56 protein-coding genes and 1 other annotated feature (1 of these 57 running past the window's edge) are annotated in these 57,671 nt (G+C 41.8%); of the genes, 33 read left to right on the top strand and 23 right to left on the bottom strand.

Annotated elements, in window-relative coordinates; all coding sequences use genetic code 11:
- The 3 genes in view from C6348_RS08915 to C6348_RS08905 are tightly spaced (at most 39 nt apart) and all read right to left on the bottom strand, a layout consistent with a single transcriptional unit that may run on beyond the window.
- Nucleotides 1-349: the beginning of an acetoin utilization protein AcuC gene (locus C6348_RS08915; protein WP_066030541.1), read on the bottom strand. The gene continues 812 nt to the left of window position 1, outside the view; only the first 349 of its 1,161 coding nucleotides appear in the window; its start codon is at nucleotides 347-349; its stop codon lies off the left edge, out of view.
- Nucleotides 346-987, bottom strand: a complete 642-nt coding sequence (locus C6348_RS08910; RefSeq protein ID WP_034665520.1) for a CBS and ACT domain-containing protein — start codon at nucleotides 985-987, stop codon at nucleotides 346-348. Before C6348_RS08910 ends, C6348_RS08915 begins: the two co-directional genes overlap by 4 nt.
- 39 nt (nucleotides 988-1,026) lie before the next feature.
- Nucleotides 1,027-1,659, bottom strand: coding sequence for a GNAT family N-acetyltransferase (locus tag C6348_RS08905; RefSeq protein ID WP_066030542.1), 633 nt, complete (start codon nucleotides 1,657-1,659; stop codon nucleotides 1,027-1,029).
- Between the two features lie 155 nt (nucleotides 1,660-1,814).
- Here C6348_RS08905 and acsA point away from each other — a divergent pair, with 155 nt between their 5' ends.
- The 6 genes from acsA (at nucleotide 1,815) to C6348_RS19040 (ending at nucleotide 8,568) form a co-directional block, all read left to right on the top strand.
- Nucleotides 1,815-3,539 (top strand): acetate--CoA ligase, encoded by a 1,725-nt coding sequence (gene acsA / locus C6348_RS08900; protein ID WP_106042682.1) that lies wholly within the window; start codon nucleotides 1,815-1,817, stop codon nucleotides 3,537-3,539.
- 59 nt (nucleotides 3,540-3,598) lie between these two features.
- Nucleotides 3,599-3,837, top strand: a binding site (T-box leader).
- Nucleotides 3,838-3,890: 53 nt separating this feature from the next.
- Complete coding sequence (gene tyrS, locus C6348_RS08895; RefSeq protein WP_106042680.1) at nucleotides 3,891-5,159, top strand: tyrosine--tRNA ligase; 1,269 nt, start codon at nucleotides 3,891-3,893, stop codon at nucleotides 5,157-5,159.
- Between the two features lie 311 nt (nucleotides 5,160-5,470).
- Nucleotides 5,471-6,058: a lipase EstA gene (estA, locus tag C6348_RS08890; RefSeq protein ID WP_223251550.1), complete on the top strand. Its 588-nt coding sequence runs from the start codon at nucleotides 5,471-5,473 to the stop codon at nucleotides 6,056-6,058.
- Between the two features lie 100 nt (nucleotides 6,059-6,158).
- Nucleotides 6,159-6,368: a hypothetical protein gene (locus tag C6348_RS08885; RefSeq protein WP_034665533.1), complete on the top strand. Its 210-nt coding sequence runs from the start codon at nucleotides 6,159-6,161 to the stop codon at nucleotides 6,366-6,368.
- Nucleotides 6,369-6,436: 68 nt separating this feature from the next.
- A complete protein-coding gene (locus C6348_RS08880) occupies nucleotides 6,437-7,000 on the top strand; it encodes a cysteine hydrolase family protein (protein WP_106042676.1) in 564 nt (187 codons plus the stop codon).
- A 1,220-nt stretch (nucleotides 7,001-8,220) separates the two neighbouring features.
- Nucleotides 8,221-8,568 carry a BclA C-terminal domain-containing protein gene (locus C6348_RS19040; protein WP_260336372.1) on the top strand — a complete coding sequence of 116 codons (348 nt, stop codon included), beginning with the start codon at nucleotides 8,221-8,223 and terminating at the stop codon, nucleotides 8,566-8,568.
- A gap of 235 nt (nucleotides 8,569-8,803) precedes the next feature.
- Here the strand turns inward: C6348_RS19040 and rpsD are convergent, their stop codons facing one another.
- The gene (gene rpsD, locus C6348_RS08865; protein ID WP_034661940.1) at nucleotides 8,804-9,406 is read right to left on the bottom strand and encodes a 30S ribosomal protein S4; all 603 of its coding nucleotides are present in this window, start codon (nucleotides 9,404-9,406) and stop codon (nucleotides 8,804-8,806) included.
- Between the two features lie 300 nt (nucleotides 9,407-9,706).
- Nucleotides 9,707-10,204: a GAF domain-containing protein gene (locus tag C6348_RS08860; RefSeq protein WP_095285580.1), complete on the bottom strand. Its 498-nt coding sequence runs from the start codon at nucleotides 10,202-10,204 to the stop codon at nucleotides 9,707-9,709.
- A gap of 126 nt (nucleotides 10,205-10,330) precedes the next feature.
- Between C6348_RS08860 and refZ the strand changes: the two genes are divergently transcribed.
- Nucleotides 10,331-10,996 (top strand): forespore capture DNA-binding protein RefZ, encoded by a 666-nt coding sequence (gene refZ, locus C6348_RS08855; RefSeq protein ID WP_106036968.1) that lies wholly within the window; start codon nucleotides 10,331-10,333, stop codon nucleotides 10,994-10,996.
- On the opposite strand, the gene hisJ is transcribed toward refZ, so the two are convergent.
- Nucleotides 10,966-11,781: a histidinol-phosphatase HisJ gene (gene hisJ / locus C6348_RS08850; protein ID WP_106042672.1), complete on the bottom strand. Its 816-nt coding sequence runs from the start codon at nucleotides 11,779-11,781 to the stop codon at nucleotides 10,966-10,968. The genes refZ and hisJ overlap by 31 nt on opposite strands.
- 340 nt (nucleotides 11,782-12,121) lie before the next feature.
- Here hisJ and ezrA point away from each other — a divergent pair, with 340 nt between their 5' ends.
- Nucleotides 12,122-13,825, top strand: coding sequence for a septation ring formation regulator EzrA (gene ezrA / locus C6348_RS08845; RefSeq protein ID WP_106042670.1), 1,704 nt, complete (start codon nucleotides 12,122-12,124; stop codon nucleotides 13,823-13,825).
- 40 nt (nucleotides 13,826-13,865) lie between these two features.
- Here the strand turns inward: ezrA and brnQ (C6348_RS08840) are convergent, their stop codons facing one another.
- Together brnQ (C6348_RS08840) and brnQ (C6348_RS08835) are read right to left on the bottom strand one after the other, a co-directional pair.
- Nucleotides 13,866-15,209, bottom strand: a complete 1,344-nt coding sequence (gene brnQ, locus C6348_RS08840) for a branched-chain amino acid transport system II carrier protein (RefSeq protein WP_060597011.1) — start codon at nucleotides 15,207-15,209, stop codon at nucleotides 13,866-13,868.
- 210 nt (nucleotides 15,210-15,419) lie between these two features.
- Nucleotides 15,420-16,763, bottom strand: a complete 1,344-nt coding sequence (brnQ, locus tag C6348_RS08835; protein ID WP_106042668.1) for a branched-chain amino acid transport system II carrier protein — start codon at nucleotides 16,761-16,763, stop codon at nucleotides 15,420-15,422.
- A gap of 200 nt (nucleotides 16,764-16,963) precedes the next feature.
- Here brnQ (C6348_RS08835) and C6348_RS08830 point away from each other — a divergent pair, with 200 nt between their 5' ends.
- The 7 genes from C6348_RS08830 (at nucleotide 16,964) to C6348_RS18880 (ending at nucleotide 23,370) form a co-directional block, all read left to right on the top strand.
- Nucleotides 16,964-18,106 carry a cysteine desulfurase family protein gene (locus C6348_RS08830; protein WP_106042666.1) on the top strand — a complete coding sequence of 381 codons (1,143 nt, stop codon included), beginning with the start codon at nucleotides 16,964-16,966 and terminating at the stop codon, nucleotides 18,104-18,106.
- A gap of 4 nt (nucleotides 18,107-18,110) precedes the next feature.
- Complete coding sequence (gene thiI, locus C6348_RS08825) at nucleotides 18,111-19,316, top strand: tRNA uracil 4-sulfurtransferase ThiI (RefSeq protein ID WP_034661917.1); 1,206 nt, start codon at nucleotides 18,111-18,113, stop codon at nucleotides 19,314-19,316.
- A gap of 89 nt (nucleotides 19,317-19,405) precedes the next feature.
- Nucleotides 19,406-19,618 (top strand): alpha/beta-type small acid-soluble spore protein, encoded by a 213-nt coding sequence (locus tag C6348_RS08820; RefSeq protein ID WP_024424829.1) that lies wholly within the window; start codon nucleotides 19,406-19,408, stop codon nucleotides 19,616-19,618.
- A 225-nt stretch (nucleotides 19,619-19,843) separates the two neighbouring features.
- Complete coding sequence (gene mbcS, locus C6348_RS08815) at nucleotides 19,844-21,424, top strand: acyl-CoA synthetase MbcS (protein WP_060597007.1); 1,581 nt, start codon at nucleotides 19,844-19,846, stop codon at nucleotides 21,422-21,424.
- Between the two features lie 132 nt (nucleotides 21,425-21,556).
- Nucleotides 21,557-22,171: a LysE/ArgO family amino acid transporter gene (locus tag C6348_RS08810; protein ID WP_106042664.1), complete on the top strand. Its 615-nt coding sequence runs from the start codon at nucleotides 21,557-21,559 to the stop codon at nucleotides 22,169-22,171.
- A 253-nt stretch (nucleotides 22,172-22,424) separates the two neighbouring features.
- Nucleotides 22,425-23,177: a hypothetical protein gene (locus tag C6348_RS08805; protein WP_095285575.1), complete on the top strand. Its 753-nt coding sequence runs from the start codon at nucleotides 22,425-22,427 to the stop codon at nucleotides 23,175-23,177.
- Between the two features lie 16 nt (nucleotides 23,178-23,193).
- Nucleotides 23,194-23,370 carry a hypothetical protein gene (locus C6348_RS18880; protein WP_162839365.1) on the top strand — a complete coding sequence of 59 codons (177 nt, stop codon included), beginning with the start codon at nucleotides 23,194-23,196 and terminating at the stop codon, nucleotides 23,368-23,370.
- 48 nt (nucleotides 23,371-23,418) lie between these two features.
- Here the strand turns inward: C6348_RS18880 and C6348_RS08800 are convergent, their stop codons facing one another.
- On the bottom strand, nucleotides 23,419-23,850 hold the full coding sequence (locus tag C6348_RS08800; protein ID WP_106031176.1) for a MarR family winged helix-turn-helix transcriptional regulator: 432 nt from the start codon (nucleotides 23,848-23,850) through the stop codon (nucleotides 23,419-23,421).
- A gap of 117 nt (nucleotides 23,851-23,967) precedes the next feature.
- On the opposite strand from C6348_RS08800, the gene C6348_RS08795 reads away from it, so the two are divergent.
- Together C6348_RS08795 and C6348_RS08790 are read left to right on the top strand one after the other, a co-directional pair.
- A complete protein-coding gene (locus tag C6348_RS08795; RefSeq protein WP_060597004.1) occupies nucleotides 23,968-24,555 on the top strand; it encodes an NAD(P)H-dependent oxidoreductase in 588 nt (195 codons plus the stop codon).
- Nucleotides 24,556-24,659: 104 nt separating this feature from the next.
- A complete protein-coding gene (locus tag C6348_RS08790) occupies nucleotides 24,660-26,012 on the top strand; it encodes an amidohydrolase family protein (protein ID WP_106042662.1) in 1,353 nt (450 codons plus the stop codon).
- A gap of 40 nt (nucleotides 26,013-26,052) precedes the next feature.
- Here the strand turns inward: C6348_RS08790 and C6348_RS08785 are convergent, their stop codons facing one another.
- From C6348_RS08785 to C6348_RS08740, 10 genes are all read right to left on the bottom strand, one after another.
- Nucleotides 26,053-27,990, bottom strand: coding sequence for an ABC transporter permease (locus C6348_RS08785; RefSeq protein ID WP_106042660.1), 1,938 nt, complete (start codon nucleotides 27,988-27,990; stop codon nucleotides 26,053-26,055).
- Nucleotides 27,980-28,741 carry an ABC transporter ATP-binding protein gene (locus tag C6348_RS08780; protein WP_012010889.1) on the bottom strand — a complete coding sequence of 254 codons (762 nt, stop codon included), beginning with the start codon at nucleotides 28,739-28,741 and terminating at the stop codon, nucleotides 27,980-27,982. Before C6348_RS08780 ends, C6348_RS08785 begins: the two co-directional genes overlap by 11 nt.
- Before the next feature lie 106 nt (nucleotides 28,742-28,847).
- The gene (locus tag C6348_RS08775) at nucleotides 28,848-29,852 is read right to left on the bottom strand and encodes a sensor histidine kinase (RefSeq protein ID WP_189293951.1); all 1,005 of its coding nucleotides are present in this window, start codon (nucleotides 29,850-29,852) and stop codon (nucleotides 28,848-28,850) included.
- A complete protein-coding gene (locus C6348_RS08770; protein WP_148660152.1) occupies nucleotides 29,852-30,541 on the bottom strand; it encodes a response regulator transcription factor in 690 nt (229 codons plus the stop codon). Before C6348_RS08770 ends, C6348_RS08775 begins: the two co-directional genes overlap by 1 nt.
- Nucleotides 30,542-30,651: 110 nt before the next feature.
- Nucleotides 30,652-31,572: an iron-hydroxamate ABC transporter substrate-binding protein gene (locus tag C6348_RS08765; protein WP_034661895.1), complete on the bottom strand. Its 921-nt coding sequence runs from the start codon at nucleotides 31,570-31,572 to the stop codon at nucleotides 30,652-30,654.
- A gap of 198 nt (nucleotides 31,573-31,770) precedes the next feature.
- Entirely contained in the window at nucleotides 31,771-32,370 is a 600-nt protein-coding gene (locus tag C6348_RS08760) for a response regulator transcription factor (protein ID WP_106042654.1), read from the bottom strand.
- Nucleotides 32,367-33,503, bottom strand: a complete 1,137-nt coding sequence (locus C6348_RS08755; protein ID WP_106042652.1) for a sensor histidine kinase — start codon at nucleotides 33,501-33,503, stop codon at nucleotides 32,367-32,369. The genes C6348_RS08760 and C6348_RS08755 overlap by 4 nt, the downstream gene beginning before the upstream one ends.
- Nucleotides 33,504-33,619: 116 nt before the next feature.
- The gene (gene desA, locus C6348_RS08750; RefSeq protein WP_106042650.1) at nucleotides 33,620-34,675 is read right to left on the bottom strand and encodes a Delta(5) desaturase DesA; all 1,056 of its coding nucleotides are present in this window, start codon (nucleotides 34,673-34,675) and stop codon (nucleotides 33,620-33,622) included.
- A gap of 189 nt (nucleotides 34,676-34,864) precedes the next feature.
- Nucleotides 34,865-36,307, bottom strand: coding sequence for a DEAD/DEAH box helicase (locus C6348_RS08745; RefSeq protein ID WP_106042648.1), 1,443 nt, complete (start codon nucleotides 36,305-36,307; stop codon nucleotides 34,865-34,867).
- A 99-nt stretch (nucleotides 36,308-36,406) separates the two neighbouring features.
- A complete protein-coding gene (locus tag C6348_RS08740) occupies nucleotides 36,407-37,210 on the bottom strand; it encodes an NAD kinase (protein WP_106031296.1) in 804 nt (267 codons plus the stop codon).
- Nucleotides 37,211-37,655: 445 nt separating this feature from the next.
- Between C6348_RS08740 and sppA the strand changes: the two genes are divergently transcribed.
- The 13 genes from sppA (at nucleotide 37,656) to C6348_RS08675 (ending at nucleotide 50,083) form a co-directional block, all read left to right on the top strand.
- Complete coding sequence (sppA, locus tag C6348_RS08735; RefSeq protein WP_106042646.1) at nucleotides 37,656-38,657, top strand: signal peptide peptidase SppA; 1,002 nt, start codon at nucleotides 37,656-37,658, stop codon at nucleotides 38,655-38,657.
- A gap of 14 nt (nucleotides 38,658-38,671) precedes the next feature.
- Nucleotides 38,672-39,193, top strand: a complete 522-nt coding sequence (locus C6348_RS08730; protein ID WP_034661878.1) for an RDD family protein — start codon at nucleotides 38,672-38,674, stop codon at nucleotides 39,191-39,193.
- Between the two features lie 115 nt (nucleotides 39,194-39,308).
- Nucleotides 39,309-39,998, top strand: a complete 690-nt coding sequence (locus C6348_RS08725; RefSeq protein ID WP_223251545.1) for a DUF2953 domain-containing protein — start codon at nucleotides 39,309-39,311, stop codon at nucleotides 39,996-39,998.
- 14 nt (nucleotides 39,999-40,012) lie between these two features.
- Complete coding sequence (ytfJ, locus tag C6348_RS08720) at nucleotides 40,013-40,465, top strand: GerW family sporulation protein (protein WP_003216488.1); 453 nt, start codon at nucleotides 40,013-40,015, stop codon at nucleotides 40,463-40,465.
- Between the two features lie 112 nt (nucleotides 40,466-40,577).
- Nucleotides 40,578-41,078: a thiol peroxidase gene (gene tpx, locus C6348_RS08715; RefSeq protein WP_034321005.1), complete on the top strand. Its 501-nt coding sequence runs from the start codon at nucleotides 40,578-40,580 to the stop codon at nucleotides 41,076-41,078.
- 88 nt (nucleotides 41,079-41,166) lie between these two features.
- Nucleotides 41,167-42,141, top strand: a complete 975-nt coding sequence (locus C6348_RS08710; protein ID WP_106042644.1) for a class I SAM-dependent methyltransferase — start codon at nucleotides 41,167-41,169, stop codon at nucleotides 42,139-42,141.
- 229 nt (nucleotides 42,142-42,370) lie between these two features.
- Nucleotides 42,371-43,555 carry an acetate kinase gene (locus tag C6348_RS08705; protein WP_034661872.1) on the top strand — a complete coding sequence of 395 codons (1,185 nt, stop codon included), beginning with the start codon at nucleotides 42,371-42,373 and terminating at the stop codon, nucleotides 43,553-43,555.
- 106 nt (nucleotides 43,556-43,661) lie between these two features.
- Nucleotides 43,662-44,177: a MogA/MoaB family molybdenum cofactor biosynthesis protein gene (locus tag C6348_RS08700; RefSeq protein ID WP_106042642.1), complete on the top strand. Its 516-nt coding sequence runs from the start codon at nucleotides 43,662-43,664 to the stop codon at nucleotides 44,175-44,177.
- Nucleotides 44,178-44,350: 173 nt separating this feature from the next.
- Nucleotides 44,351-45,562: an argininosuccinate synthase gene (locus tag C6348_RS08695; RefSeq protein ID WP_106042640.1), complete on the top strand. Its 1,212-nt coding sequence runs from the start codon at nucleotides 44,351-44,353 to the stop codon at nucleotides 45,560-45,562.
- Nucleotides 45,559-46,932, top strand: a complete 1,374-nt coding sequence (argH, locus tag C6348_RS08690) for an argininosuccinate lyase (protein ID WP_106042638.1) — start codon at nucleotides 45,559-45,561, stop codon at nucleotides 46,930-46,932. Before C6348_RS08695 ends, argH begins: the two co-directional genes overlap by 4 nt.
- Before the next feature lie 177 nt (nucleotides 46,933-47,109).
- Nucleotides 47,110-47,865 carry an SDR family oxidoreductase gene (locus tag C6348_RS08685; RefSeq protein ID WP_008343153.1) on the top strand — a complete coding sequence of 252 codons (756 nt, stop codon included), beginning with the start codon at nucleotides 47,110-47,112 and terminating at the stop codon, nucleotides 47,863-47,865.
- Nucleotides 47,866-47,931: 66 nt separating this feature from the next.
- A complete protein-coding gene (locus tag C6348_RS08680) occupies nucleotides 47,932-48,615 on the top strand; it encodes a metal-dependent hydrolase (protein WP_106042636.1) in 684 nt (227 codons plus the stop codon).
- Between the two features lie 145 nt (nucleotides 48,616-48,760).
- Entirely contained in the window at nucleotides 48,761-50,083 is a 1,323-nt protein-coding gene (locus C6348_RS08675) for a CBS domain-containing protein (RefSeq protein ID WP_034661859.1), read from the top strand.
- 67 nt (nucleotides 50,084-50,150) lie between these two features.
- On the opposite strand, the gene C6348_RS08670 is transcribed toward C6348_RS08675, so the two are convergent.
- Nucleotides 50,151-50,453: a YtpI family protein gene (locus C6348_RS08670; protein ID WP_003216665.1), complete on the bottom strand. Its 303-nt coding sequence runs from the start codon at nucleotides 50,451-50,453 to the stop codon at nucleotides 50,151-50,153.
- A 147-nt stretch (nucleotides 50,454-50,600) separates the two neighbouring features.
- Here C6348_RS08670 and C6348_RS08665 point away from each other — a divergent pair, with 147 nt between their 5' ends.
- Nucleotides 50,601-51,542 (top strand): DHH family phosphoesterase, encoded by a 942-nt coding sequence (locus tag C6348_RS08665; protein ID WP_034661858.1) that lies wholly within the window; start codon nucleotides 50,601-50,603, stop codon nucleotides 51,540-51,542.
- Between the two features lie 51 nt (nucleotides 51,543-51,593).
- On the opposite strand, the gene C6348_RS08660 is transcribed toward C6348_RS08665, so the two are convergent.
- The 3 genes from C6348_RS08660 to ytrH all read right to left on the bottom strand — a co-directional run bounded on the left by C6348_RS08660 (nucleotide 51,594) and on the right by ytrH (nucleotide 52,730).
- Entirely contained in the window at nucleotides 51,594-51,779 is a 186-nt protein-coding gene (locus C6348_RS08660) for a YtzJ family protein (RefSeq protein ID WP_003216400.1), read from the bottom strand.
- Between the two features lie 109 nt (nucleotides 51,780-51,888).
- Nucleotides 51,889-52,392, bottom strand: coding sequence for a sporulation membrane protein YtrI (gene ytrI / locus C6348_RS08655; RefSeq protein WP_034661857.1), 504 nt, complete (start codon nucleotides 52,390-52,392; stop codon nucleotides 51,889-51,891).
- The gene (ytrH, locus tag C6348_RS08650; protein ID WP_034661856.1) at nucleotides 52,389-52,730 is read right to left on the bottom strand and encodes a sporulation membrane protein YtrH; all 342 of its coding nucleotides are present in this window, start codon (nucleotides 52,728-52,730) and stop codon (nucleotides 52,389-52,391) included. The genes ytrI and ytrH overlap by 4 nt, the downstream gene beginning before the upstream one ends.
- A gap of 137 nt (nucleotides 52,731-52,867) precedes the next feature.
- Between ytrH and dnaE the strand changes: the two genes are divergently transcribed.
- Nucleotides 52,868-56,203, top strand: coding sequence for a DNA polymerase III subunit alpha (gene dnaE, locus C6348_RS08645; RefSeq protein WP_106042634.1), 3,336 nt, complete (start codon nucleotides 52,868-52,870; stop codon nucleotides 56,201-56,203).
- A gap of 141 nt (nucleotides 56,204-56,344) precedes the next feature.
- Nucleotides 56,345-57,577: an NADP-dependent malic enzyme gene (gene ystJ / locus C6348_RS08640; RefSeq protein WP_034661854.1), complete on the top strand. Its 1,233-nt coding sequence runs from the start codon at nucleotides 56,345-56,347 to the stop codon at nucleotides 57,575-57,577.
- Nucleotides 57,578-57,671 lie beyond the last annotated feature (94 nt).

The following is a 57,671-nucleotide window of genomic DNA, read 5'->3' as shown; positions in this document are numbered from 1 at the left end:
TTACTTGGTCAACGGCTGTTAATGTCCCGCCAACAAGGAGAGAAGCTGCCTCATGCATACCTGCAAACATCGGTGTATCCTCCGTGCCAAGGCCGTAGCGTTCACCCTCTGCTGTAGAGAGCTTTCCTTCACTAGCCCGCTGCACAGCTTGAATATAATCGGCTGTATGGACGAGCTTTAATTCCTCCAGTGTCGCCATACGCGGTGCGACGATCTCATCATCTGTTAACGCCTTCATTTTTTGAAGAAGATCATATGTTAAGTAGACACGAAGCTGATTGAAGGGATGGTCTTGGTGAAATTGGTACGTTTGAAAAGAGGGTGAAAAAACAAAGGTCGCTTCCTTCATTTGATCGTCTGCTCCATTGGCCACAGCACCTTATAGCCTTTTGCACGAATCAGCTTCGTCACATGATCTGCATGAATGGTTTGAAGGCGGAATACGAGCACTTTAGAGGCTTCATTTGCATGCGGATACACGAGCACACTCAGCATTTGAATATGCTGCTCCTTTAAAATGGCCGTAATGTCTGCGAGGCCTTCTGTCATCTGGTCCACTTCAACCTCTAAGTGTGACCCAGGCTGATCTGCACCTGTCAGTCTGACAAACGTACGAAGCAAATCAGTCTTTGTGATAATGCCTACGAGCTTGCCTCGTCTCACCACTGGAAGGCAGCCAATTCCGTGTTCAAAAAAGACACTTGAAATCTCTTCAACGAAATCAAGCGGATGAGCAGTGATCGTCTCTAATACCATGATCTCTTCAACAGGACGCTGAATAAAGAGCTGTCTTTTTTCTGTTTCAAATATACTTGGACTGGCATTTTTAATATCCCGATCTGTCACCATCCCAATGACAGAACCTTGATCAGATACGATCGGAATATGCCGAATGTGATGTGCACTCATTTTTTGAATGGCTTCTTCAATCGTATCGGTTTTTCGCAGCGTGATCACATCACGCTCCATAATTTGTTCAATCATCATTGTTTACCAATCCCCTTTGCCAAAAAAACGAATTGAACGTTAATACATAAAGCGTTGATGGAAGCGAAGACGATCGAAACGCTCAATCGAATCAGGACTCACATTTTTCCCGATTCTGGCCATTAAACAATTGGCTGGATGTGAGCTAATCTCTGGCTCGTCTGTTGCAAACCAGACAAGACCGCCTGCGTTCATCATTTTCTCCATCATTTTGCGGTACTCCCACACGTTTTTCTTTGTCCCCTTTAAATCCCAATGCCAGTAATATTCAGTTGTAATGATGATATAATTCTCCATTTGCTCATCCATCATGCTCACATCAAGTAAATGCTTGCCAAGTGAGCAGCCTCTAAATGGAGGAGCGACCTCAATCGCGCCAAGCTCGATTAAATTGTCCATGTTACCCTCTGACCAGCGCTCAAGCGGATCAGGATACAAATACGTGACATAGCCTACGACAAGCTCATCCATTCTTGCAATGATAATACGTCCTTCTGGAAGGTCTGCTATTTCAACAAGTGCTTGTTTCTGTTCCTCAGGCGTGCGAAATGCCGTCAGTCCTTCATGAAAGGTATAGTTCGCAAGCTCTGGTGCAGGTACCGGACCTTCAATAAGGATGGAACCTGTTTCTTGCTCAATGGTTTTTGAATAATAAGTTTTAGGATGCTCCACGTATCCACCGCCTCAAATTCTAGTGAGTCGTCTCTATTTTATCTTAAAACTTGCAAGAATTAAAACGGTTTCACCATAAGTTTTTTAAAAATTGAGAAAAAAAGTCATCTATACTATAATGGTCATTGTAAACGTATGCAAAGGGGGACTGTTTGATGAAATTGGAAACGCTGCCATCAGTAAAAGGGGACTATCATTTAAATGATTATGAGCAGGCATACAAAGAATTTTCATGGGAGGAAGCAAGAAAAAACTTCTCGTGGTATGAAACAGGAAACATAAATGCAGCCTATGAAGCGATTGACAGACATGCGGACTCGTTTCGTAAGAACAAGGTGGCGCTTCACTACAAAGATTCACAGCGTGATGAAAAGTATACGTTCAGGGATATGAAAATCAACACAAATAAAGCGGGAAATCTATTCAGAGAAAAGGCGCATGTGCAAAAAGAGGATCGCGTATTTATCTTTATGCCAAGATCACCTGAGCTCTATTTTCTTCTGCTTGGCGCAGTCAAAATTGGTGCGATCGTTGGTCCGTTATTTGAGGCATTTATGGAAGGAGCGGTCAAAGACCGTTTAGAAAATAGTGAGGCGAAGGTCATTGTGACAACGCCGGATCTGCTTGAACGAATTCCGTTTGCAGAGCTTCCGAAGCTTGAATCCGTCATCATTGTCGGCGGTGAAAAGGAAGACGTCGATGGCGTTCGGACAATCCATTACGAAGAGGCGTTTGAGCAGGCAGCAAAGAACCTTGAGATTGAATGGATGGATGAAAAAGACGGCTTTCTGCTTCATTACACGTCAGGGTCCACAGGTACGCCAAAAGGTGTGCTGCATGTCCATGGCGCAATGGTGCAGCAAGACCAGACCGGTAAGTGGGTGCTTGATCTGAAAGAAGACGATGTCTACTGGTGTACAGCTGACCCAGGCTGGGTAACAGGCACAGTGTACGGCATTTTTTCACCATGGTTAAATGGGGCGACGAATGTCATTTTAGGCGGCAGGTTTAACCCTGATACGTGGTATGAAACCATTGAATCACTAGGTGTGACCGTTTGGTACAGTGCTCCGACTGCCTTTAGAATGCTGATGGGAGCAGGAGATGACCTCATTCAAAAATATGATCTCAGCTCGCTCCGTCATGTGTTAAGTGTAGGTGAGCCTCTAAATCCAGAAGTCATCCGATGGGGAGACGCTGTATTTGGCAAACGAATTCATGACACTTGGTGGATGACTGAAACCGGTGCACAGCTGATTTGTAATTATCCATGCATGGACATCAAACCAGGTTCAATGGGGAAACCGATTCCAGGCGTAGAAGCTGCGATTGTCGATAATGCCGGAAATGAACTTCCGCCATACCGGATGGGCAACCTCGCCATCAAAAAAGGCTGGCCGTCTATGATGCATACGATCTGGAACAATCCTGAAAAATATGAATCTTACTTTATGCCGGGGGATTGGTATGTTTCAGGAGATTCAGCTTATATGGACGAAGACGGATACTTTTGGTTCCAGGGACGTGTCGATGATGTGATCATGACATCAGGAGAGCGGGTTGGTCCTTTTGAGGTGGAAAGTAAGCTGGTCGAACATCCGGCCATTGCAGAGGCTGGTGTCATTGGAAAACCAGATCCAGTCCGCGGTGAAATTATTAAAGCATTCATTGCGCTCAGAAGTGGATATGAGCCGACAGATGAGCTGAAAGAAGAGATTCGTACGTTTGTGAAAAAAGGACTCGCTGCACATGCGGCACCGAGAGAAATAGAGTTTAAAGACAAACTACCTAAAACGCGAAGCGGAAAAATTATGAGACGTGTGCTAAAGGCGTGGGAGCTGAATTTACCGGCTGGCGACCTATCGACAATGGAAGATTAATTTTTTTCATCAGTTGACTTGATACCAAAAGTATGTTTAAAATGACATTAGTTGAATATGTAAAGGTTTTGACTGAGATTCAGTAGAATTATCTTTCCCTGTCCAAGAGAGCTGACGGCTGGTGCGAGTCAGTACAAAGAGGTATTCGAATTACCCTCACGAACCGCTTTTACGAAAAGGAGCATGCATGCTGCCCTGATTAGTGAAAGAACGGATCTGTCCGTTATCAGTGTAAGTGAAAAGACGTGATTTGTTGTCTTTTAAGCAGGGTGGTACCGCGATATATATCGTCCCTTCGTTCATTCGAAGGGGCGTTTTTTATGTTGAATTGTAAAAAAAGGAGAATTGGATATGAGTCAATTGATGGAAGAGTTATCGTTCAGAGGATTAATTCAGCAGCAAACAGATGAAGAAGGTTTAACAAAATTATTAGCAGAAGAAAAAATCAAGCTTTACTCCGGCTTTGATCCGACAGCTGACAGCTTGCACATTGGTCATCTATTACCGATTTTAACATTACGCAGATTCCAGGAAGCGGGCCATCACCCGATTGCTCTTGTTGGCGGCGCGACTGGACTGATCGGCGATCCTAGCTTCAAAAAAGCAGAACGTTCACTAAACCCAGCAGAAATCGTAGAGCAGTGGTCAGATAAAATCAAAGGACAGCTTTCGCAATTTCTTGATTTTGAAGCAGACGAGAACCCAGCCGTAATCGTGAATAACTACGACTGGATCAGCCAGATGAATGTCATCACGTTCCTTCGTGATATTGGAAAGAACTTCGGTGTGAACTTCATGCTGGCAAAAGATATCGTCAGCTCGCGTATCGAGACAGGAATTTCGTACACAGAGTTCAGCTACGTCATCCTGCAATCTTTAGACTTCTTAAACCTTTACAAAAATGAAAACTGTAAGCTGCAAATTGGCGGAAGTGACCAGTGGGGTAATATCACATCTGGACTTGAGCTGATCCGTAAGTCTGAAGCAGAAGGAGCAAAAGCATTCGGTCTAACGATGCCGCTTGTCACTAAAGCAGATGGCACGAAGTTTGGTAAAACAGAAGGCGGCGCCATCTGGTTAGATAAAGAAAAGACGTCTCCTTATGAGTTCTACCAATTCTGGATCAACACAGATGACCGTGACGTCGTGAAATACTTAAAATACTTTACGTTCTTATCGAAAGAAGAGATCGCATCGTACGAAGAAAAAGTACAAACAGCACCTGAAAAGCGTGAAGCACAGCGCCGTCTAGCAGAGGAAGTCACAACACTTGTACATGGCCGTGAATCACTAGAACAGGCTGTCAACATTTCAAATGCGCTATTCAAAGGCGAGATCAAATCTCTTTCAGCCGAAGAAGTCAAAGTAGGCTTTAAAGATGTTCCATCAATGGAGAAAAGCAGCACAGAAGAATTAACACTTGTCGATGTCCTTGTTGAATCAAAGCTGTCTCCATCAAAACGTCAAGCACGTGAAGACATCACAAATGGTGCAGTTTCCATCAACGGAGAGAGACAAACCGATAAAGACTACGTCCTTTCAGCTGAAGACCGAATTGAAAACCAATTTACCGTCTTAAGAAGAGGGAAAAAGAAATACTTCCTTGTGAATTACAAATAAGAACGATGTGCAGCCGGCTGCGATAACCGGCTGCTTTTTTTATGCAAAATGAGAGATGAGTGCTCTTTGAAGAGTCTAATAGACTGTTCAAAGAGACTTTGTCTAGTCTTTTGGCATTGGCGTTGAGAAAGTCAAAGGTGCTTTTTCATTATTTATTTTCTATAAATTGATTGAACAAACAGTGCCTTGTTCACTTTTCTGACATATTTTTCTTATATAAAATAGAGTTCGTATAAGATGAATAAGGGGGAATGAAAGTGATTCGTTTTAAGAAAAAGAGTTTGCAAATTCTTGTTGCGCTTGCATTAGTGATGGGTTCAATGGCCTTCATCCAGCCAAAAGAGATCAAAGCGGCTGAGCATAATCCGGTTGTGATGGTACATGGCATGGGCGGTGCGTCTTATAACTTTGCTTCGATTAAAAGTTACTTGGTATCACAAGGATGGGATCGAAACCAATTATTTGCTATCGATTTCATAGACAAAACAGGTAATAACCGCAACAATGGTCCGCGTCTATCCAGATTCGTCAAAGATGTGCTAGCCAAAACAGGTGCCAAAAAAGTTGATATTGTGGCTCATAGTATGGGCGGAGCGAACACGTTATACTATATTAAGAATCTAGACGGCGGCGATAAAATAGAAAACGTCGTTACACTTGGTGGAGCGAACGGACTCGTTTCACTCAGAGCATTACCAGGCACCGATCCAAATCAAAAAATCCTTTACACATCTGTCTATAGCTCAGCCGATATGATTGTTGTCAACAGCCTTTCGCGTTTAATTGGTGCAAGAAACGTCCTGATCCACGGCGTTGGCCATATCGGTCTATTAACCTCAAGCCAAGTGAAAGGTTATGTGAAAGAAGGACTGAATGGCGGGGGACAGAATACGAATTAAAAAATGAAAAAAGACAGCGACTTGTGCTGTCTTTTTTTGATGTCATCGGACATATGACAGCTGCTAGATGATGAAAGAAGGTTATAATGGAGGTAAAATGATGACACAAAAACTCAAGCAATATTTTTTAGGATATTTCCTCTATTATCCGTGCTCATTTCTCCTCATTTATTTCATCTGGATGAAGTTTGTTAAATCAGTTCAAATAGGCGAGGTGATGTCCAACTGTACATCAATCATTGGTATCTATTACATCGTTGCCAGTGTGTGGTTTGTTTTTTTGATGCAAAAACAGGCAAAACATCATTAAAAGCATGTACAAATGGATCACCATTCCTTACACTACATGTAGTAAATGAGAAACGGAGGTGGGCGTTTGTGCAAAAGAATCAAAAGGCTTTGATCATTGTGGATGTACAGAAGGCGTTCGAGCATGAAAAATGGGGAGAACGAAATAATCTAGATGCAGAGAAAAATATCAGTCGTTTATTGACGTTTTGGAGAGAGAAAGGCTGGACAGTGATTCATATTCAGCATACATCTGACAAGCCGGACTCCTTATTTCATCCGGCAAATGAAGGGCATCTCTTCAAAGATATCGCCAAACCGCTAGATGATGAAATGGTGATACAAAAGAAAGTCAACAGCAGCTTTATTGGCACAAATTTGGAGGAACAACTAAGATCAAACGAGATCGACACTGTTGTAATCGCAGGATTAACAACACCGCACTGCGTATCTACAACAACAAGAATGAGCGGCAATCTAGGCTTCGATACATATCTCATTTCTGATGCATCTGCTGCCTTTGGACTAACAGATCAAAACGGTACATATTATGATCCCGAAATGATTCATCGGCTATCACTTGCTACATTGCATGATGAATTTGCTGCTGTCATGACAACAGATCAATTGATTAGTAATTGGATGGTAAAATAATAGATATCGCTATACGCTTAATAATACTTGAGTGAACCATGGAACAAAAAAATCCTCTGGAATTCTAGGGGATTTTTTTCATGATAGATTATATAGTTTTGGATAGCTTCTTGAGACAGGCTAGTCATCATGAAAAAGTTTAGCGCAAAATACAATCAAATTTTCACAACCAAAAGACTTTTGGAATACTATAGAAATTTATATTTATTCTACGCTTATCTTTATTCTTTGTACGTTTTACTTATCTGCACCTATTTACAGATGTAACATATGAATAATGATAAAGGAGATGAACAACTGATGGGTTGTGATAAGTATAAAAAATGCCCTTATTGTAAACAGAAACTATCAAAATCAAACTGTTGCATCATTTGTGAAACAAAAGTAATTGTAGGGCGACGAGGATTACGGGGATTACGAGGGATTCGAGGAGCTACAGGAGCTACAGGAGTTACAGGAGCCACTGGACCTACAGGGGCCGCAGAAGCCACCGGAGCTACAGGAGCCACCGGAGCCACTGGTCCAACAGGAGCCACAGGAGATACCGGAGCAATCGGTCCAACAGGTGCTACAGGAGATATCGGAGCCACTGGTCCAACAGGAGCCACGGGAGCGACGGGAGCAATCGGTCCAACAGGGGCTACAGGAGATATCGGAGCGACGGGAGCGATCGGTCCAACGGGTGCCACGGGAGATATCGGAGCGACGGGTCCGACAGGAGCCACGGGAGATATCGGAGCCACTGGAGCAACGGGTGCCACCGGAGATATCGGAGCCACTGGTCCAACAGGGGCTACAGGAGATATCGGAGCGACGGGAGCGATCGGTCCAACAGGGCCACGGAGATACGGAGCAGGTCCACAGGGGCTACAGGAGCCACGGGAGATATCGGAGCCACTGGAGCAACGGGTGCCACGGGAGATATCGGAGCCACTGGTCCGACAGGGGCTACAGGAGATACGGGAGCAATCGGTCCGACAGGAGCCACGGGAGAAATTGGAGCCACCGGAGCCACTGGTCCAACGGGAGCCACGGGAGATATCGGAGCCACTGGAGCAACGGGTGCCACGGGAGATATCGGAGCCACTGGTCCGACAGGGGCTACAGGAGATACCGGAGCGACCGGTCCAACAGGAGCCACGGGAGTCACAGGTGCAGGGCTAGCTGAATTTGCATATGTATACAATCTAAGTGCTCAAACAGTAGCTTTAGAAGCCCCGGTGATTTTTGACTCAACTGGAATTACTACTCCTGGTATTACACATGCCCCTGGAACTTCTCAAATTATAGTGACCAATCCAGGAAACTATGAGGTTACTTTTTCAGTTTCTGGCGTAGAGCCAAATCAATTCACCCTATTTGTAAATGGAGCTCCTGTGACGAACACAGTTTATGGGTCAGGAGCTGGTACTCAACAGAATAACGGCCAGGCCATCCTCGCTCTAGCAGCGGGTGACACGCTTACTCTTGTAAACCATACTTCTGCAGCAGCAGTTACTCTTCAAACTCTAGCAGGAGGGACCCAAACAAATGTGAACGCTTCTATTATTATTAAAAAATTAGACTAACTTAAATGTTTAGAGGTGCTTTTAGAAGCACTCAAAAGGACCTTTTCATTTGAATATCTTTTTTCAGCCGTTTCTTGGAAGTCTTGCCCGGTGCTCGTCTTGTGCATAGTCTGTTTCCCATTATATGTTTTAAATTCATTTGTTCATACGAGAATACAAACAAAAAACCCTAGACCACCTTGAACAATCAAGGTCTCTAGGGTTTGTTTGATTTCTCTTTAAGAGAGTAATGAAATTAACGAGAGTAGAACTCAACGATTAGTTGTTCGCTGATTTCAGGCGCTAATTCAGAACGCTCTGGAAGACGAGTGAAAGTTCCTTCAAGCTTTTCAGCATCGAAAGAAAGATATTCAGGAACGAAGTTGTTTACTTCAACTGATTCTTTCACAACTGCAAGGTTTTGAGATTTCTCACGAAGAGCAATCGTTTGACCTGGTTTCACAGAGAAAGATGGGATGTCTACACGGCTTCCATCAACAAGGATGTGACCATGGTTGACTAGCTGACGAGCTTGGCGGCGAGTACGAGCAAGGCCAAGACGGTATACTAGGTTGTCAAGGCGAGTTTCAAGAAGAATCATGAAGTTTTCACCTTGTTTACCAGGAAGTTTAGCAGCTTTGTCAAATAGTGTACGGAATTGACGTTCGTTGACACCGTACATGTGACGAAGCTTTTGCTTCTCTTGTAATTGTAAACCGTATTCAGATAGTTTTTTGCGTTGTCCTGGACCATGTGGGCCTGGAGCGTAAGGGCGTTTTTCAAGTTCCTTACCTGTTCCGCTTAATGAAATGCCTAAACGGCGGGAAATCTTCCAACTTGGACCTGTATAGCGAGCCATAATGTGACTCCTCCTTATTTGTTTTTATTTGTGAAAAATAAAAACCGTCTGTTCTTTGTCTTTTCCGTCATTATGTTTTCATGCATCCTCGCTCCAGCAGCAGGGAGTTACAAGATGCACCTTCAAATAGAAGGAACAAAATGATACAAAAAAGCCGAACAAAAAGGCTGCCATATTTCACACAAATTCTATTATATGACGCTGGATAGGAGAAGTCAACCTATTTAGAGGCAGACGTGACGCTTCACGTCATGCGAAGAAAAATAAAAAAGCAGACAATGTGCCTGCTTTTTTGCAAGATTACGCATCTGTAGAGATGGATAACGCCTTTTGGAGCACCTCGGTAAATTGAATTAAGTAGGTTTCATCTATTTCACTGAAACGGTCTTTCACGGGGCTGTCAATGTCGAGTACCCCAATGATCTGTCCATTTACCTTGAGCGGAACGACAATTTCAGATTGCGATGCTGCATCACATGCGATATGTCCAGGGAATGCATGCACATCAGCGATACGCTGGACTTCACCTGTTGCAAACGCAGTACCGCAAACGCCTTTTCCAGACGGGATTCGCACACATGCAGGCAGTCCGTTAAACGGTCCGAGCACAAGCTCGCCCCCTTTAGCCAAATAAAATCCAGCCCAATTGACCTCTGGGAGTGAATGGTACAATAGCGCCGCAGCATTTGCCAAATTGGCAATCAGATCAGGCTCACCATCTGTAATGGCTTCTACCTGTTTAACAAGCAATTGATAGTCTTTTGATGGATCGCCAGACTGTTTTTCGACATGAAACATGAAAATCTCCTACTTTCTATCTCAAAAATACATAACTTGCGTCTCGCATGTGGGATTTGTCGAGCAATTGTAAAAGGAACTTCCGCCTTCATCTTGAAGTATGTACACATGAAGAGGGGTGAGCGGATGAAAACATCAACAACCGTGCAAACAAAAGACCGTATTATTGAAGCTTCCATCAGACTTTTTAACCAAAAAGGATTTTCTGGAACCTCTGTCCGTGAGATTGCGAAGGAAGCAAACGTCAACGTTGCCCACATATCTTATTACTTTCAAGGAAAAGGAGGGCTGCTTGAGCAGCTTGTATCCGATTTTTATGAAGGCTATATTCACATGATTGAATCACATATCCATCACATGGAAACTCGTCACGCAAAAGAATGTTTACTTCATGTGGTTTTTGATATTTTATCTTATCAGCACAAGCACCGTCAATTAACCCGTTTTGTTTATCGAGAGGTGACGATTGATTCGACGCTCATTAGAGAAATTATGTCGACCTATTTAACAAAAGAAAAATATTTGTTTCAGCTCATCATTGAAAAAGGGAAAAACACCCATGTGATTTGTGAGCAGCTCTCACTCTCATCGTTTATGATTCAACTGAAATCACTACTCATGATGCCCTATTTACAGCCGCAATATTTAACAGAGGTGCTTTATTTGAATCCAAATGAGCCATATTTCTATCAAATGTATTTTAAAGAACTAAGCCGCTCGCTTCATCATTTACTAGAACCAAAAAAGCCGGCATTAGATTCTCACTTAAAACTCATGATGTCTTCGAATTGATCATAAGCATATCCGAGATCTTCCGCTTGATGGGCATCAGACCCGAATATGAGCGGAATTTTTTTCTGTTTTGCAAGATCAATCATCCATTGATCTAAATAGATACTTCTGGCATATGTTTTACGAAGACCTGATGTATTAAAATCTAAGGACATGCCTTTTTTTGCCGTTTCTTCAAGACAAAGGGTAACCTTTTGACAAAGTTCAGGCGGCATCTCAAATGGGAAAAGCTGTTTAAATTTCTGCACAAGGGTGATATGACCGATTCTCTTTGGCTTATAGCGACCTAAAGATGATAGAATAGAAGAATGAATTTGGTCATAGTAGCTTTGATAGACCTGTTCGATGCTGCCATAGGCGCTTATTAGCTGCTTGAAGGCATGCTCGTCAAAATCAAGGCAAATATAATCATCGCCAGCAGGAAGAAAGTGAACAGATAAAATGCTATCGTCTAGTTCTGGACCGTAGCAGTCTAAAAAGGCACTTGTTTCCTCTTCATACTCTTTGATATAGTCAACCTCAAGCCCAGTTTTTACTATTAATTGTCCTTTGTATTCCTGTTTCAGCTGATCCAATTTCGTTATATACGATTCAAGGTCTTGGAGCTTCATGGCACTATCCTGCTCTGGTGTTGGATCTCGAAACGATGGAGGCAGAGGGGCATGTTCGGTAAAGGTTATGGAATCAAATCCCTTTTTGATGGCTTTTTCAATATAAGAATGAAAAGGATCAAGCGAGCCGTGCGGGCAAAACGGTGTATGTAGATGTGCATCCTGCTTCAGCATGTCGTCACCTCTTGTCGATATTTTGAAAAACGTGATGTTTATCAGCGAAAATAATGAAAAATCATGACCAAAAATGCTGGTTACATGGTATCATAATAACAATGAAAACGACAGCTTCCGCATACATAAAAGCAGGTCACATGGATACGTGTGATCAAATGATAGAAAGCGCTCAAATACTTTCTTGAAAAACATACATAAAACCGTGAATGGATGGTATTGGAAAACATACGATCCTGTTTATAAAAAGACAAATGCAAAGCGGACACGAAAGGGTTCTCAGGTCTACTCGGGACACTTTTACCCTGACATCACTTAGATCACAACAAGGGGGCTCATTATGGAGTTTATCATCGGTTTAATTGTCATTTTGCTTGCTTTGTTTTCAGTCGGTTATTTCCTGCGAAAAAATATATATAAAGAGATTGACCGATTGGAAGCATGGAAAATTGAAATTTTAAACAGATCAATTGTAGAAGAAATTTCAAAAATCAAACATTTAAAAATGACCGGAGAAACAGAGCAATTTTTTGAAAGATGGCGTGCAGAGTGGGACGATATCGTCACAGCCCATCTTCCAAAGGTAGAGGAGCTATTATATGATGCAGAAGAGTATTCTGATAAATATCGATTCTCCAAAGCCAAGCAGGTTCTTACGCACATTGAGGACTTGCTGAGTGCTGCTGATTCGAACATTGAAGACATTTTAAAAGAAATTGCAGACCTTGTCACAAGCGAGGAGCAAAATCGCAAGGACATTGAAAAGGTCAAAGAGCAATATCAAACAGTTCGAAAAAATCTGCTTGCGTACAGCCATTTATATGGCACCCTTTATGACAAAATGGAGCAGGACTTAGATGAGGCCTGGGAAGGGATCAAGCAGTACGAGGAAGAAACAGAAAACGGAAACTACATGAAGGCAAGAAAGATTTTGCTTGAGCAAGACCGCAGACTCGACCAGCTTCAACTATATATCAATGATGTACCAAAGCTTATTGCAGACTGCAAACAAACCGTACCAGGTCAGCTGACGAAGCTGAAAGACGGATATCAAGAAATGACAGAAAAAGGCTACAAGCTGGAGCATATCCAGATCACGAAAGAGCTGGAGACTTTAAACAAACAGCTTGCGAGAGCGGAAAAATTGCTCATTGATGAACTCAATTTAGAAGAGGCATCAAGCATTCTGCAAATGATCAATGATGCGATTGAGACGCTGTATGATCAGCTGGAGGCGGAAGTAGAAGCAGGTCAGGAAATCAAAAGCAAAATGCCTGAGCTCACAGAAGCATTCGAGAAGCTTGAACAAGATCACACACAAACAAAGGCAGAAACGGCTCTTGTGAAAGAAAGCTACAAGCTGACAGCAGGAGAGCTCGATCAACAGAAAGCATTCGAAAAACGTTTAGAAGAAATTGAAAAGCTGATGAAACAAATCCGCGAGAAGCTTGATCGTGACCACGTGGCATATTCATTATTAATGGATGAAATCAATCAGCTGGAGACCTTTATCGATGATGCAAAAGCATTGCATGACACATTTAAAGGTCATCTACAATCATTAAGAAAAGAAGAATTACAAGCGAGAGAAACACTGGCTGAGCTCAAAACCATGCTGACAGATACAGTCCGCCAGCTGCATAAAAGCAATATCCCAGGTGTACCTGCTGAGATGAAAGAGCGGGCTGAAAAAGCGCAGGAGATGATCCAGCAAGTGCATGAGCAGCTGGAAAACCTGCCGCTCAACATGCCGGCAGTGAATCAACAATTAAAAGAAGCCTCTGACACAGTCAGAAATGTTGCGGATGAGACAGAAGAAATGCTCAGTAAAGTGGATCAAATTGAACGAATCATTCAATACGGCAATCGTTTTAGAAGCCAAAACCACATTCTTTCAGAACAACTAAAAGAGGCAGAACGAAGATTTTACGCTTACGATTACAACGGATCATTTGATATAGCAGCTGCGGCTGTTGAAAAAACATCACCCGGAGCTGTCCCAAAGCTGTTAGCTCAGCAAGAAAAAGAGTATCAGCACCAATAAAAAAGCTGAAGTCCATTTACAGGACTTCAGCTTTTTTCTGTTAAGATGCTTGTTTCTCCCGCTTTTGGGAAGCAGAAGAAGTGAAAAGAGAAAGAACGAACCCAATGACCACTCCGAAAATAGCAGGAACAACCCAGCCAATACCAAGGTCATATAAAGGTAATATCGTTTGAAAGAGATCCTCCACTGGTCCAATCGGGAGTTTCGCTGCTACTAAGCCGTCAAACAAACTGACGCAGCCAGTTAAAATCAAAGTAAGGACATAAACAGGTCTTCTTTGACCAAGCCATTTATCTGCCAGCGATAACACAATGATGACAATCGCTAGCGGGTAAATGGCAGTTAAAACTGGTACAGAGAAAGCGATAATATGAGCAAGTCCAAAATTTGAAATGATAAAACTGAATAATGTCACTAGTGTAACGACCATTTTATAAGAAAGTTTAGGTAATAAATTTGAGAAATACTCTCCGCATGATGTAACGAGACCGATACTTGTTGTTAAACAAGCAACCGTAATCGCGGCACCCAACACAATATTTCCTAAACTGCCAAATAGGAATTGAGAAGACTGAGCCAAGATTTTACTGCCATCTCCAACAAAACCAATGGCGTGTGTACTTGAAGCGCCTAAATAAGCAAGAGATAGATAAACAAATGTTAATCCGCAAGCTGCAATCAGACCCGCTTTGATACAAGCAGAAGTCAGTGCCTTTTTACTTGTCACACCGCGTCCTTTAATGGCGTTGATGACAACAACCCCAAACACAATAGAAGCAAGAGCATCCATTGTTTTATAGCCCTCTAGAAATCCTTTGAAAAATGATCCGCTGCTATAGGATACATCAGGTGTGCCAACGGCGCCCATCGGCGTTAAAATGGCTTTGACAATAATAATAAAAATAATCGTAAATTTAATTGGTGTTAACACTTTCCCTACACGATCCACAATCTTCGTTGGATTTAGAGCAAGATAATATGTAATACCAAAAAAGACAAGTGTGAATAAAAGAAGTGAGAGCCAAGCTGGTACACCTGCTAAAAAGGGTAATGCACCAATTTCATATGAAACCGTTCCTGTACGAGGAATAGCGAAAAGCGGCCCAATAGATAAATATAAAATGACGGTAAACGCTGTTCCAAAAGCTGGGTGAGCTTTATCAGCTAATCCTTTCGCATCTCGACCTGTTAAAGCGATCGCAATAATCCCTAGAAGAGGTAAACCGACACCTGTTAATAAAAATCCGCCCATTGCTTTCCACACATTTTGCCCAGCATATTGCCCAAGCTCTGGTGGATAAATCATATTTCCGGCGCCGAAGAATAGAGCAAATAACATAAAACCGATAATAACTGTATCTTTCGTCGACAAAGTTGCCTTCATTGCATTTAAAGCCTCCATTATTATGTTGAAATATTCTGTTAATTAGTTGCTAAGTAACCGTTCATCATTAACATTCACTAATTATAAAGGATGTACGCCTGATGTCAACATGTGTTTTCGTACAAAAGTCATGAATTTTTCTATTTTAGTATATGGAGAACAATAAAAAACATCCCCTTCCAATGAAGAAGGGGATGTTTCGGTTTATGACTATGAGGCGAACTGTTTGGGCGGGCTGGTAAACATCGAAATAAGTAAACCAACCACAGCACCGATAATGGCTGGTACGATCCAGCCAATGCCTAAATTGTAAAACGGTACGATTGAACCCAAGATGTCAGGCAAGTCACCGAGATTCATTTTGGCAGCTAATAATCCATCAATGATGGCAAAGAAACCAGTAAAGATGAGGGATACGATATAAATGATTCGTCTGCCGTTAATCCAGCGATCAAGGAATGACAATAAAATAATAACAATTGCCAGTGGATAGATTGTCACAAGAACTGGAACAGATAGAGAGATAATTTGTGCCAAACCAAGGTTTGCAACCAGTGTACTAAATAAAGAAACAATTAGAACGACTGTGCGATAAGAAAGGCTAGGGATGAGCTTTGAAAAATATTCCCCACAGGATGAAATAAGTCCAACACTAGTCGTTAAACAAGCGAATAAAATGGCTGCGCCAAGTACAATGTTTCCAGCAGAACCGAATAAAAAGTTGGCAGAAAGTGAAAGCAGTTTGCCGCCGTCATTTGCTCCAACCATTCCCGTCGCATCGGGACTTGAAGCACCCACATAAGCAAGTGAAATGTACACCAATGCCAGCCCAACAGCTGCCACGAGTCCTGCTTTAATACAAGCCGCTGCAAGAGATTTACGCTCCGTGATGCCTCTTTCCTTAACAGCTGTCACCACGACGATCCCAAATACGATAGAAGCAAGAGCATCCATTGTTTTATAGCCTTCTAAAAATCCAGTGAAGAGCGGGTTTGCTTCATATTTTGCATCAGGAGCACCGATCATTCCCATTGGCGTAGCAATGGCTTTAATGACAATAATGGCAATAACAGTTAATAAGATCGGTGTCAAAATTTTACCAATTCGATCAACCAGCTTTGAAGGATTTAAAGCAAGCAGGTATGAAATAGTGAAAAACACAACGGTAAAGATGAATAGTGGTACCCATGAAGTGGACTGTGCCCCTGACAGAAATGGAGCTAATCCTATCTCGTATGAAACCGTACCAGTTCGCGGAATAGCGAAAAATGGTCCGATGGATAAATACAGAATAACGGTGAAGATGGTCCCGAATTTTGGGTGCGCTTTATCCGCAAGGCCTTTTGCACCGGTACCTGTAAGGGCGACTGCAATCACCCCTAGAAGCGGAAGACCTACTCCTGTGAGTAAAAATCCACCGATGGCAAGCCATACATTCTCACCCGCATATTGTCCAAGAACAGGTGGGAAAATCATATTTCCTGCGCCAAAGAATAATGCAAAAAGCATTAGACCAATGGCTAGCGTCTCTTTTATACTTAAACTATTTTTCAAAATAGTTCCTCCTTAATCAGTGTAGTATGTCAAATTAAAATATTCTGACAATTCGGATGGTCGTGTGACAATTGCACTATGGATGATATAGTGAAAATGAAAAGTTGTCAACTGCCATTTTCAGAAAATTCTCTGTCTGACTTCATTATGGTAACATATAAATGCATTTATTTTTTAAGCTTTTTGTAAGGAGTTACAATATGATCTATCTTGATAATAGTGCAACAACCAAGCCTTATCCAGAGGTTTTACAAGTATATCAGCAAGTGAGTGAGCGTTTTTTTGGTAATCCGTCTTCGCTTCATCAGCTCGGAATTGATGCCAGCCGGCTGCTAAGTGAAACGAGAAAACAAATGCTTCACTATACAGGATTGAAACAATATGAGATTATTTTCACTTCTGGTGCAACAGAAGCAAATAACATTGCCATTAAAGGAGCAGCTCTAGCCAAAATGAACCGGGGGAAACATATTGTGACAACAGCAATTGAACACCCCTCTGTCATCGAATCGTTTGAACAGCTGAAGGCTTTATTTGGTTTTGATATCTCCTATATTCAAGTAAATGAGCATGGCCATGCTGATATGAATCATTTAAAAGAAGTGCTACGCCCTGATACGGTACTGGTCAGCATGATGCATGTCAATAACGAAACGGGTGCCATCCAGCCGATTGAAGAAGCTGCTGGCATCATTCGTGAGCATGCCGAAAATGCCTTTTTTCATGTCGACGGGGTCCAGGGAATGTGTAGAGTAGCACTTAATAAACAGCTGGATGTGGATCTTTTGACGATATCTGGCCACAAAATTCATGGCTTAAAAGGGACAGGAGCGCTCTTTTTAAAAAAAGATGTTGTGCTTGCCCCTTTCATCACAGGAGGAGAGCAGGAATTAGGACTACGGTCAGGTACTGAAAACCCTGCTGGTGCTGTCAGCTTAGCAAAAGCCATGAAACAATCATTCGAACGGCTGAAAAATTATCATGATGAAATGCTTAACTTAAAAACGCAGCTGCAAAAACAGCTTGGAGAAATAGAAGGTATTGTCATCAACACACCGCTGACGCAAAGTGCGCCGCACATTGTGAATTTTTCAGTGCCAGGTATTCAAATCGAGGTTCTTCTCCATATGCTTGAAAAAGAAGGCATGTATGTCTCGACAACCTCTGCCTGCTCAGCCAAGAAAAAAGAGCCAAGCCGTGTGCTGCTAGCGATGGGGAAACCGGAAGAAGCGGCCAAAAGCAGTATGAGAATCAGTTTGACATATGGCCAAGGACCAGAGCTAGCGCCGCATATCATCACAACGATCGCACAAAGTGTGAAAAAATTAAAAGGAATGAGATAACAACATGAAATATGATCATATTTTAGTCCGTTTTGGTGAGATTTCAACAAAAGGGAAGAATAGAAAGAAATTTATTGAAAAACTAAGACAGCATATCCGATTTGTATTAAAAGATTTTGATGCATTAAAGTACGCATCTGACAGAGACCGCATCACGATCATGCTGAACGGAGAAGATCCTGAACCGATTTCAGAACAGCTTAAAGGTGTATTTGGCATTCAAAGCTTTAGTCTTGCGGTGAAATGTGAGACAAATCTCGATGCCATCAAAGAAGCGTCACTCACAGCGGTACAGGAAGTATATGAACAAGGAAATACATTTAAGGTCTCAACGAAACGCTCTTATAAACAATTTGAACTTGATTCAAATGAAATGAACCGCGAAATTGGCGGACATGTGCTGAAGAATACGGAAAACTTAACGGTCAATGTCAAACAGCCGGATGTACATTTGCGCATTGAAATAAGAGAACATGCGACGTATATTACATTTAAAGATGTCAAGGGTGCTGGCGGCCTGCCGGTTGGTTCAAGCGGAAGAGCGATGCTCATGCTTTCAGGCGGCTTTGACAGCCCAGTTGCCGGCTATCAAGCAATGAAACGCGGGATTCAAATTGAGGCTGTACATTTCTTTAGTCCCCCATATACAAGTGAACGTGCCAAGCAAAAGGTCATTGATCTTACAGAATGCTTAGCAGCATATGGAGGCGAAGTGAAGCTTCACATCGTTCCTTTTACAAAAATTCAAGAGCTGATTCACAAACAAGTACCTGAAAACTATACGATGACATCAACAAGAAGAATGATGCTAAAAATAGCTGATAAAATAAGAGCGAAGCGTGATGCTCTTGCGATTATTACTGGTGAAAGCCTTGGACAAGTCGCAAGTCAGACACTGGAAAGCATGTATGCGATTAACCATGTGACCAATACACCAATCATTCGACCGCTCATTGCTGTTGATAAAAATGACATTATTGATGAAGCGAGACGAATTGGCACTTACGAGACAAGTATTCAGCCTTTCGAGGATTGCTGCACGATCTTTACGCCGCCATCTCCTAAAACAAAACCAAAGCTTGAGAAAGTAGAACGCTACGAAAGCTTTGCTGATTTCGAGCCGATGCTCGACGAGGCAGTGGATCAAATGGAAACGATCATCGTCACAAATGAGAAGAAAGCGGCAGACGAATTCGCTGATTTATTCTAAAACAAAAATTTCATAATAATTACCATAAAATCAATCGCATGAAGTCATGTGTTTCTACACATTCTATATTCACAAGGAGGTGAGAACACATGGCTCAACAAAACAGACAAAGCAGTTCTAACCAATTACTAGTACCAGGCGCTGCACAAGCAATCGACCAAATGAAGTACGAAATCGCTTCTGAATTCGGTGTAAACCTTGGTGCAGAAACAACATCTCGCGCTAACGGATCAGTTGGTGGAGAAATCACTAAGCGTCTTGTATCTTACGCTCAACAACATATGGGTGGCGGATCTTTCTAAGACACACAATTAAAAAGTTATGGCTTAAGAGCGGGATCATTCCCGCTCTTTTCTTTTTGTACATAAAAATAGTTTGAATATTTCTAAAAAAGAAGACGAATGAAAAAAATTATGGCATAATACTAGGAGTAGGTCCTAATTCAAGCATTTTTCAGTTATGAGTGTTAGAATAGGTAAATTGAAACATGTTTCGTTTCATAGAAAGAGGCTAAAAGGAGCTGTACCATGAAAAGAGAAGACTTAATTGCACCAGAACAATATAACTTAGTCAGTGAGATTGAAGCGTTCAGTCATGACAAGGAGAAAATGGCCCTGCACTGGCAGGATGGAAATGGCCACGAAGCGCATGTGACGTATGCAGCTTTAGTGGAAGAAGCAAATAAAATTGGTCATGTATTATTAAATGCAGGCTTTAAAAAAGGCGATAAAATCATTGTGATGGTGCCGCGCATGCTAGAGGCATACAGCATTTATTTAGCAATTTTGAAAACAGGAATGGTCGTCATTCCTTGTTCAGAAATGCTGCGTGCAAAAGATTTAGATTACCGAATTGAACATGCAGAAGCAAAGGGAGCGATTGTTTACTCTTCATTCATTCAATCGTTCGACGGAACCAATCAGCCAAACGATTTTAAAACATTCTCAATCGGTGAAAACGATCATGGCTGGACAAATATTCTAGCGCAAAAGGATCAACAATCAAGTGAGCTGCAAATGGCTCCAACAACACGTACAGACATGGCGTTCTTATCCTATACATCTGGTACGACAGGTCATCCAAAAGGGGTTGTTCATACACACGGATGGGCGTATGCACATTTACGCACAGCTGCCAAAGCATGGCTCTCTATTAATGAGGGAGATAAAGTATGGGCGACAGCAGGGCCAGGCTGGCAAAAATGGGTGTGGAGCCCTCTCTTATCTGTGTTAGGAAGTGGCGCAGAAGGCTTTGTATACGGAGGGAAATTCAATCCAAATACGTACTTAGAGCTGCTTCAAAAAAATGAAATCAATGTCCTATGCTGTACGCCGACAGAATATCGTTTTATGGCGAAAGTAGATGACTTGAGTCAGTACGAGCTGCCAAAGCTGCATAGTGCCGTTTCTGCGGGAGAGCCGTTGAACCGTGAAGTCATTGATACATTCAAAAAGCATTTTGATATAGAAGTACGAGATGGCTATGGCCAAACAGAAAGCACACTGCTCGTAGGGGTGCTAAAAGGAATGGACATCAAGCCAGGCAGTATGGGAAAACCAACACCTGGCAACGAAGTCGAGATCATTGATGAGGACGGTAGCGTATGCGCTCCTGGAGAAGTTGGTGACATTGCGGTCCATCTCGAAACGCCGGCGTTATTTAAGGAATACTACAAAGATGAAGAACGTACAAAAGCGCAGCGCCGCGGAAATTACTTTATTACCGGTGACCGCGCGAAAAAAGACGAAGATGGGTACTTCTGGTTTGAAAGCCGCAGAGATGATATCATCGTCAGCTCAGGCTATACCATTGGGCCGTTTGAAGTAGAAGATGCACTGATCAAACACCCAGCAGTCAAAGAATGTGCGGTTGTGGCTAGTCCAGATGAAATCAGAGGATCAATTGTGAAGGCATATGTCGTCCTGCGTGATGGATCAGCACAAAGTGATGAGCTGATCAAAGAGCTGCAGACACATGTGAAAAACACAACAGCACCTTACAAATACCCAAGAGAAATTGAATTCATTGACGAACTGCCAAAAACACCGTCAGCGAAAATCCGCCGTGTCGAGCTGAGAGAAAGAGAGCTTGCACGAAAAGGATCATGATGAATAAACGAAAAGCGTTTGGATGGAAGCATCCAGCGCTTTTTTTTTACGGAAAATCAAATCCGCTGGAAGCGGTCATGATGTTCTATGATAAAATGTGTAAGAATTGCTGGAAAAGGAGAATGTTAGAAGATGTTCATTGCCATCATTCATGGAATTGTGCTTGCCTTTGGTCTCATTTTACCATTGGGCGCACAAAATGTATTTGTGTTTCAGCAAGGAGCGCTTCAGCCGCGATTATATCAGGCCTTACCTGTCGTTATCACTGCTGCTCTTTGTGACACACTATTAATTGCATTAGCTGTCATTGGGGTTTCTGTTGTGGTGTTCACCATTCCTGTACTGCAAATCGGTCTTTATATCATTGGATTTTGTTTTTTAGTTTATATGGGATGGTCCGTGTGGAACACAAGCTCATCAACAGATGCTAAAGAGAAGCAGGAATTTATGCCTGCGAGAAAACAAATTCTCTTTGCCTGTTCAGTTTCACTTTTAAATCCCCACGCCATTCTTGATACAATTGGTGTGATTGGAACAAATTCGCTTCAATATAGCGGGGCAGAAAAACTGGCATTTACACTCGCCTGTATCATCGTGTCCTGGTTATGGTTTATTGGGCTTGCGCTTTTAGGGAAGATGCTAGGGAAGTTAGATACAAACGGCAAGTGGATGAACCGTATCAATAAAGCTTCAGCGGTCATGATCTGGCTTGTCGCGTTATACATTGCGTATCAATTGATTGTATAAAATACATAGAGGATAAAGCAAAGAAGCGCTTGGAAGGTAAGGTCCGGCGCTTTTTTTGTGTATTGGAAAGGCTCCTCAGCCAGTGTCACTATCATCGCAAGAGGAAGATCACATTCAATTGCCTATAGGAAATGATAAGAAATAGGATATATGATACATTACCAATAGTGGGTTTTATTGGCAAAAAGGTTTATTACATTATTTTCCTTTAGAGGTTATAATTTTTATGAAATTTGCTAAAGGAGGATATATGATGAAGTTAAGAAAAATGTTTTGTGTGCTATTGTTTATAGCACTTTTATTCGGACAATTTCCTGTAGGAAAAGCTATTACCATAAAGGAGGAGGAGCCTTTTAAAAAGATACAAAATGTTAAAACAGAAGAAAAACTCATAAAAAAGGCAAAAAAAAGCTCTCAATTTTTAAAGGCAAAAGAATTAGCCCAAAAGAAAGGTTATCTATTAAATGGAGAAAGTGCAGCGGTTCATCTGAACGCTGCTGAAACGGATGTTGTTTACTTTTATCTTAAAAAGAAGAAGTCAGATAATCAGCTGTTAGACAATGTTTCCTTCATTTCAGTTTCATTGAGCCAAATAAAAGCTTACTATATTCAACTTGCAGAATACGATGAGAAAGGAAATTTGCACTCATATTTCTTCCAAAATGGAAAATTGAAAAATAAGTTCCATATCAACCAAAAAGGGGAGTTTTTAAAAGGATCTTTTACCTATGGTGAAAATGGTGCAAAGCAAGATATGATGGAATTAAATAAAAAAATTTTCCAGGCAGATGATTCAGAAATTCAAACGAGTTTTAGTTGGAACAAGTTTTGGAACTGCTTAAAAAAGCAAAGCGGCCCGAATGAATCTCTTCCGCTACGTTCAATGGTTTTAGGAGCGTGTTATTATATTTGTTTAACGGGACCTGCTAGCTGTATAGCATGCGCAGTGATTAATGGAGGAATATCTGCAGGATTAGCCGGTTATTGTGTGAAAAAAGTTTGGTAAATGGGGGGTTTTTAGAATGGCTCATAAAGAACAGCGCAAGGGAATAGTTCTTGCTGTTTTTGATACGTTGACATTTGGTATACCAGTGTTGCTATGGAATTTATATAAGAATACCAGTACCACATTGAAATTCATGATCCCGATTATTCCCATTGTCGGTCTCATTACGTATTTTTTAGCATCTCTAGATTAATAAAATAAAAAATCCTTTGCATGAGCGATACGCTCATGCTTTTTTAGGTCATTTTTTGAAAATCGTTTGATTTAATAGGCGGAGAGCTTGTACGATGTCATCCATTTGTTCTGTATCTGTGGAAGATAGGCTGTCTAATAGCATCCTTTCGATATGCTGGAAAGCATCGTTCATACAAGCGCGGCCTTTGTCAGACAGCATGATCACATGCTTTCGCTTATCATCTTTGTCTTCCTTTTTATCTATAAATTGTTTTTCGTGCAGTTTTTTTAGTTCTCTGCTGACATTTGGAAGAGACATGTGCTGACAGTCGGCAATTTCACTAGGCGTAAGCGGTTCGCTGACAGCTAGCTGCTCTAGAATTAAGTATTGTAAGGTCGTTAGGTCAACTGGTTTGACTTTGCTCATCAGGGCGTGCTTCAGCTCTGAAAAAGTAGAAGCAAATGCTACGAATTCCTTGAAGAAATGGGGATGCTTCATGTTTATCACCTCCTATGTAACATACCAAAATTATTATCAAAAAACAATTATCATTTGACAACTAATTAAGAGGGGTATATCATTTAGTTATCAAATGATAACAAAAGGAGACAACACATGAATCTACTCATTATTTATACTCACCCTCATCACAATAGTTTAAATGGTGCTTTTTTAAAAGAAATAATGAAAGGCAGTGAAGAAAATCCACTTGTTCATGAAGTGAAAATCATCGATTTATACAAAGAAGAATTTGATCCTGTGCTGATTTTTAATGAAGAGAAAAAAAGGCGTGATATGCATAAGGACCCTGACATTCGGGTGTATCAGGAAAAGATCAAATGGGCAGATAAAATCGTGTTCGTTTATCCCATTTGGTGGGGGCGGCCGCCAGCCATGCTGATTGGCTTTATTGACCGCATGTTTGCTGCGAATTTTGCTTATCGTCAAACAGGCGGGCTGCTTCCAGAAGGACTGTTAAAAGGAAAAAGTGCTGTTTGTGTATCGACAATGCAAGGGCCAACCAACTACCCTTTATTCTTTTTGCAAAATGCACACAAGATGTTAATGAAAAGAGCCCTCTTACAATATGTCGGAATCAAACCTGTGAAGTTTTTTGAGTTCGGCATGATGGAAAGCCCAAAAGGGAAACATGAGGCCAAATTAAAACGTATCTACAACTATTTCAAAAAAATCAGCTCATAAAACAGTTGGTGAAGTCACTTTTCTTCTAATTCGATCCTTTTATGTTTTAAAATGACAGTGAGGGTGGGGGAACTCTTCCTCGTCATTTGAAAAGGGGGATATGGATGAAGAAAACATTGTTTAAAGATGCAGCGATTTTAACACTTGATCCAACTTTAGGTTTTTTAGAAAAGGGAGATTTATTAATTGAAGGGACACACATTTTAGAGGTCGGACCTTTCATTGAAGCAAATGATGCTGACATTGTCGATGCGTCCGATATGGTGATCATGCCAGGGCTTGTGGATACACATCGTCATGTGTGGCAGTCTGTCATCAGAGGCATAGGCACAGATTGGTCTTTGCAGACATATTTGAGCAAAATCTATTATGGTAACTATGGTGCGATGAGACGCCCATCCGATGATCGAATCGCAAATTATTTAGGAGCATTAGAGGCATTAGATGCAGGAGTGACCACATTTTTAGACTGGACGATGATCAATTCAATGGATCATACAGAAGAGCTCATCGGAGGATTAAAAGATGCGGGCATTCGAGCTGTTTTTGCTTTTGGCTCTTCTGGAGATGCTGAGTATTGGGATAGGGAGAGCACGCTCACCAATATGGAGGACGCAGCACGCGTGAAAAAAGCGCATTTTCAATCATCAGATCAGCTCTTGACGATGGGGCTTGCGATTCGTGGACCAGAGTTTTCCTCATGGGAGACTTCAGTATTTGAAATTGAAACAGCCCGGTCTCTAGATGCTTTATGCAGTATGCACATTGGCTTTGGGAATTGGGGAGCGGAGGATCGTTCGATTGAGCGGCTTCACAAAGCAGGGTTACTCGGACCTGACCTCAACATGGTGCATATCAATGCAATCGATGCGGATCAAATGAAGATGCTGGCAGACAGCGGAAGCTCCATATCTATTACACCTGAAATTGAGATGATGATGGGTCACGGTTATCCTGTAACAGGACTTGCGATTGAACAAGGTGTTCTTCCAACGCTCGGTGTAGATGTGGTAACAGCGACAGGCGGAGATTTGTTTGCTCAAATGAAATTCGGACTTCAGGCAGAGCGCGCGCTTCAAAATCAATCATTGCTGATGGAGGGAATCATGCCAGGACCTGAACTTGGGATTTCTGCTCATCAAATGCTTGAAGCTGCAACGATCAATGGGGCTCGTGCATTACAGCTTGATCATAAAATTGGCTCACTCACACCTGGAAAAGAAGCTGATTTCATCCTGATCGACCGGACAAGCATGAATCTTCTGCCGATGACAGATCCGGCTGGAGCGGTTGTCCAAACGGCACATCCTTCAAATGTTGATTCTGTCTATGTGGCTGGAAAAGCAGTGAAACGAAGCGGAAAGCTTGTTGGTGTGAACCTAGAAGAGGTCAAACGCAAAGCTTATGCGGCAAGAGATCATATTCTATCGCACAAGTTTGAATCAACTCCATCATAAACAAACATATCCCCATAGGCAGCGGCCTATGGGGAATTCATTACAAGGATTCTTTAATGACCTTTTTGTAATACTGGACAGATAGGAATCCGAAGACAGAATATAAAACCGTATAAATCGACATGACGATGAGCATTGGTGTCCACAGTTCACCGCCGAATAAAAACCAGCCAGACTGAACTGCAAAGTAGCTGTGCAGCAATCCGATGATGAGCGGAATCCCAAAGTTAAATAGCTGTTTGAGCCGAATGCCTTTTAATAGATCTTTCTCTGTAAAGCCAAGCTTACGTAAGATCGTGTACGAGCTTTGTTCTTCTTCACTTTCATTCATCTGTTTGAAGTATAAAATACAGCCTGATGTCACAAGGAAGCTTAGACCTAAAAATCCAACCACAAACATCATCAGTCCCATTGTTTGCTTTTGCTGCTGAGCTGAAGCTAATTGAGACATGCTGTCGTCACCTAGTTTTAAAGATGTAAACACATCATTGGCTTGTTCAAGGTTTTTATCATCTTTTATATTGACCGCGTTATATTGATTATTCTCAAGCTGCAGTTTAGGATCTTTCTGCTGGTCAAGCTTCTCAAAGACATTTTGACTGACGACGGCAACAGGTAGACCGCCAAAAGTGAATTTGTAAGAGATGATGTAATCTTTCTTCATATCAATGACTTTTAAATCAAGCGGCTTCTTGATGAGAAGTTTCACATCACCTGAGCTTTGAATCGGCATGAATTTCTTCAATAAATCACTGTAGCCGCTTAAGATGACTTCGTTGTTTTCCACATGAATATTAGGTGCATTTTTCTCACTGATCACAGGCAGTGTCAAGACTCCTGGATCCTTTTTCAAACTTTGTAATTCCGAATCCATGATCTTATGTGCATCAAAATCCGCTTGGATGACCTTGAACTGCTTTTTTTCATACGCAATATGTTTGTCAGAAAGTGCACGAGTGAAGGTATCGGCTTCTTTCTCTGAGCCCATGACAAAATGTGATGGAATCTGTTGTTCAGCCGTTTTTTCTGCTGAGTAATAGGAAATGTAGCTTAAAGATAACAACCCGATGGCAAGAGCAGATACGGTTGTAATAATCGTTAAAAGCAGTGCATTTGATTTTAATCGGAACATAATAGATGACAAAGACAAGACTTCATGAATGGCGAGATAGCCATTTTTTCTTTTTCGTACAATATTGGCAATGAAAGAAACAGAGCCTTTATAAAAGAGAAAGGTACCGATAATGACAGAGGCTAGAATATAAATCATGGCTGAAAATAACTCAAGCATGGACGTATATGAGCCGCTAAAAAGCTGAGAAGAAATATAATAGCCTGAGCTGATCAAGACAATACCGAAAACCCCAATGATGATTTCAAACACAGAGATCTTTTTCACACGCTGCTCTGTAGAAGACGTGGTTCTAAACAAAGATAAAATTGTCTGTTTACTAATAAACCGTCTATTTCTTAGCATAATTAATCCATAGATGATGAAAAAGACAATGAGCGTTTGCAGAAGGGCCATGCTTGAAAAATGCAGATGGGCGATGGCATTAACGCCGGTTACTTTAAATAGCACCATCAGCATGAGCTTTGAGCCGATAAATCCAGCTATGATGCCAACAGCCATTGAGAACACATATAGGATGAAATTTTCTGCATTGAGCAGTTTGGCAATTTTTTGTTTCGTCATGCCAATGAGCTGCAGGAGACCTATTTCTTTCCCTCGTCGTTTAATAAAAATGCTGTTCGCATATAACAGGAAGATCCCAACAATGGCAATGAGCAGTACCGAAGCAGCTTTAATCGACGCACCGCCTTTAATGGACCCTTTTACATCATCAAGTGCTGGTGAGTACTGCAAGGTGACAAAAGAAAAGTAGAGCGCCACACTAAACACGAGAGCAAACACATATAAATAGTAATTCTTCAAATTTTTCTTCAGGTTACGGAAGATGAGCTGATTAATGTTCATGCTTCACACCGCCTAAGACACCTTGCGTTTTCATAATATCTTCGAAAAACATCTTTCTCTCTAAAGCACCTTTATTCAACTGAGTATAGATTTGTCCGTCCTTGATAAAAATGACGCGTCTTGAATAGCTGGCTGCGACAGGATCATGTGTCACCATGACTATGGTCGCTTTTCGTTTGCGATTGAAATCTTGCAGCTTATTGAGTAGATCAGATGCAGATTTGGAATCAAGCGCTCCGGTAGGTTCATCCGCGAAAATAAGACTCGGCTCATGAATGAAGGCGCGAACCGCTGATGTCCGCTGCTTTTGCCCACCAGAGAGTTCATTCGGATATTTGTCTCTTAGTTCATAGATGCCCATGTCCTCCGCGAGCTGTTGAAAACGTTCAAAAGCTTCTTTTTTCGGCGTTTTGGAGATGGATAATGGCAAGAGGATGTTCTCTTTGACCGTGAGTGTATCAAGTAAGTTATAATCCTGAAAAACAAAGCCAAGCTGCTTTTTCCTGAATTCTGCGAGCTGCTGATCCTTCATCTGTGTCATCTCAGCATCTGCGATACGAATCGATCCGCTGGATACATGATCGATAGAGGACAATACGTTTAGAAGGGTTGTTTTCCCCGAGCCTGATGGCCCCATAATGCTGACAAATTCTCCGGCTTCAATGGTCAAATCAATGCCACTCAGCACCTCTTGTTTGTTGAATTTATTTCCGTAGCTTTTATATATTTTGCGAGCTTCTAAAATGTTCATTTGTCGATCCCCTTTTTCTATTTAATTGATACCTCTAGTATAAAAAGAAGCCCGCCGGATTTCCTTCGATTTGGCGAACAAAACAGACGAGCATGTGACATTGTTGTCACATGCTCGCAATATGCACAAAATCATTCTTTTTCGGAAAAATAAAGGTGAAGGTTGTGCCTTGATCTATCGTGGAGTTGACCTCGATCTTGATATGAAGAGCGTCTGCTCCTTTTTTCGTTAAATAAAGCCCCATTCCTGTTGAGGCGGTGTCATTGTGATGTCTTGTTGAGGTAAAACCCTTTTCAAAAATACGCGGCAGGTCTCTTGGGTCTATCCCTCTGCCTTGATCTGTGATCGTCAGCATCACTTGGTCATTCATTCGCTTGCTTTCAATGGCAATATCGGACGAATGACTGTACTTAACTGCATTTGTGAGCACCTGTCTGATCATAAAGGATAACCATTTTGTATCACTTAATACGTGACGTTCTTCTAGCGTGAGTTCAAAGCCGATTCCTTTTTGCATGCACCATGATTGGAGCGCTTTGATTTCCTTCGCTAAGATGCTTTGCAGGTCAAGCTGTTCAATAAATAAATCATTTTCGATATGACGTATTCTGCTTTGGTGCAGCTGGGCATCGAGTAATAAATGAATTCTGAGCCATTCATACGTCATATTCGATTTCAGCGGCTGCTCTGTTAAGCGGTCAATCATTAAGTGCATCGCTGTGAGAGGTGTTTTCACTTCATGTATCCATGAGAGCAATTCATCCTTCTCTTCTTCAAGGGCGATTTGCTGCTCTGCTGCCATTTTCCGGTAGCGGGCAATTTGCTCTGATGTCGCATCATGTACAAGCTGTTCAAATGGGGAAGATGGAGTGAGCCGCATTTGATGATCAATATGATCATCCCATTCTTTCAGCCGCTCATAATACGCCGTTTCTTTACGGTAACGGAAAAAGAGAAAGACGATCATGAAAAACGTAGACAATAACACAATATAAAAAAGAGACGCCAGTGGAATGGTCGTATCCAAATAAGCAACAAACAGAATGAGGAGCTGCAAACTAAGAAAGAACAGGATCCAGCTTCTTCGTTCTTTTAAAAATGCTTGCAGCATCATTGATCATCCTTTTCTTTTGCAAGATAGCCTTGGCCCACTTTTGTCTCAATGTAGGTGCCAAGGGAGATCTCATCTAGTTTTTTTCTAAGGCGATTGACGTTCACAGTGAGTGTATTGTCACTGACAAACCGTTCATCCTCCCACAGTGCTTGAATGAGTGATTCCCTGCTGACAATATGATTTTTATGCTGAATCAATTCCTTGAGAATAAACAGTTCATTTTTCGTTAATTCCACTTCACCGTGATCATTTGTGACGGTGTTTTTTTCTAGGTCGATCGTAGCGCCGCACCATACCTTTAAGCTTGCAGGTTCTGCATTGTAATCATGTACCCTGCGAAGAACGGCACTGACTTTGGCAATGAGCACGTCAAAGTGAAAGGGCTTTTGTACAAAATCATCGGCACCGAGCTGCATTGACATGACCATATCAGCAGGATGGTCACGAGAGGAGAGGAAGATGATCGGTACATTTGAATGATGCCGAATCATTCGGCACCAGTGAAAACCATCGTATTTTGGCAGCTGTATATCAATAATGACGAGATCAGGCTGAACAGAAGTGAATTCCTGCATCACCTGTTGAAAATCATGAATCCCATAAACATCATAGGACCAGTTTACTAGACGTTCTTTGATTTCTTGGAAGAGGGTTGTATCGTCCTCAATCAGTAAAATTTTAAACAAAACCAGCACCACACTTTTTGTATTCGCTTGTATGTAATTGTAGCGGAAAAAAGGCGCTATCGCTAGAAGCAGACAAGAAAAAAGCAAGGGAAGGGCTCCCTTGCATCAGTTTATTTACCTAAAAAGTGCTTTTTAAAGAATGATAGTTGATAGTCGAGTGTAAGCGGATCATTAAAATAGAATTCTTCTGCATTTGCCTCATACACACGATGTTTTTTCACAGCTGGGATGGACTTGTAGATTTCACTGTTTTGATAGGAATTGTCCATTTCGCTGTTTTTACTTATGATCATATAGTCTCCTGCAAATTCAGGAATCACTTCTTGTGAAACCGCATAGTAGCCAGCTTTTAATGCTTTTTCTTTCACTTTTTCAGGCATTTTTAGTTTCATTTCTTGGTAGAGGATTTCTGTGCCGCGGCCCCATGCATCTCCAAACACGTAAAGATCTTTTGTGCCGCTTTCAAACACAGAAACCGTCGCATCCTCACCGATTTTCGCTTTGATTTCTTTCCCAGCTTCAGCTGCGCGTTCTTTAAAATCTTTTACCCATGCTTTGGCTTCTTTTTCTTTGTTTAATACTTTTCCAATTTCAATATGCTGCTGAAGGTAATCGACTTTGTTATACGTAAACAAGACTGTTGGCGCGATTTTTTTTAGTTTTTCTACATTTTTTGTATTGCTTAAGCCAATGATGACATCGGGCTTTAGCTTCATGATTTTTTCGACATTGGCATCCGACACTTCTTCCACATCTTTCAATTCCTTTTGGAAGCGAGGGTTCTTTTTTGACCAAGAGTCGACGCCGACTAGGTTCACACCAAGTGACATGACATTACCCGTGTAAGAACCAAGTACAACGACACGTTTTGGATGCGCTGGCAGCTTCACAGGGCCATTTTCAGATTGATATGTAATCTTGTCTGATGATGTTGATTGATTTCCTTTATTTGAGGAAGAGCTGCTGCTATTGCCACATGCGCTCAACGCAAGTACAAAGATGAGCATCAGAGGGAACAATATTTTCTTCATGAATGTATACTCCTTTGAAATCGGCACATAAGCCGGGTATTTGATTGCATGAGTGATAATGATAATTATTATCACTTGGATATCATATCATAGGAGTGCGGTCTGTTGTCAATTGCATTTTGATAGTTGGTGATAAAAAATAGAGGGGGATTTTTGGTAGAAAAAAAGATCAAGGCACATGTGTCCTGATCTTTTTTCTTATTTAAACCAGCCTTTTTCTTTTGAGCGTGTAATGGCTTCAATGCGGTTTTTCACTTCTAGCTTATCTAAAATAATGGAAATGTAGTTCCGGACAGTGCCGCTTTTAATGCTGAGTTCCTTAGCAATTTCTTTTGTGTTTTTGCCGTCTGCGACGAGTTCTAGGACCGATTTCTCTCGTTCTGTTAAAGGATTTTCGTCACTATATAAGTCTTCCATTAATTCAGGGGCGTACACCTTTTTCCCTTTCATCACACTGCGAATGGCACTTGCCAGATCTTCACTTGGACTGTCTTTCAGCATATAGCCGCTGACGCCAGCTTTGAGCGCCCTTTGGAAATAACCTGAGCGGGCAAAGGTCGTTAAAATGATGATTTTCACATCTGTCCCTTTGAGCTCTTCTGCTGCATCAAGTCCGGATTTCCCTGGCATTTCAATATCCATTAAGCAAATATCAACAGGGTGTTTTTTGGCAAAATCGATGGCATCCTGGCCATTCGTTCCTTTCCCAACTACCTTCATATCGTCTTCTAAATCAAGAAGTGAACCGAGCGCACCGAGCAGCATTTGCTGATCCTCTGCGATAAAGATGTTGATCATTTCATTCCCTCCTTTTCTTTTGCTGCTGAATCATTTGGAATGCTCATGATCAGCTTCGTCCCATCTTTTGTCTCAAGGTGAAGGCGTCCATTTGCAAATTCCAATCTTTCTCTAATTCCTAAAAGGCCATGACCCTTCGTTTGAGAGGAGGGGTGATCTCCTTTAAATGTCCCATCATCCTCGACGGTGATGATGGCTTCCTTTGATTTTTGATGAATGGTGATTTTACAGATAGTCGCATTACTATGTTTGACGACATTTGTCACTGCCTCTTTGATGCACATGCTCACAATGTTTTCGTTAAGAAGAGAGATGTGTTTTGGCGCTTCCTTTTCATCATAGATCAATTCAATTCCGGCTGCTTCGAGAATTTGCTGTATGTTCGACAGTTCATCTTTGATTCGTATGCCCTTCATGGAGGAAACAATCTTCCGCACTTCATTGAGAGACGTTCTGGCTGTCTGCTGGACGCTTTTGAGCTCGGCACGAGCCTGTTCAGGATCTTTATAGATGAGTTTGCGGGCAAGATCACTTTTTAAACCGATAAGAGAAAGCTTTTGTCCAAGGGTGTCATGCAGATCACGTGCAATGCGCTGCCTTTCTTCAAGCTTCACAAGATCGGCGATCCGTTCATTGGCATTTTCTAATTTCTCTTCAAGCCGTTCACGTTCTTTCCTGCTTCGAATGCTGAGAGGGAGGAGAATGGCACTAATGAGTGTGATCACAACAAAAGGAATTTGTGTGAGAAACCATCCCTTTTTTAAAATCAAGCTAAAGTTCACCGCAATGGCAGCGCTCCCTAGATGAATATAGTATAAGATATAAAAGGGTACTTTTCTTTTAATATGCCCATTGAAATAGGCGATGCAAAAAGCGAAATAAATGTAGCTGTAGAGCATCACATAGCCAGTAGAAATCGCAATCAATAGAAGACCGAATACATATAAAGCCCAGCCTTTTGAGACAAAGGCAAAACGATAGACGGCAAAAAAGACGACGTTTAAAATGATACCGATCACAATGCTTAAAGTCGATGGGGTCTTAAAGATAAAATAGAAGGGCAGGATGAAAAAAATGGCCCATATATAGGGAGAAATCCCATGCAATTTTTGAATTTTAAACTGTTTTTTCATCCGTGTGCCACCTTTTCCGTTTTCGTTCTTTTTCCTTACTTTATCAAATTCAACTTATGGTTGCATCCTGTAAATGACAACAAGCTCCTTCTAGTGTAAGAAAGAGCTTGCACCAATTATGCATTTTTCTTCAGAATGTCTCCTTTAATGACAGGGACGGTCATCTTCTTAGATTGACGTGCTTCTTTAAAGGTAACGAATGCTTTCGTTTCTTCATCCCAAAGTCTAAATTTCATTGACTCAATACTTGTTTTTAAAGTGATGGTTGGAACATTTTGAAGCGGCTCACTATGCTCATGTGCATGCTCCAAATGATAATTCGGTACCCTCGGGCTTAAATGATGGACATGGTGATAACCGATATTGCCTGTTAACCACTGAAGGAGTTTTGGCAATTTGTAAAAAGAACTGCCTTCTACTGCTGCCTGCACATAATTCCAATGTTCATCTGCTTCAAAGTAAGAATCCTCAAACGTATGCTGCACATAAAACAGCCATACACCGATTGATCCAGAAATCAGGAAGATTGGACCTTGGACAAGTAACAAACCTTGCCAGCCAAAAAGGAGATAGGTCGCTCCTGCCAATAAAACAATTGATATGTTTGTGAAATACGTATTCCAGCGCTCTTTTTTACGAGCATTTTTGACGTTGAAACGGTTTTTAAACAGGAAAACAAAGATCGGTCCCAAAATAAACATCACAAAAGGATTACGATAAAATCTGTAGCGAAATTTCGTCCATACTGATGCTTCTTGATATTCTTTGACTGTCAGGAGCCAAATGTCACCAGTACCTCGTTTGTCTAAATTACTGCTTGTGGCATGGTGAATCGAATGATCTCTTTGCCATTGAAGATAAGGGAAAAGGGTGAGTACACCTGTTAAGAAACCGAACAAGTGATTCAGCTGCTTCTGTTTGAAAAAGGATTGGTGGCAGCAGTCGTGAAAAATAATAAAGACACGTACTAAAAAACCAGCTGCAATAACCGCAAAGAAGAGGGTTAAAAGGTAGGAGATGTTCAGGCTATAATAGGCAAGAAACCAAAGCCCCAAAAATGGAATAAATGTATTAAAGAGCTGCATGATACTTTTTTTAGAATTAGCACCAGAGAATTGGCCAACTTGTTTTCTTAAAGTGGCTTGCTGCTGTGTGTTTGTTGAAGTCGTCATGAACGTTCAAGTCCTTTCCGTTTCTTTCTACTTCAAAGTATAGAAGGAAAGGTGTCATGCTCATAGTAGCACCCATCATGTATTCGATATGACATTTGTCATGTTGGACGCCGGAAAGGCTGACGGCATCAAGGTTTGTAAGCTTATTTTATTTTAAATAAAAAAGTAAAGGCGCTTAGCCTTCACTTTTTATGAACGTGCTTCATGAACTTTTAACTGCTTGCCTTTAATGGTTGTATGGCGCATGGCATTCAGCACAAGAGGGCCTTTGCCGTTTAAAATATCTACATATGTTTTCGTGTCTTGAATGGTAATAATCCCAATGTCATCGAAGGCAACGCCTTCTATTTTGGCAATGGTCCCAACGAAATCAACGGCCCGCAGCTTCTTTTTCTTTCCGCCGTTAAAATAAAGCTTCATAATATCCTTCTCAACGCCTGCCTGTTTATTTTCCTTTTGAATCGGTGTTTCAATCTTTTCTTCAAAGCTTTCTACATGCTGCTCTGCTTCTTCCTTTGTTGGATAAGGCTGCGTCTGGAAATCAATACCTGCTTCCTGCTTTAATTCATCAATCAGAGGCTTTGCGTTTTTGGTCATAAACGCAATGGTTTTCCCGCTTTTTCCCGCTCTGCCAGTTCTTCCTGTTCGGTGAATATAGCGCTCTTTTTCATAGGGCAGATCGTAATGAATCACATGTGTCATATCACTGACATCAATGCCCCGGGCTGCTATATCGGTTGCGATCAAATAACGGAACTCACCGTTTTTGAATTCATCCATGACAGCGAAGCGGTCTTCCTGTCTCATGCCTCCATGAATTTTGTCACAAGGCACATCCCATTCGTCCAGCTTCATTGTGAGTTCATTCACTCGGTCCTGTGTATTACAGAAAATAATGCAGCTATCTGGATTTTCAATGACGATCGTACGCTGAAGAAGGGAGAATTTTGCTTCTTCTTCCGTTTCAATCACGGTGTGGGTGATTTGTTGTACAGACGTTTCCGCGCGTGCGATTTCAATCACTTTTGGTGATTGTAAAAACTGTTCGCTTAATTTCTTCATCTCATCAGACATGGTCGCTGAAAACAGCATTGACATGCGCTTTGGCGGCAGATACTGAATAATAGAAGAGACTTGATCAATAAATCCCATGTTCAGCATTTCATCCGCTTCATCTAACACGAAAAATTTGAGGTTTTCTAATGAAAGAGTACCTTTCTCAAGGTGATCCAAGACTCGTCCTGGTGTTCCGCACACAATATGGTTTTTTTGTGCAAGCTCTACTTTTTGGGCTTGAAAAGGGGCTTTTCCATAAATGGCTGCGGCTTTGATTCGTTTCAATCGTCCAAGGCTTGTGAGATCCTGTTTGACCTGCATGGCGAGTTCTCGTGTTGGAACGAGGATGAGGGCTTGAGGTTTATTTTCAGCCCAATCGACCATTTCACAAATCGGCAAACCATAGGCTGCGGTCTTGCCGCTGCCAGTCTGAGATTTGACGATCAGATCCTGCTTTGAAAAAGCAACGGATAACGTCTCGTGCTGAACAGGTGTAGGTGTATGGAAGTGAAGTGCTTTTAGCGCTTGTTTTAATTCATTGCTTAATGGATATTGATCAAATTGTTGTAATGTCATCGTGTTCTCCTTTTCGTACATTCATACTTGTGACATCATACCATAACCATGACCGTGAATGAAAAGACATGAAAAAAAGCCCCTTAAAGGAGCTTTTGATTAAAGGAATCTGCGTTTTACTTTTTCCCAGTAGGAGTTGTCTTTTAATTTCACTGTTTTAATGACTTTTCCTGAAAGGCCGATGTCAATTTGTTTGACGTGTTTCGTGCCAAGCGCTTCGTTATCAAGCCCGATAATTGGATGGTCGTTTCCGTCCTGCACAACCTTCAGCGTTAGCTTGCGGTCACTGCTTAAGATGAAAGGAGCACCCAGTGTACGGTACGAGTTGTTGTTTAGCGATGCAAGCTCTGTGACTTGCATACAAGGGAGCATCGGATCAACCACGGCGCCGTTTACCGATTTATTGTAGGCTGTTGAGCCGGTCGGAGTAGAAATAATCATTCCGTCTCCTCTAAATGTTTCAAAGTGGAAATCATCTATATACACATCGATCACAAATGTTTTAATAATGCTTGAGCGGATCGACAGTTCATTTAAGCAATGGAACCGATTGGTACTGTCAACGCTTACATCGATGATCGGATATTTTCTCACTTCAATCTGTTCAGTGTTCATGGCATCAATCATTTTATCAAAATGCTCTAATGAAAAATCACAGTATAGATGCGAATTCTCTGTTTTTGATACCCCTACATACAAGCAGTCATCCCGGAAATTCGTTTTGCGGACTGCTTGAAGAAATGTGCCATCCCCGCCAATTGAAGCAATAATATGGGCATCCTCTGCACGCTTGACGACTTGAAAGCCTTGATCGGTAGCGAGCTTCTCCAGAGAAGAAATGTGTCCATCCAATTCATGATCTTTTTTGTAAAAGAAAAATACATTGCGACGATTGTCTGTCATTGACGTTCTCCCCTTTGTTGTCAAAAATAGTTTTCCAATAATAAAGGGCTTACATGTGAACCCTTGCTCACATTTTACACTTTTTTCATATGAAAGTAAAAACATTAGAAAAACCTGCATGATGAAGGCATTCGTTTTTAGAAATGAGTCAATGTAAGGGATTCGAAAAGGGCAGGATTTGAGCATAATTGAATAGCTTCTTTCTCATGAAAGAGTGGTTTAGGCGTTTCGTTGTGGTGTAGAACTAGCCTATTAGGTGCAGAGGGAGGATAAAAAAGCCAATTTTTCGTCATGCGCATCTCAAAGGAGACGATGTAAAGTTGATCGTGAATGAAAAGAGGTGCTATCATATGATGAAATGAAATGTAAAAAAACCACAATTCCTGTGAAACATTTCATATGAATATTCGTATCAATGAAGAGAGACAAAAAGGAGGAGAAAAAGATGAATGCGAAAAGATGGGTAGCGTTAATCATTGCACTAGGTGTTTTCGGATTTTCAATTGTGATAAGTGTCACGATGGCCTTGTTCGAAAACTTCAATGACAGTAAAATGAGCTATCAATTTGGGGATGAAATAGAAGAAAAGGTACTAGAGGATGGAAGCGGTGCTGGGAAAATTGCGGTTCTTGAGATTAATGGAACCATTCAAGATAATGGCGGCGCATCAAGTCTGTTAGGCGGAGAAGGATATGATCATCGTGCATTCCTCAAGGAACTAGAAAAAGCGAAAGATGATGCTTCAGTAAAAGGTGTACTGCTGCGCGTCAACTCTCCTGGCGGCGGTGTCTATGAAAGTGCGGAAATACATAAAAAATTAGAAGAAGTGAAAAAAGCGAAGAAGCCGATTTACGTCTCCATGGGCTCAATGGCAGCATCTGGCGGTTACTACGTATCAACTCCAGCCAAGAAAATCTTTGCTTCACCTGAAACATTAACAGGATCGTTAGGTGTGATCATGCAAAGCTTGAACTATTCAAAGCTGGCGGATAATTTAGGTATTAAATACGAAACAATTAAGAGCGGAAAATTTAAAGACATCATGTCACCAAATCGTGATATGACAAAAGATGAGCGCGACATCATGCAAAGCATGGTTGATAACTCGTATGAAGGGTTTGTCAAAGTCATCTCTGAAGGACGCGGCATGTCAAAACAAGACGTTAAGAAAATTGCTGATGGCCGGGTCTATGACGGAACACAGGCGAAATCGAACGGATTAGTCGATGAGCTAGGATATTATGAAGATGCAATCAAAGCAATGAAGAAAAATGAAAAAGGGTTAAAAGGAGCGACAGTGATCAGCTATTCTCAAAGCTTTGGCTGGAACTCTCTCTTCAATATGAGCGCAAGCAAACTCTTTAAAAGTGAAATTGATTTTCTCAATCTAAAAGAAACACTGGCTGGCTCAAATGGGTCTAAACCGATGTATCTCTATTCAAAATAAAGGAGGGATCATAGATGGATTCTACATTCGATGAAGTAACCGAAAGCCGCAGCCAAGAAGAATCGAATCCGGCTCTTGCGAAACGTGCAGTGATTGAAGCACAGGCGTTTGCAGGCTTTTGGATTAGGTTTTGGGCGTTTATTCTTGATTGGCTCGTCGTCTGGGGTGTCAACCATTTGACGGTTTCTCCAATCTTTAGCCTGTTCGGCTGGTCCAAAGGAGGAGGATGGTTTTCTCCATTCTCCGTCACAACGACGATTGTATTCCTGCTTTATTTCGCCATCATGACGAAAATCTTTCAACAAACACTCGGCAAAATGGTGTTTGGGATCAAAGTGGTCTCGCTTCAGCCTGAGAAGAAGCTGGCATGGGATGTCATTTTCTTTAGAGAGATTGTAGGTCGCTACATTAATACGCTCTTTGTTCTCTATGCTGTCGTTGGGTTCTCACCGAAAAAGCAAGGGGTTCATGATTACTTTGCCGATACGGTGGTCGTCCATGAACATTTATATGAAAAAACAGAAGCAAACGTATAATCAGAGGAGTTTGGCCGGGTACCGGTCAAACTCTTTTTTCATGATTGGGTATAAAATCCAGAATGAGAGCCATAATCGTAGAGAAGCATCATTTGTTATGGAGGAAGTGAGCACAGTGCTTTACGTTTGGATCGCAGCTTTTTTGTTCCTTGGGATCTTATTGATCTTCATGAAAGTGACCATTTCACTGGATTATTCACATGCAAATGACAATGACCACCTTGCACTGAAGATCATCACCTTATATGGAATCATCAGACTCAAAAAAGACATTCCGATGGTGAGGGTCAATCCAGAAGATCAAACGATTGATATACGTGAAAAGAAGATGGCGAGCGCCAAAACCCCTAGTCACGAAAAAGAATCCATACATAAAAAAGTGGGAAAACGTGATATGAAGCAAATCCTTCATCAAATGGAGCGCATCACAAAAGAGATCGTCGATTTAAACCGGATCATGCGTAAATTCTTCATTCACATTAGAATTGTATCGTTTCACTGGTCAACATGGATCGGCTTTCATGACGCCGCTTTAACAGGTGTAGCAGCCGGCGGTGTGTGGTCAGTCAAAGGAGCACTGCTTGCCTTTATGCAGGAGCATCTCACCTTTAAGCATAAACCGGTATATGAAGTCATTCCTGCCTTTCAGCATAATGTGTCACAAACCCAGTTTACATGTATAGCTTATTTTCGTATTGGACATGCTATGCTTGCAGCCATTCGTTTACTTGTCCATTGGTTAAAAGGAAGAAAGGCGAGAAAAAATGCCTCTCTTCAAGCAACGAAGAATGAATCATCTGTTTAAGGAGGAACCCGAAAATGGCAGATCATCCAATCCAAGGTCTTATGAAGACAGCGATGGAAAACTTAAAAGAAATGATAGACGTGAATACGATCATCGGCGATCCAGTCGAAACCCCTGACGGCAGTGTCATTCTTACTGTGTCGAAGGTTGGTTTTGGATTTGCAGCTGGCGGCAGTGAATTTAACGGGAACCAAAAGAAAGAAAAACGTTCTGATGATCAAGAACGAAAAGAACCGAGACTCCCATTTGGCGGAGGAAGCGGCGGAGGTGTGTCTATTACACCAATCGCCTTCTTAATTGTCGGAACAAATGGCGTTCGAATGCTTCATTTGGATGAACATACACATCTGCTTGATAAAATATTGGATTCTGCTCCTCAAGCAATTGAACGTCTTCAGCACATGTTTAAGAAGGATGAACGGGAGAACCGTCATAAAGAACGAAAACTAGATGACATAGACCTTTAAAAAGTTAGCTGCGCTGCAGTTAACTTTTTTTTCAAAAGTGACGATTAGGCTTTGCAGTTTTTTGCTTTCTCTACTATGATAGAACCATACATTTGATAAGGGAGGAATTGTTTTGGCATCGATCACATTTAAAGGGAGTTCTGTCACGCTTGTAGGAAATGAAGTGAAAGTAGGCGAGCAGGCTCCAGATTTCACGGTATTAACGAACTCACTAGGGGAAGTTTCACTTTCAGATTTAACAGGAAAAGTGACGATCATCTCAGTGATTCCTTCTATTGATACAGGTGTGTGTGACGCACAAACAAGACGTTTCAATGAAGAGGCAGCCGGTTTAGGTCCGGTCAATATCTATACAATTAGTGCAGACCTTCCATTTGCACAAGCACGCTGGTGCGGAGCAAACGGAATTGAAAATGTCGAAACATTATCTGATCACAGAGATATGTCATTTGGTGAAGCATTCGGAGTATATATGAAAGAATTGCGCTTATTGGCGCGCGCAGTCTTCGTATTAGACCCGAGCGGAAAAGTGGTTTACACTGAATACGTAAGCGAAGCAACGAATCACCCAAATTATGAAAAAGCCATTGAAGCTGCAAAATCACTGTTATAAAAGCAGCATCGACAAGAGCTCCGGCTTCATACTGGGGCTCTTTTCAATGAGGAGATATAGCTTTTAACAAAGCGAGGAGAGAAAAGCATTGCAGAAAGATCAAGTAAGTACGATTTTCGAGCTGCTCGATACAGCTTCTATTCGATTAAAAAAGGACCAAAGCATTTCCTATATTGAAGCATTAGCTGAAGCAGGAGAAGCCTTTTTCCAAGCAAATGATCGAGACGGTTTACTAAAGGATTTAATAGAGAAAGCAGATTTTGCTTCTTATGATCATGAGCAGATTCGTAAAGCGTTTCAGCTCGCCGTATTGAAAGGACAAAAGGATATTTCCCATCCAAATCGTCAGATGACCCCAGATACGATCGGGCTGTTTGTCAGCTATTTGGTGAATAAATTTTTAGAAGGACAAAAAGAGCTTGTTGTCTTTGATCCAGCAGCGGGAACAGGGAACTTACTGCTTGCTGTCTTAAACAATCTCACTGCAGAAACAAAGCGCGGCTTTGCCTCTGAAATTGATGATGTACTCATTAAAATTGCATGGGCACAGGCAAACTTGGAAGAGAAGGAAGTCGAGCTTTTCCATCAAGACAGCCTTGAGCCGCTTTTGATCTCACCAGTAGATGTCACTGTATGCAGTCTGCCAGTCGGTTATTACCCAAATGATGAGCGTGCAGCAGACTATGATTTGAAGGCAAAAGAAGGACATGCCTTTGCCCATTATTTATTCATTGAACAAAGCCTTCGTTATACGAAAGAAGGCGGCTTCTTATTCTTCATCATTCCAAACGATTTGTTTGAAGGAAAAGAAAGCGTGCAATTAAAGGATTTTATCAAAGATCAGGCATATATGAATGCGTTAATTCAGCTGCCGGTCTCCATGTTTAAGGACAAAAAGCACGCCAAAAGCTTGTTTGTGATGCAAAAGAAAAAGGAAGGTTTGGAAGCACCAAAACGGATGCTGTTTGCCAATCTGCCGTCTTTCTCACAGAAGGAAGCCATGGTGGGTGTGATGAGAAAATTAGACCAGTGGTTTATAGAAGAAAAAGAAACGAAAGAATAGCCAGAGTGATGTCTGGCTATTTTATTATTCAGAAAATAACGACTTATCGATGTAAGCGGTAACAGTTCGAAGGTGCACTTGAAATGCAAAGTTTTCAATGTTTAAATGAAAAAGTCAGATATTTTTCGGACTTATCGTTAAACTATAAAAGACCCGTCAAACAGGTTGAATATAGCACCGGAAAAAACGTGAAACCTTATATAACAACTGAGTAAAAGGAGCGACAGAAATGTCTAAAATTATTGCAATCAACGCAGGAAGCTCATCTCTTAAATTCCAATTGTTCGACATGCCAGAAGAAACCGTTTTAACAAAAGGTCTTGTTGAAAGAATCGGAATGGACAACAGTATCTTCACGATTTCTGTAGATGGAGAAAAGAAAACAGAAATCACAGATATACCAGATCATGCAGTAGCGGTCAAAATGCTGCTTGAAAAACTAATTGAATTTAACATCATCAAAGACTTTAATGAAATTGATGGCGTAGGACACCGCGTCGTTCACGGCGGAGAGAAATTCAGCGACTCTGTTCTTTTAACAGATGAAGTCATCAATGACATTGATCAGCTTTCAGAGCTAGCACCACTGCACAACCCTGCAAACGTTGTAGGAATCAAAGCATTCAAACAAATTCTGCCTGACGTACCAGCGATTGCTGTGTTCGATACAGCCTTCCACCAAACAATGCCAGAGCAGTCTTACCTATACAGCCTTCCGTACGACTACTACAAAAACTTTGGTATTCGTAAATACGGATTCCACGGGACAAGCCATAAGTTCGTAACAGAGCGTGCAGCAGAGCTATTAGGCCGTCCTCTTGAAGAGCTTCGTTTGATCTCTTGCCACCTTGGAAATGGTGCAAGTATCGCAGCAGTTGAAGGCGGAAAATCAATCGATACTTCAATGGGCTTCACACCGCTTGCGGGTGTTGCAATGGGTACACGTTCAGGTAACATTGACCCTGCCCTTATTCCATTTATTATGGAGAAAACAGGACATACAGCTGAAGAAGTACTTTCTACTTTGAATAAGAAGAGTGGTCTTTTAGGTGTGTCTGGTCTATCAAGTGACCTTCGTGATATCGAAGAAGCAACAGAAGAAGGAAACGACCGTGCAGAAGTAGCTCTTGATATTTTTGCAAGCCGTATTCATAAATATATCGGTTCTTATGCAGCGAGAATGAATGGTGTAGATGCGATCATCTTCACAGCTGGAATCGGTGAAAACAGTTCAGAAGTAAGAGCTCGTGTACTTCGTGGTCTAGAATTCATGGGCGTTTACTGGGATCCTTCTCTTAACAACATGAGAGGCGAAGAAGCATTCATCAGCTACCCGCACTCTCCTGTAAAAGTGATCGTCATCCCAACGAACGAAGAAGTAATGATTGCAAGAGACGTTATGCGCTTAGCATAATCAAAAATGAAGAAGCTCTTTTCCAATAAGGAAAAGAGCTTTTTTCTGTTAAAAGCAGCATGCTATAATGTTGTCCAATACGAAGCAAAAGGGAGCGGTGTGAAAAATGAGCGTTGCAGAGCATAAACGTGAGGCGAAAGAGAGGCTTTATGTAAAAGTCATTACGGTCAGTGATACAAGAACGAAAGAAACAGATAAAAGCGGCCGCCTGATGATTGATTTGCTTAAAGAACAGGGACATCTCATTCTTGCATACGATATTGTAAAAGATGACATTGGAGCGATCCAAGACGCTGTGCTAGAGGGAACAAGCGAACCGAAAATAGATGCCGTCTTATTAAACGGGGGGACAGGAATTGCCGCAAGGGATGTCACCATTGAAGCGATCACCCCGCTTTTCTCCAAGGAGCTGCCTGGCTTTGGCGAAATCTTCCGCATGCTGAGCTATACAGAAGACATCGGTTCAGCCGCTATCTTGTCCCGGGCAGCGGCAGGGGTCGTCAACCAAAAAGCCGTCTTTGCCACACCAGGCTCTACTGGAGCTGTTCGTTTAGCCATGACAAAACTCATGATTCCAGAGCTTCCTCACGTCTTACGAGAGCTTGAAAAGGATCAAAAATAGCCCAAAATGACTCGGCCAAGAAAATTTGGCGGAGTTTTTTTCATAAAGGGGTTGAAAAAACAATTTTTCCTTGTTACAGTGTATACATACTAAATGCATGTTTATAAATTAAAACTTATTTTTATGCAAAAAACATTCACAGAATCAAAACAAGCGAGAGGAGCTTTTCAATCATGTCACAAAATAAAAAAGTCGTATTAGCATATTCCGGAGGTCTTGATACCTCTGTTGCAGTTAAATGGTTACAAGAGCAAGGATACGAAGTCGTTGCTTGCTGCCTGGATGTAGGTGAAGGAAAAGACTTAGCATTCGTTCAACAAAAAGCACTTCAAGTCGGAGCGGTTCAATCTTACATGATTGACGCAAAAGAAGAATTCGCAGAGGAATTTGCACTGACTGCATTACAAGCACACACCATGTATGAGGGAAAATATCCGCTTGTATCTGCACTATCTCGTCCACTTATTGCAAAAAAATTGGTGGAAGTCGCAGAGAAAGAAAATGCAGTAGCGGTTGCTCACGGATGTACTGGAAAAGGAAACGACCAAGTCCGTTTTGAAGTATCCATTAAAGCACTGAATCCAGACCTAGAAGTTCTTGCACCAGTGCGTGAGTGGAAATGGTCCCGTGATGAAGAAATCGATTATGCTCAAAAGCACGGTATTCCAATTCCGATTAACTTAGACAGCCCATATTCAATCGACCAAAACCTTTGGGGCAGAAGTAACGAGTGCGGCATTTTAGAAGATCCTTGGGCTGCACCGCCAGAAGGAGCATATGATCTGACAAATCCACTTGAAAAAACGCCTGACACACCTGAAATCATTGAAATCACGTTTGAAAAAGGAAAACCAACAGCCATTGATGGTATTCAGTATTCATTATCTGATCTCATCCTTCATTTAAATGAAATCGCTGGTCAGCATGGGGTTGGCAGAATCGATCACGTTGAAAACCGTCTTGTTGGCATCAAATCTCGTGAAGTGTACGAGTGCCCAGGTGCTGTCACACTTCTAAAAGCGCATAAAGAGCTTGAAGATTTAACACTAGTGAAAGAAGTCGCACACTTTAAGCCAATCATTGAACAAAAAATGGCTGAATTAATATACAACGGATTATGGTTCTCACCGCTTAAAGAAGCATTAGATGCTTTCTTACAAGAAACACAACAGAACGTAACAGGTGTTGTACGTGTGAAACTATTTAAAGGCCATGCCATTGTAGAAGGACGTAAATCACCATATTCACTTTATGATGAAAATCTAGCAACATACACAAAAGCAGATGAATTCGATCATGATGCTGCGGTAGGATTTATTAATCTTTGGGGCTTACCAACAAAAGTAAACAGCATCGTGAATAAAAAGGAGCAGGTTAAAGCATGAAAAAGCTTTGGGGAGGCCGATTTCAAAAAACACCAGAAAAATGGGTCGATGAGTTTGGCGCGTCCATTCATTTCGACAAACAATTAGTCAAAGAAGATCTGACCGGCTCCCTTGCTCATGCAAGTATGCTGAATAAATGCGGTATCCTGGGCGATGACGAGGCCGCTGCCATCAAAGATGGACTGAATACGCTCATGAAAAAGGCAGAGGCAGATGAATTGGAATTCTCAGTAGATTATGAGGACATCCATTTAAACCTTGAAAAAATGCTCATTGATGAGATTGGTCCGCTTGGCGGCAAATTGCACACAGCGAGAAGCCGGAATGATCAGGTCGCAACCGATATGCATTTATATTTGAATAATCAAGTAGAGCATATCATTGAACTGATCTCGTCCTTTCAAACAGTGCTTGTGGAAAAAGCAGAACAGCATGTTGAAACGATTTTTCCAGGATATACGCACTTGCAGCGTGCACAGCCTATTTCCTTTGCTCATCATATGCTCGCCTATTTCTGGATGCTTGAACGTGACAAAGCGCGGTTTCAAGATTCTTTGAAGCGAATTAACGTGTCTCCACTTGGATGCGGAGCGTTAGCAGGAACGACATTTCCGATTGATCGTGAATATACAGCAGAGCTGCTTGGCTTTGATCATATTTACGAAAACAGCCTTGATGGCGTGAGTGATCGGGATTTCATTTTAGAGTTTTTGTCAAACAGCAGCCTTGTGATGATGCATCTCTCACGTCTTTGTGAGGAAATCATTTTATGGTGCTCTCAAGAATTCAAATTCATTGAACTTGATGACACATATGCAACAGGCAGCAGCATGATGCCGCAAAAGAAAAACCCGGATATGGCAGAATTGATCCGCGGGAAAACAGGCCGTGTGTATGGCAATCTGATGGGACTTCTCACCATTATGAAAGGTTTGCCGCTTACGTATAACAAAGACCTGCAAGAAGATAAAGAAGGCATGTTTGATACAGTAAAAACCATTGCTGGCAGCCTGCAAATCTTCACAGGCATGATTCAAACCATGACGGTGAACGAGGATGTCATGAAAAAGGCAACAAAAGAAGATTTCTCAAATGCGACCGAAGTGGCAGACTACCTAGCGAAAAAAGGCATGCCATTCCGTGAAGCACACGAAATCGTTGGCAAGCTTGTGTATACGTGCATTCAAAAAGGCATCTACTTAAGTGATCTTCCGTTTGAAACATTCACAGAAGCGAGCGACCTTTTTGAAGAAGACATTTACACCGTTCTTGATCCGTATGTTGCTGTTGAAAAAAGAACAAGTGCAGGTGGAACTGGATTTAAACAAATTCAGCTCGCTTTAGAAAAAGCAAAAGCCTGCCTAGCGTAACAAGTCAAAAAACCATTCGTATGATGCGGATGGTTTTTTTGCTGTCAGAAAGGAGAATCCTCTTCCTTGGAGAACCTGATAGCAGAAAGGGTTCATAAGTGCGCCAGATGCTGGTTTGTAGTAAAGTAAAGATAAGAAACATGTGAACTTGCAACCTTTGCTTTAGGAGGAGATTGTGTGCGACACGCATTAATAACAGCGGGTTCTAAAGGACTTGGCAGGAAAGTAACCGAGTCTTTACTGAATATGGGGTATTCTGTGACAGTGAATTATCGAAGTGATGATGAAGCTGTCCGGCAGATGAAAGAAGAATTGCAGGAATACGAAGAAAAGCTTCAATTTGTCCAAGGAGATGTGACAAACAAAGAAGATTTAAAAAACATGGTAGAGCTGGCAGCAGAGCGATTTGGGCGGATCGATGCCTTGATTAACAATGCTGGACCTTATATTTTTGAACGTAAGAAACTAGCGGATTACTCTGAAGATGAATGGTATCAAATGATGGAAGGCAACCTATCCGCAGTGTTCCATTTGTTCCGAATGGTCATCCCCATGATGAGAAAACAAGGCTTTGGCCGCATTATCACGTATGGCTTCCAAGGAGCAGACCATGCACCAGGCTGGATGCACAGATCAGCCTTCGGAGCGGCAAAAGTGGGGCTTGCGTCATTGACGAAAACCATTGCGATTGAAGAAGCCGAAAACGGCATCACAGCCAATATGGTTTGCCCAGGCAAAATCGTTGGAGACATGAAAGAATCCACAATAGAAGAAGCACGCCAGATCAAAGACGATGAAACGCCTATTGGCAGGTCTGGTACTGGAGAGGATATAGGGCGCATCATTTCATTTTTATGCGATGACCGCTCAGACCTGATTACAGGGACCGTTATTGAAGCAACAGGTGGTCTTAACGTCATTCACAGACATTAAGTTTTTCAGCTTTTTATACAGGGAATAGATGAAATGAGATCAAATTCGAAAGGTGGATATACTCACATGAAAGCTACATATCACGGACATTCAGTCGTACACATTGAAACAAACGGATACCATATTTGGATTGATCCATTTTTAAATGGAAATAAGCACACAGATATCAAGCCGCAAGATGTCAAAGCGGATGTTATTTTACTGACACATGGGCATGGAGATCACCTCGGTGATACCATTGAAATCGCTAAAAACAATGACGCGCTCGTTGTCGCGCCAAACGAACTTGCCGTTTATTTAAGCTGGCAAGGGGTGAAAACGCACCCGCTTCATATCGGCGGCGGACGTGAGTTTGAATTTGGTAAAGTCAAGCTCACGCAAGCGTTCCATGGTTCAGCTGTCATTGATGAAGATGCAAAAACGATTACGTATACAGGCATGCCATCAGGTATTTTATTTACCGCAGAGGGCAAAACGATTTATCATGCTGGAGACACTGCGCTCTTTTCAGATATGAAGCTGATCGGTGAGCTGAATCATATTGAGCTTGCATTCCTTCCGATCGGTGATAACTTCACGATGGGGCCGGACGATGCAAGAATCGCAGCCGAATGGCTTCGGGCGAAGCAGGTCGTGCCGATTCACTACAGAACATTCCCGCCGATTGAACAGGACCCGCATGCATTTGCAGACAGCCTGCATGGCGGCGTTGGTCATGTGTTAAACAGCGGAGAATCAATTGAGATTTAAGCATCATATCAAAAAGCCAGCATTCCAATGCCGGCTTTTTTTGTTTACGTGTATCGTGCTGAAAAAGACAAATTGCTATTAAAAGCCTCCTGCCCTTATAATGAAACATAGATGAAAACGCTGAAAACAAAAAGGGTGAACGGGATTGGCGACAAAGCATGAACAAATTTTATCGTATATTGATTCATTAGATGTTGGAGAGAAAATTTCTGTCCGGCGTATTGCGAAAGAAATGAAAGTGAGTGAAGGGACCGCTTACCGGGCCATCAAGGATGCTGAAAATAAAGGATTCGTCAGTACCATTGAACGAGTTGGTACCATTCGGATTGAACAGAAGAAAAAAGAAAATATTGAAAAACTGACATATGCGGAAGTGGTCAATGTCATTGACGGACAGGTGCTTGGAGGACGAACGGGCTTACATAAAACATTAAACAAATTTGTCATCGGTGCGATGGAGCTTGATGCGATGATGCGCTACACGGCAGCTGGAAACCTGCTGATTGTCGGAAACCGGATCAATGCACACAGACAAGCATTAGAGGCAGGAGCAGCTGTGCTGGTCACGGGCGGCTTCTCAACAGATGATGAAATCATTCAGCTCGCAGATGAGCTTGAGCTGCCGATCTTATCGACAAGCTACGATACATTTACCGTAGCAGCTCTCATAAACCGAGCCATTTATGACCAACTAATAAAAAAAGAGATTGTGCTTGTGGAAGATATTTTAACGCCGATCGAACGAACGGTGTATTTATCACCAGAGGATAAGCTTGAAAAATGGTATGAAAAGAATTATGAAACTGGCCATGGCCGTTTTCCGGTCGCAGACGACCAAATGAAAATTCACGGAATCCTCACCTCAAAGGATATCGCGGGGCATGACCGCTCTACACCGATTGAAAAGGTGATGACGAAAAATCCACTGACAGTCATTGGAAAAACCTCTGTCGCCTCTGCTGCTCAAATGATGGTATGGGAAGGCATTGAGGTGCTGCCAGTCGTAGATGATTATGCGAAACTAATTGGGATGATCAGTCGTCAGGATGTGCTGAAGGCGCTTCAAATGATTCAAAAGCAGCCGCAGGTCGGCGAAAAACTGGATGATGTTGTCTCAAGAGGGTTTAAAGATACCGATACAGATAAGCCAAAGGCAAATGCGGTGTATCAATATGAGGTCACACCCCAAATGACAAACCAGCTCGGAAACATTTCATATGGAGTGTTCACGCAAATTTTAATTGAATCCGCCAACCGCTTCTTAAAGTCTCATAAAAAAGGGGAGCTGATTGTCGAAAGTCTCTCTGTCTACTTCTTAAAACCGGTTCAAATGGAATCCACGATACAGATCAAGCCGAATATTTTAGAAGTAGGCCGCAAGTTTGGAAAGCTGGAAGTGGAGGTATATCATCAATCGAATATCGTAGGGAAAGCGATGCTGATGGTGCAGCTGATGGAGAGAGGATAATCGTAAAAGGGCGATGACGAAAATGACAAAGGGCTAAAATAAACATCATTTTAGCCCTTCTCTCTTATTATGCGTGATCTTTTTCGCCTTCCTTTAAAAAGAGCGGAAGGTAATGCTTGTAGGCTTTATATCCAGCCCACGTACTGCCGATACCGACAGCAACAAAAATAAATCCAATGACAAATGCGAGTGACGAGCGGTTTAAAAATAATTGATTCACACCGAAGAGCAGGACAAAGCAGCCAAGTGCCATACTGGATTTAGCCGACCAGAATTTCTTTTCGACTGGGCGGTTCGTACGGACATTCTTTGCTTTGTAGTATAAATAAAACATGGCAGAACAAATAATAAACACAATCAAAACAAGCATGTGCCAAGCCTCCATTGTAAGTGGTTACAACCCTATTTTAAACGTAAATAGGCTTGCTTACTAGAATAAATTGTCTATTCCTCACTTTTCCGTCAGGATAGATTATGATTTAATAATAAAAAGAGTATCGGATAAGAAGGAGTTTTTATGAAAAAAGAACTGATTAGAACCATATCATTATATGACACCATCATCATTCATAGACATGTAAGACCAGATCCTGATGCGTATGGATCGCAGTGCGGCCTTACGGAAATCTTGCGTGCCACCTATCCAGAAAAAAATATTTATGCGACAGGAACCCCGGAGCCATCCCTTTCATTTTTGTATGAACTTGATGAGGTTCCGGATGACGTGTACAAAGATGCCCTTGTCATTGTCTGTGATACAGCCAATCAAGCAAGAATTGACGATCAGCGCTATTCAATGGGCGATAAGCTGATGAAAATTGACCATCATCCAAATGAAGATCCGTATGGTGATTTGCTTTGGGTGGATACAGAGGCAAGCTCTGTGAGCGAAATGATTTATGAATTGTATTTAGAGGGGAAAGAAGAAGGATATCAGCTGAATACAAAGGCGGCTGAACTCATTTATGCCGGCATTGTAGGAGACACAGGCCGCTTCCTTTTCCCAAACACGACGAAAAAGACGCTCAAATATGCTGGAGAGCTTATTGAATATCCATTTTCATCTTCAGACCTTTTCAATCAATTGTATGAGACGGACTTGAATGTCGTGAAATTAAATGGCTATATTTTTCAACATATTTCTTTGTCAGAGAATGGGGTCGCCTCTGTTTTCATTAAGCGCGATATTTTGGAATCGTTCCAAACAACAGCGCAGCAAGCCTCACAGCTTGTTGGGACACTTGGAAATATTGCAGGGATTAAGGCATGGGTCTTTTTTGTGGAAGAAAACGATCAGATTCGTGTTAGATTCCGCTCGAAAGGCGTCGTCATTAATACCATTGCGAAAAAATATCATGGCGGCGGCCACCCGCTTGCAGCTGGTGCGTCTATTTATGATTGGGCCGTGGCAGATGAGATTTTGCGTGATTTAGAAGAAGTATGTAAATCATCATCATGAGAGAGGGGGGCTTCAAGTCCCCTCTCTCTTTTTTTGTCATGGAGAAAAGGGTTACTTGCATACAGGGATAAACCAGCAGCCGATGTCAGTTGAATCTTCATAGGCTTGGAGATTTTGATGCTTTAATTCTTTTTTAATTAAATGAGCCATCATTTCTGTCTCAGCATAAGCGCACATACCGTCCTTGATCCGGCTTGCTTTGTCTCGTGCCATTTGACGATAGCTGTAAACCTCCATTGTCCTCACCTCTTTCTGTTTTAGATCTCGTTCTACTTTTAGTGTATAAAAATAATGAGGGAAAAGCGATCATTGAGGGCAGAAATTCATAAAAATTCCACATGATCATTTATTCAGCAAATGAAATGCGCACTTCAAGTGAAAGCTTCGTATAAATCGTCAGCTCTGTCACTTTGGCGCGGTATGCCTTTTCCCGAATGGTATATTCTTTGTTTTCCACTGTCCGTTTTAATAATTCCTTTGTTTTATAGACACTTTCAATATCCTTTGTAATGACCTCTGAGATATCCTCTTTGACCTGATCTTCAAATTTCAGCGTATCTGGCTCTGGGATTTTATATTGCTCACGATTGACGAGATGGACATCTACGCTTTGGATCAGCAGCCGCTGTTTATTATCCTCATTTAACTTATGCAAATCTTCCCGATAGAGTGTGATTTGTTCTTTCAGACTGTCCATATGGTGCTGCTGGCTTCTAAGCTGTGTCACCTGCTTTTCCTGAAAGGTTCCGTATGTAAAGAGGAAAATGAGCCAGCTCACAATCGCGCCAAACATCATCCCTGCAAAAAAACGCTGCCAGCCTGGACGTTTGTACAGCTCCGGCACCCTCATGATGACACATGCTCCTGTGTGAGCCACGTAATAATGAGATAACCTGTTTGCGCACCGCCCATGGCAGAGACAATTAATAAAATCTGCTTGAAAATATCACGCGTGTTCCCTTCGAAAATGCCTCTTTCAAAGCTATAAACGGCATCAAAAGTTCCACCGATAGCTGCGACAAGCGCCCAAATCTTTAAACGGTTGGCAAGACTCGTAATAATGGATAAAGGCGGCTGACCAGATAAATAAGCACCAACACCACCTATGATGGCACCGCCCAAAATGACCCCAAGAGCAATAAAATAACAGCTAATAAAATTCGGAATAAAAGCTTCCTTCACATCCATTGTGTCCACCTCACTCTATTCAATATATGGTGTGTGCGGGACAAGTATGAACGGACAGAAAAGAAAGAACATTTGTTTCTCACCGCATCGCGTTTTATAATGAAAGAATGACTTTAGACGAAAGGAGTGGATTAAGCATGTCTTATGTTCATCTTCAGGTCCACAGTGGATACAGCTTATTAAGCAGTGCGGCAAAAGTAAAGGAGCTCGTGCTGAAAGCGAAAGAACTTGGCTGCAAGGCGCTCGCTCTTACCGATGACCATGTGATGTATGGAACGGTTGAATTTTATAAGGAATGTAAAAAACATGGCATCAAGCCGGTCATCGGTTTAACAGCTTCTGTCTTCATAGATGAACAAGAGACAGAGGCTTATCCCTTGGTACTCCTTGCCAAAAACAATGAAGGCTATCAAAACTTGATCAAAATCAGCAGTGTGCTGAAATCAAAATCAAAAGCTGGACTGAAAGAAAAATGGCTGAAAAGCTATCACCGCGGGCTCATTGCCATTACGCCAGGCGCTTCTGGCTACATTGAAACGCTGCTTCAGTATGATCAGATAGAAGAAGCGCATGATGCGGCGAAACAATTGAAAGATATTTTCGGTGAGGGACATGTGTACATCGCACTTCAGCCATTTCAGCAAAACGAATCGCTTGCCGGTAAACTCAGGGACGTCTCAAAAAGTGCGGAGATTCCTCTTGTTGCGACGGGAGATGTCCACTATATCAATCGAGAAGACAAAACCGCCTATACGTGTTTAAAAGCCATTAAAGCAGGGCAGCAGCTGTCAGAGATTGAGGAAGACCGAGGAGAAAAGCATTTCAGAACCCTTGAGGAAATGAAGGAATGGTATGCGCAAGATGAGGAGCTGCTGACAAGAACGGTGGAGATCGCAGACCGCTGTGAAGTCGATTTAAATCTTGGGCAGACAAAACTCCCTTCCTATCCGACTCCTGATCAATCAACAGCAGATCAGTTTTTACGCAAAGTGTGCGCAGAAGGGATGAAGCAAAGAAAGATTGCTTCAAATGATACGTATGTGAAAAGACTTGAGTACGAACTGAGCATTATCCAAAAAATGAATTTCAGTGATTATTTTCTCATCGTGTGGGATTTTATGAAGTATGCCCATGATCAAGGCATTGTCACAGGGCCAGGACGTGGATCGGCAGCAGGGTCACTTGTTGCGTATGTATTGTTTATTACAGATGTTGATCCGCTCCGTCACGGTCTGTTGTTTGAGCGTTTCTTAAATCCTGAGCGAATCAGTATGCCAGATATTGATATTGATTTCCCCGATACGAGAAGAGATGAAATCATTTCTTATGTAAAAGACAAATACGGAGACATGCATGTGGCACAAATTGTCACGTTTGGAACACTTGCAGCAAAGGCGGCCTTAAGAGATGTCGGACGTGTGATGGGGATTGATTCAAAGGCAGCGGACCGTCTTGCAAAGCTGATTCCGTCAAAGCCAGGAACGACGCTGAAAGAAGCGGTGGCTGTATCCCCTGAATTAAAAACGATGCTCCAGCAATCCGAGGAGCTTCGAAAGGTCTTTCAAACCGCTTTAAAGGTTGAAGGCTTGCCAAGACATACCTCCACACATGCAGCCGGCGTTGTGCTGAGCGAGGAGCCGCTGACAGAGGTCGTTCCAATTCAAGACGGCCATGATGGTGTGTATTTAACGCAGTATGCGATGAATTATTTAGAAGATCTCGGACTTTTAAAGATGGATTTCTTAGGACTAAGAAACTTAACCTTAATTGAATCCATTAAAAACCAGATTGAAAGACAGGAAAACGTCCACATTAACTTTAGTGACATTTCATATGAAGATCAGAAAACATTTGAATTGTTATCAGCGGGAGATACAACTGGGATTTTCCAGCTTGAATCACAAGGAATGCGTCAGGTGCTGAGACGCCTGAAGCCCTCTAGTTTAGAAGACATCGTGGCGGTCAATGCCCTCTACCGCCCAGGTCCAATGGAGAATATCCCGCTCTTTATCGACCGAAAGCACGGCAGAGTCAAGGTCTCTTATCCGCATCCTGATTTGTATGACATTTTAAAGGACACATATGGGGTCATCGTCTATCAGGAGCAAATCATGCTGATTGCAGCGAAGATGGCAGGCTTTCAGCTGGGCGAGGCAGATCTATTAAGAAGAGCAGTTTCGAAGAAGGATAAAAAGGTCCTTGATGAAGAGCGAAGCCATTTTGTTGAAGGATGCCTAAAAAAGGAGTATCCTGTTAACATTGCAAATGACGTTTATGACTTAATCGTCAAATTTGCAAACTATGGTTTTAATAGAAGCCATGCTGTTGCATATAGCATGATTGGCTTTCAGCTTGCTTACTTAAAAGCGCATTATCCGTTATATTTTATGTGCGGACTTTTAACGAGTGTGATTGGAAATGAAGACAAAGTCGCTCAATATTTCTATGAGGCAAAGGAAAAAGGGATATCTGTGTTGAAGCCTTCTATTAATAAGAGTGAATTTCCATTTACGGTTGAAAAAGGGGAGATCCGCTACAGCTTAAGAGCGATCAAAAATGTCGGAGTGTCAGCTGTAAAGGATATATACAGGGCAAGACAGGAAAAGCCGTTTGAAGATTTATTTGATTTTTGCGCAAGAGTATCAGCAAAGAGTGTCAACCGAAAAACGATTGAAGCGCTCATTTTTTCAGGGGCGATGGATGAGCTTTATCCAAATCGTGCTTCGTTATTGGCATCAATAGATATTGCATTAGACCACGTGTCATTTTTAAATCCAGATGATCAACTGGACTTTCTGGGGGATACAACCTTCTCCATTAAGCCAAAATATGCGGAGATAGAAGAACTGCCGCTTGTCGATCTCCTGCAATTTGAAAAAGAGGCACTTGGGTTATATTTATCAAATCATCCTGTACAAACGTACCGAGATCGCTTAAGAGAGAATGGTGCAGTGGAAATCATCAGACTTTCTTCCTATATAAAGCGAAAGGTCTCAATGGGTGGTCTTTTGACAAAAGTGAAATCGATTCGGACAAAAAATGGACAATCGATGGCATTTGTCACATTTGGGGATGAAACGGGAGAAATGGAAGGCGTCGTCTTTCCAGAGCAATTTAGAAAGCTGTCCCCCTTACTTGAGGAGGGCGCCATGCTTTATGTTGAAGGCAGAATAGATGTCAGAAATGACAGCAGCCAAATCATCGTGCAAGAAGCCGTTCTGCTTGAAGAGATGGGCACACAAAGAAAAGAGTCTGTCTACATTCGGGTGAAAGAAGAAAACCATACGCAGGAACTGCTAGAGCAAGTAAAGCGGGTGATCTCGATGCACAGCGGAGAAGCAGATGTCTATTTGTATTATGAGAAGCAAAAAAAGACAGTGAGACTTCCAGATGCATACAAGGTTCATGCAGATCATGCTGTGATTTTCCAGTTAAAAGAGCTGCTTGGTGAACAAAACGTTGTGATTAAATGATGACAAATCACCTGAATATGTTTTACAAATTCACCTATTGTGTTATCATTTTAAAGATTCTGTGTATTTAAAACTGCCAGTATGTGCTTATCAACTTAGCAATTCATTAAATCATTTTCCACTTGAAGGAGTGTTCTACACATGTCATTAAGAGAAGAAGCATTACATATGCACAAAGAGAATCAAGGCAAACTCGAATCAAAATCAAAAGTACAAGTGAAAAATGCAAAAGACTTGAGCTTGGCTTACTCACCTGGTGTTGCAGAACCATGTAAAGATATTTATGACGACACAAGCAAAGTGTATGATTATACAATGAAAGGCAATATGGTCGCTGTTGTCACAGACGGAAGCGCTGTTTTAGGGCTTGGTAATATTGGGGCAGAAGCATCTCTACCAGTAATGGAAGGAAAAGCTGTATTATTCAAAAGCTTCGCGGGCGTTGATGCCTTCCCAATCGCGCTTGCGACAAACGATGTAGACAAAATCGTTGAAACAGTAAAGCTTCTTGAGCCAACGTTTGGCGGTGTCAACCTTGAAGATATTGCAGCTCCAAACTGCTTCATTATCGAAGAGCGCTTGAAAAAAGAGACAAACATTCCAGTGTTCCACGATGATCAGCACGGAACAGCGATTGTCACAGTAGCAGGACTTGTAAATGCCCTGAAACTGTCTGGAAAATCAATGTCCTCCATCAAAGTGGTGGCAAACGGCGCTGGAGCAGCGGGAATTGCGATTATCAAGCTTCTATATCATTTCGGTGTACGTGATATCATCATGTGTGATACAAAAGGCGCAATTTACGAAGGCCGCCCGAACGGTATGAATACAGTGAAAAATGAAGTCGCTAAATTCACGAACCAAGACCGTAAAGAAGGTTCATTAGAAGAAGTCATTGAAGGCGCAGACGTCTTCATCGGGGTTTCAGTAGCAGGCGCTTTAACAAAAGAAATGGTTGGAAAAATGGCAAAAGATCCTGTCATCTTCGCTATGGCGAATCCAAATCCAGAGATCATGCCAGAAGATGCACATGCAGCAGGTGCGAGTGTTGTAGGAACTGGCCGTTCTGACTTCCCGAACCAAGTGAACAACGTACTGGCATTCCCAGGAATTTTCCGCGGAGCATTAGATGTACGTGCAACACACATTAACGAAGAAATGAAAATTGCAGCCGTTGAAGCGATTGCTTCTCTTGTTTCAGATGAGAAATTGTCAGCTGAATACGTCATCCCTGAACCATTTGATGCACGTGTAGCACCAGCGGTAGCAAAAGCGGTAGCAAAAGCAGCAATGGAAACTGGCGTTGCAAGAATCAAAGTCGATCCAGAAGCAGTCGCTGAAAAAACAAGAAAATTAACGATTATCGGCGAATAATCAATTGGAAAAGTGTGCACGTTCTTTCTGAAATTGGAGGAAAGACGTGCACCATTTCCTCTCTTACGCGAAAATTTTTTCATCCGGAATGATA

This window comes from Bacillus sp. YBWC18, assembly GCF_002998775.1.
In the GTDB taxonomy this organism is placed as follows: Bacteria; Bacillota; Bacilli; order Bacillales; family Bacillaceae; genus Bacillus.
This window is presented reverse-complemented; position numbering and strand designations above follow the sequence as displayed.

Bases quoted from the DNA above. Each gene is read 5' to 3' on its own strand.
- C6348_RS08910 (WP_034665520.1), bottom strand. From the start codon at position 987: ATGATGATTGAACAAATTATGGAGCGTGATGTGATCACGCTGCGAAAA.
- acsA (WP_106042682.1), top strand. From the start codon at position 1,815: ATGAAATTGGAAACGCTGCCATCAGTAAAAGGGGACTATCATTTAAAT.
- tyrS (WP_106042680.1), top strand. From the start codon at position 3,891: ATGAGTCAATTGATGGAAGAGTTATCGTTCAGAGGATTAATTCAGCAG.
- estA (WP_223251550.1), top strand. From the start codon at position 5,471: ATGGGTTCAATGGCCTTCATCCAGCCAAAAGAGATCAAAGCGGCTGAG.
- C6348_RS08885 (WP_034665533.1), top strand. From the start codon at position 6,159: ATGACACAAAAACTCAAGCAATATTTTTTAGGATATTTCCTCTATTAT.
- rpsD (WP_034661940.1), bottom strand. From the start codon at position 9,406: ATGGCTCGCTATACAGGTCCAAGTTGGAAGATTTCCCGCCGTTTAGGC.
- C6348_RS08860 (WP_095285580.1), bottom strand. From the start codon at position 10,204: ATGTTTCATGTCGAAAAACAGTCTGGCGATCCATCAAAAGACTATCAA.
- refZ (WP_106036968.1), top strand. From the start codon at position 10,331: ATGAAAACATCAACAACCGTGCAAACAAAAGACCGTATTATTGAAGCT.
- hisJ (WP_106042672.1), bottom strand. From the start codon at position 11,781: ATGCTGAAGCAGGATGCACATCTACATACACCGTTTTGCCCGCACGGC.
- ezrA (WP_106042670.1), top strand. From the start codon at position 12,122: ATGGAGTTTATCATCGGTTTAATTGTCATTTTGCTTGCTTTGTTTTCA.
- brnQ (WP_060597011.1), bottom strand. From the start codon at position 15,209: ATGAAGGCAACTTTGTCGACGAAAGATACAGTTATTATCGGTTTTATG.
- C6348_RS08830 (WP_106042666.1), top strand. From the start codon at position 16,964: ATGATCTATCTTGATAATAGTGCAACAACCAAGCCTTATCCAGAGGTT.
- thiI (WP_034661917.1), top strand. From the start codon at position 18,111: ATGAAATATGATCATATTTTAGTCCGTTTTGGTGAGATTTCAACAAAA.
- C6348_RS08820 (WP_024424829.1), top strand. From the start codon at position 19,406: ATGGCTCAACAAAACAGACAAAGCAGTTCTAACCAATTACTAGTACCA.
- mbcS (WP_060597007.1), top strand. From the start codon at position 19,844: ATGAAAAGAGAAGACTTAATTGCACCAGAACAATATAACTTAGTCAGT.
- C6348_RS08810 (WP_106042664.1), top strand. From the start codon at position 21,557: ATGTTCATTGCCATCATTCATGGAATTGTGCTTGCCTTTGGTCTCATT.
- C6348_RS08805 (WP_095285575.1), top strand. From the start codon at position 22,425: ATGAAGTTAAGAAAAATGTTTTGTGTGCTATTGTTTATAGCACTTTTA.
- C6348_RS18880 (WP_162839365.1), top strand. From the start codon at position 23,194: ATGGCTCATAAAGAACAGCGCAAGGGAATAGTTCTTGCTGTTTTTGAT.
- C6348_RS08800 (WP_106031176.1), bottom strand. From the start codon at position 23,850: ATGAAGCATCCCCATTTCTTCAAGGAATTCGTAGCATTTGCTTCTACT.
- C6348_RS08795 (WP_060597004.1), top strand. From the start codon at position 23,968: ATGAATCTACTCATTATTTATACTCACCCTCATCACAATAGTTTAAAT.
- C6348_RS08790 (WP_106042662.1), top strand. From the start codon at position 24,660: ATGAAGAAAACATTGTTTAAAGATGCAGCGATTTTAACACTTGATCCA.
- C6348_RS08785 (WP_106042660.1), bottom strand. From the start codon at position 27,990: ATGAACATTAATCAGCTCATCTTCCGTAACCTGAAGAAAAATTTGAAG.
- C6348_RS08780 (WP_012010889.1), bottom strand. From the start codon at position 28,741: ATGAACATTTTAGAAGCTCGCAAAATATATAAAAGCTACGGAAATAAA.
- C6348_RS08775 (WP_189293951.1), bottom strand. From the start codon at position 29,852: ATGCTGCAAGCATTTTTAAAAGAACGAAGAAGCTGGATCCTGTTCTTT.
- C6348_RS08765 (WP_034661895.1), bottom strand. From the start codon at position 31,572: ATGAAGAAAATATTGTTCCCTCTGATGCTCATCTTTGTACTTGCGTTG.
- C6348_RS08760 (WP_106042654.1), bottom strand. From the start codon at position 32,370: ATGATCAACATCTTTATCGCAGAGGATCAGCAAATGCTGCTCGGTGCG.
- C6348_RS08755 (WP_106042652.1), bottom strand. From the start codon at position 33,503: ATGAAAAAACAGTTTAAAATTCAAAAATTGCATGGGATTTCTCCCTAT.
- desA (WP_106042650.1), bottom strand. From the start codon at position 34,675: ATGACGACTTCAACAAACACACAGCAGCAAGCCACTTTAAGAAAACAA.
- C6348_RS08745 (WP_106042648.1), bottom strand. From the start codon at position 36,307: ATGACATTACAACAATTTGATCAATATCCATTAAGCAATGAATTAAAA.
- C6348_RS08740 (WP_106031296.1), bottom strand. From the start codon at position 37,210: ATGACAGACAATCGTCGCAATGTATTTTTCTTTTACAAAAAAGATCAT.
- sppA (WP_106042646.1), top strand. From the start codon at position 37,656: ATGAATGCGAAAAGATGGGTAGCGTTAATCATTGCACTAGGTGTTTTC.
- C6348_RS08730 (WP_034661878.1), top strand. From the start codon at position 38,672: ATGGATTCTACATTCGATGAAGTAACCGAAAGCCGCAGCCAAGAAGAA.
- ytfJ (WP_003216488.1), top strand. From the start codon at position 40,013: ATGGCAGATCATCCAATCCAAGGTCTTATGAAGACAGCGATGGAAAAC.
- C6348_RS08705 (WP_034661872.1), top strand. From the start codon at position 42,371: ATGTCTAAAATTATTGCAATCAACGCAGGAAGCTCATCTCTTAAATTC.
- C6348_RS08700 (WP_106042642.1), top strand. From the start codon at position 43,662: ATGAGCGTTGCAGAGCATAAACGTGAGGCGAAAGAGAGGCTTTATGTA.
- C6348_RS08695 (WP_106042640.1), top strand. From the start codon at position 44,351: ATGTCACAAAATAAAAAAGTCGTATTAGCATATTCCGGAGGTCTTGAT.
- argH (WP_106042638.1), top strand. From the start codon at position 45,559: ATGAAAAAGCTTTGGGGAGGCCGATTTCAAAAAACACCAGAAAAATGG.
- C6348_RS08680 (WP_106042636.1), top strand. From the start codon at position 47,932: ATGAAAGCTACATATCACGGACATTCAGTCGTACACATTGAAACAAAC.
- C6348_RS08670 (WP_003216665.1), bottom strand. From the start codon at position 50,453: ATGCTTGTTTTGATTGTGTTTATTATTTGTTCTGCCATGTTTTATTTA.
- C6348_RS08665 (WP_034661858.1), top strand. From the start codon at position 50,601: ATGAAAAAAGAACTGATTAGAACCATATCATTATATGACACCATCATC.
- C6348_RS08660 (WP_003216400.1), bottom strand. From the start codon at position 51,779: ATGGAGGTTTACAGCTATCGTCAAATGGCACGAGACAAAGCAAGCCGG.
- ytrI (WP_034661857.1), bottom strand. From the start codon at position 52,392: ATGAGGGTGCCGGAGCTGTACAAACGTCCAGGCTGGCAGCGTTTTTTT.
- ytrH (WP_034661856.1), bottom strand. From the start codon at position 52,730: ATGGATGTGAAGGAAGCTTTTATTCCGAATTTTATTAGCTGTTATTTT.
- dnaE (WP_106042634.1), top strand. From the start codon at position 52,868: ATGTCTTATGTTCATCTTCAGGTCCACAGTGGATACAGCTTATTAAGC.
- ystJ (WP_034661854.1), top strand. From the start codon at position 56,345: ATGTCATTAAGAGAAGAAGCATTACATATGCACAAAGAGAATCAAGGC.